The organism is Acinetobacter sp. BIGb0196, assembly GCF_011759595.1.
Lineage (GTDB): Bacteria > Pseudomonadota > Gammaproteobacteria > Pseudomonadales > Moraxellaceae > Acinetobacter > Acinetobacter guillouiae.
In genome coordinates, this window is record NZ_JAAOZA010000002.1 from 115,343 (window position 1) to 173,013 (window position 57,671).

The window sequence follows — 57,671 nt, forward strand, 5'->3', positions numbered from 1 at the left end:
TATTATCAAACATTGAGTCTAATTTTATTCGACTATCTAATTCAAAAAATGATGAATTTCCATTTGATAAGCTCAATATCGAAATATCGTAGTTTTGTGATATCAGTTGATTTGCAATTATTGATGTTACCCTTTCAGTTCCGCCTGAATGTCCCATGCTACCGATCAAAAAACAAATTTTTTTCATCATCTTTACTTCTGAATACGAAATATTTTTTTTGCTACTAACTTAAATTTATAAAATAAGCGATATGCAAAAATTGTAATTGATAACTTAAAATCCAACTTCAAAGTTTCTAAAGCATTATCCCAGCAGGCTTTTATAAATGCCTTTTTATAGGCATTATGATGACTAAATTCATTTAAAACCTGAAGACGTCCCAATGACATTTTATAAGGGTTAGAAAATGTATTCCCATCATGTGTCCGATATGAACAAAAAAGTTCATCCATATATATTATTTCTCCGCCCGTTTCTAATAGCTTTAAATAGATATACCAATCTTCAACAATCATTCCGTCGACAAAACCACCTATAGCCTTTAAAGCATCTAATCGAATCATTTGTGTTGGCGCTGGAAGAAAGTTATCTGTATAAATTAAATCATCAAATTTAAATATTTTATTTGACTGTCTAATTTCACCGATTTTTATATTTTCATTATTTATAAGCTGAACTGCACCAAAGATTGCAGTCATACCTTGATATTCTTGAAGAAGTTCAACTTGTCTTGCTGTTTTACCCACTAACATAAGATCGTCTGATGCAATAGGAGAGATAAAGTCACCTGAACACCATTCTAATGCCTCGTTTAATGTGCTACTTAATCCTTTATTTGCTCTATGACGAAATTCAAAACGTACAAATCTTTTTTCACAATCTACAACAATTTCTTGTATTTTTTCAACAGAATTATCTTTTGAACCATCATCTATAATAATGAGTTCAATATTTTCATATGTTTGATCGATCACACTTTGAATACAATCTTTCACAAAGTTTTCATGATTATAACAAGGAATAACAACTGAAACTAATGGCTGAGAACCTAAGCTCATTTATGATACCTTCTCTTTTAAAGCTTTAAACACAAGATAACTCATCACAACCCAATACACTCCATAATTCACCATATGGGCAACTGAAACACCTTCAAATCCGATCATTTGAGTAAAAATATAAGTTAGAATAATCGAAGTCAAAGCAAAAATTATCTCAGTTGTAATAAAAAGTCGCGTCATGGCTTTACTTAACATCAAATAAGCTAGAATCCAACTTCCTATTTTTAAAGAATCCCCTATCATCTGCCAAAGGAATAGATCACGCATTGGCAAAAATGTATTTGAAAACAATACAGCAATTATCCAATCTCGTAAAATATAAACCATTAATCCCCCCATAATAGCCAGCGGGAAAAAATACTTATATCCTAAGTAAACTTCTGTTTTAATATCTTTTAGATTTTTTAACTCTGAAAGCCGAGGTAAATAATATACACCAAGTGTTGTTGTTACTAGCATAAGATATGCGGCACTTAAACGAATCATCGCTTCCCAATAACCGGCATAAATTGCACTATATTCGTTAGTTAAGTAGCTCCGAATAACCATTTGTGATAATGGAACGCAAATTGCACTCACCAGGGCCATCAATGCAAACGCTAGAAACTTTTTAGCAATTTCCTTATCCACTTTTCCAAATAAATAACCAAACTGAAACCAGTCAGACTTATAACATAAAAAAAGCGTTACAAAAAAAGCCAATGATTGGTAAATTGAAAGCGCAACTAATGCACCATATAAATTGTATTTGATTGCTAATACACTTGTAATGGCTAACGAAAACAAGCTTCCGAATATATTCGCAATCACCAGTTTTAAAACTTCTTTTTTGCCATTCAAAATTGCTAAAAATAAAGCGTTGAAAGTAAAAAAAGTTAAAAAAACTGCAAACCAGACAAAAATTGACTGATATTTTTCCGTATGAAAAATATAAAGTGATAGCTGTTTTTGCAAAAGAAAAATACTAAAAGAAAATAATAAGCTAAAAAATAAAACAATACTGCCTGCTGTTTTCCAAATAGTTCTTTGCTGCGTTTCATCCTCATAATATTCAGCAGTGTACTTAATCACTGCTGTATTGATTGCACTTCCTGCAAAAGTTGTAACCATCTGAATAAAGTTTTGGAATTGGCCAATTGCGGCATAGCCTGCTGGTCCGACATACACAGCCAAGATTTTATTCAATATAAACATCGTAGCGGTTTTTATTAAAACAGCTACGCCATTTAGAACACTGATTTTTAGTAAATTCATTTATATTGCAAAATAATTACAAAGTTGAATTACTTTTTCAACGTCTTCTAAGCTCAAAGTTGGTCCAATCGGTAAACTCATTACTTCTACATGAATTTTCTCTGATATTGGATAACTTAAATCATTCCACTCTTTATAAGCCTCCTGTTTATGAGGAGGTATTGGGTAATGTATCAAAGTTTGTACACCATTTTCAGCTAAGTAATTTTGTAAAGTTTCACGATATTCAGTTCTGATCACAAATAAATGCCACACGTGCTGTTGGTACTTTTCAGCATTTATATTACTTAATGGCAATTCAATTAGGGGGTTATTAATCTTCTCAAGATACAAACTGGCAATTTTACGACGATGTTCAATCTCTTTATCTAAGAACTTTAATTTTACGTCAAGCATAGCAGCTTGTATTTCATCAAGACGGCTATTTACACCTGGCACTAAATTTTTATATTTTTCATGTGAACCATAATTACGAAGTGCGCGTAGCATCTGTGCTAGTTCTTCATCATTGGTCGTTACAGCACCTGCATCACCAAGAGCCCCTAAGTTTTTGCCTGGATAAAAACTAAAACCTGAAGCATCTCCCCAATTACCAGCCTTTTTCCCATCGATTTCAGCCCCATGTGATTGAGCTGAATCTTCCAAGACCAGTAAATCATGCTTATTTGCAATTTCTATAATTGCAGGCATATCGGCTAATTGACCATATAAATGAACAGGTAAAATGACTTTTGTTCGCGAAGTAATTGCCGCTTCAATTTTTGCAGAATCAATATTATAAGTCGCAATATCAGGTTCAACTAAAACTGGTGTCAAATTATTTGCTGTAATTGCTAAAATACTTGCGATATAAGTATTTGAAGGAACAATAACCTCATCACCATCTTTTAACCTACCGAGCTCTTTCCACGCACGCAGTGTTAAGATAAGTGCATCTAGACCATTTGCAACCCCAATTGCAAATTTTGTTCCACAATATTCAGCAAAATTTTGTTCAAATTTTTCCAGCTCATTCCCACCAATATACCAACCGGAGTCAATTACTCGTGTACAAGCTTCTACTAGCTCTGTTCTATATTGTTGATTAATATTTTTCAAATCTAAGAAAGGAATCATTCTTCTATATATCCTTTGATTATTGCTGGATTTCCAACTACGATCGCATTTGCAGGAACATCTTTAGTTACAACTGCGCCAGCTCCAATGAGTGCCTTTTTACCTATTCTTATACCAGGTAATATCGTTGCGTTTGCTCCAATAGTTGCTCCTTTCTCTACAATCGTTTTTGGAAACTCATCAGGATATTGCTTCGAACGCGGTTTCTTGTCATTGGTAAACGCAACGCATGGACCTATGAAAACGTTATCTTCTAATGTAATGCCATCCCATACATAAACACCCGATTTAATTGTGACGTTATTACCAATCTGTACGTCATTTTCAATCATGGTATGTGCGCAAATATTACAATTTTCACCAATGACTGCTTGTGAAAAAATCACACTATATTGCCAAACTTTTGTTTTTTGACCAATATTTTTAGACTTCACGTCAGACAAGGGATGAATATAAGGTTTGTTCACAGCCTTGAGAAACTCATCATAGTTTCGAATATAATCTTGTTCTGAAAAATGCTCACTTGCAAGAACAATTAAAACACAATCTTCAGAAAAATCATGCATTTCACGCCATATTAAATCTTCTATTACCAAGCCCTGAGTAGCTGAGCTCAAAATGACTTCTTCTTTCTTATAACCATTATCTAAAATGAAACGACAACTTCCTTTAAGGCAAATTGCGACCTGTTTCAAATCTATATGGGCATGAAATCCACGAGGTTTATTAGTGGTATTAAAAATATAATATAAACGCTTTACTTCAAAAGGAATGGAGTGATTTGATTCAATTGCAACCAATCCACCTCTTTCATCGCCAAAATTTGGCAAATCAATTAATTTAACTAGGCTCATTTTAGTCATTTACCAAAGAAATCAAATATTGACCATAGTCATTCTTACTCATACTTTGACCAGCTTCCATAATTTGTTCTTTAGTTAACCAACCATTATGTAGTGCAATTTCTTCTAAGCAAGCAACTTTATAACCTTGACGTTTTTCAATGGTTTCTACAAATTGAGCTGCTTCGAGTAAACTTGCATGTGTTCCTGTATCTAACCATGCAAAACCACGACCTAATAACTCTACATTTAAATCACCGCGCTCAAGATACATCTGGTTAACTGTGGTAATTTCCAACTCACCACGGTCAGAAGGCTTTACATTTTTGGCAATTTGAATAACATCGTTGTCATAAAAGTACAAACCAGTGACTGCAAAATTTGATTTGGGATGTTTTGGTTTTTCTTCTAAGGAAACAGCACGTTTCTGATCATCAAACTCAACCACACCAAAGCGCTCTGGATCTTTAACCTGATAACCAAAAACCGTTGCACCTTTTTGACGTGCTACTGCTTGACGTAACATAGGTGTAAAGCCTTGACCATAGAAGATATTATCGCCGAGCACTAAACAAACATTACTATCACCAATAAAATCTTCACCAATAATAAAGGCTTGTGCTAAACCATCTGGACTTGGTTGAACTGCATAGCTAAGTTCTACACCAAACTGCGCCCCATCACCCAATAATCGTTTAAAACCATCAATATCTTCAGGTGTGCTTATGATTAAAACTTCTCGAATTCCAGCAAGCATAAGTACAGATAATGGATAATAAACCATCGGTTTATCATAAATAGGGAGGAGTTGCTTAGATACGCCTTTAGTAATCGGATACAAACGAGTACCTGAACCACCTGCTAAAATAATACCTTTTGTTGTTGTCATTATGCACTTACACCTAATCGTTCACGTTGGTAGCTACCATCTTGTACTCGACGGCACCATTCTAAATTATTTAAATACCATTCTACAGTTTTACGAATACCTGTATCAAATGTTTCTTCAGGCTTCCAAGCTAAATCTTGACCTATCTTACTTGCATCAATTGCATAACGTAAATCATGTCCAGGCCGATCTTTAACAAAGGTAATCAATGTTTCGTAAGGCTGCGCATTAAATTGTGGTTTTAACTCATCCAAGATTTTACAAATTGTTTTAACGACTTCTATATTTTGTTTTTCGTTATGCCCACCAATATTGTAAGTTTCACCTACTACGCCTGCTGTAACAACTTTATAGAGTGCCCGAGCATGATCTTCAACAAACAACCAATCACGGATTTGATCTCCTTTGCCATAGATAGGCAAAGGCTTACCATCCAAAGCATTTAAAATCACCAATGGAATTAGTTTTTCAGGGAAATGATAAGGACCATAGTTGTTTGAACAATTGGTCACAATAGTAGGTAAACCATAGGTTCTTTGCCATGCACGGACTAAATGATCTGAGCTTGCTTTACTTGCAGAATAAGGAGAGCTCGGTGCATACGCTGTTGTTTCAGTAAACAAATCCGTTGTGCCTTCTAAATCGCCATACACTTCATCTGTTGAAATATGGTGAAATCTAAACTGTTGCTTTTGCTGTTCACTAAGCGCTAACCAATATTTTCGGGTAACTTCCAACAAAGTATATGTACCCACAATATTAGTGCTGATAAATTCAGCAGGCCCATCAATTGAGCGATCTACATGTGACTCAGCAGCTAAATGCATCACTACGTCAGGCTTAAATTCAGCAAATGCTTGAGTTAATTTTTCGACATCACAAATGTCAATTTGCTTAAATTGGTAACGTGAGTCTGAATCAACTTCTTTTAAAGACTCTAGGTTGCCAGCATAAGTCAGCTTATCAATATTTAATACTTCATCCTTTGTATTTTTTATAATATATCGTACCACTGCTGATCCAATAAACCCTGCACCACCAGTCACCAAAACTCTCATACCCTAATCCTGCAAATCATTTTTTAATAAATCTAATAGTTAAAATGTTCCAATAATAAGCTCATCAAAACATCAGAATCTTTTTACATAAGGATGATTTCTATCCATTTTCATACTAAAAGATTATATCCAAACTCAAGTTAAAATTATATATTAAACGGTATCAAACAAAGCCAAATAATTTTGACTTTCATCACCTTTCAAATTTCTAATGAATTACTTTATTCTTTTTAAATTACAAAATCATTGAATAGATACAAGTCAACACACTTCTTTTTCGGTTTTAATACAATTACTCCTTAACAATAAGATACCCAACCTGACTTTTTTAGCTTACAATTCGCTTTCAAGATTAGATTCTAAGCAACAACGCAATATAAAATAAGGGTTTTGAATGTGAAGTATCCGTACACATCACTGTTTACAATTTTAGCGATTTCGATTTCGTTTTCTGGTTGTGCGATCACTTCAGGACTTCAAACCTATGATCTGCCTGAACAAGGTCAATATAGAACTGATCAAGGTGCTGAACTTTCCGTTGTACAACTGAATCAAAATAATATTCCAAATCTAAATACAACTAGCCAATTAAGTTCAAATAATCTTGTATCGTTATTCAATAGCTCACAAAATATTTATCGTTTAAGTTCTGGGGATGTTCTTTCAATTCAGCTTTGGGCGTATCCTGAAATTACCCCACCAATCCAAGATGCAACCAATATTAAAGCTGTGGGTTACCCCATTGATCCAAATGGTAATGTTCAATTACCTTTAGTGGGTTCAGTGCATATTGCAGGTAAAACTTTAGCCGAAACTAATCGTTTTTTACATAATCAATTTGCTAAATATCTAAAGCATCCTGATGTTGTTGTCCGTGTATTGTCTTATGAAGGTCGCCGCTATTTTGTCAATGGCCAAGTCATACGTAGTGGACAATATACATTAAACGACCAACCTATTAGTATTTATACTGCACTAGGTCAGGCGGGTGGTGTAGACACTAAAACTGGTGATACCACCAATATTCAGCTGATCAGAAACGGACAAACCTATAACCTGAATACCATTCAGTTAGAAAAACAAGGATTGTCCCTGCATCAATTATTGATTCAACCCAACGACACAATTTTCGTCAATTCTAAACAAGATCAAAAGCTCTATGTCATGGGTGAATCAAATAAAAGCCAAGCCCTTGTTTTACGTGACCAAGGTATGACCCTAAGTGATGTACTTGGTGAAAGTGAAGGTATTAGTCCGTATTCTGCTAGTGCTGCACGTATTTATGTGATGCGAACAGATTTAAGCTCTAAGCAATCAACCATTTATCAATTAAATTTAAATAGTATAGGAAATCTTGCTTTAGCAAATCAATTTGCGATGCAAAAAAATGATATTGTCTATATTGATGCAACTGGTCTAACTCGCTGGCAACGCGTTATTGGGCAAATTGTACCTTTTGCCAGCGCAATTTATTCTTTCCAATTATTAGGAAACAACTAATATTATGGATATTAATAATATACTTGTGGTTTGTGTGGGTAATATTTGCCGTAGTCCAATGGCAGAGTTCTTTTTAAAGCAAAGTTATCCCAAATTAAATATAGAATCAGCGGGACTTTCTGCGATGGTTGGGCATTCAGCTGATGATAAAGCAATTGCCTGTATGGATGCTTTAAATATTGATATGCGCTCCCATATTGCGCGACAAATTAATGCTGAATTGATTAAAAAAGCCGATCTTGTTCTAGTGATGAGCAAAAACCAGTCACAACATATTGAGCAAAAATGGCCATTTTCTAAAGGGAAAGTATTTCGTATAGGGCACTGGCAAGGTCAAAATGTGCCTGACCCATACCAACATGATCAAGCTTTTTTTGACGAAACATGTAAAAATATCCAACTTTATGCCAATGACTGGCAATCACATCTATAAATTTTAATTAGTTGTTTACCTATGAACCAAAATTCAAAAACTAATGATGATACGATTGACTTAAAAGAGTTGTTTTTCTCTTTAATTGCTCAATGGAAAGTGATTGCGCTTTGTGTCATTTTAACTTTAATCTGTGCTCTACTTTATTTACGTGTGACCTCCTCTGTCTATTCGACAGATGCAATGGTTCAGGTCGAAGATGGTAAAAGTGCTGCTTCAGCTGCTTTAATGGGTGAACTCAAAGATGTTGCAGGTGGTTTGGGGCAAAAATCCCCGGCTGATGCTGAAATCGAAATCTTAAATTCACGACTTGTACTTGGAAAGGTCATCAATAATTTGAACTTGAATATTCAGATTCAAGATAATGAAGCTACTTTTTTACATAAGTTAATTTCCAAAGACAAAAATCAGCTTAGTTATAGTGCTAAAGCAGTTGATTTTAAAAAAAATCAGTCTAGTTTTTCTATTTTAAAGTTAGATATCCCTGAGTACTATTATGATAAAAAACTCAAATTACAATTTATAGATAAAAAGCAATTCAGCTTAACGTATCAAGATCGCGTTGTATTTAAAGGTGCGCTCAACCAGCTCAACCAAGCTCAAGACAATAAAGGATTATGGTCTGTTCAGATTAATAGCCTAAACCCATTTCAACAAGATTTTACCATCACTAAACTTTCTCTTCCTTCAGCTGTCAAGTTAATTCAAACAAATTATTCAGTTGCTGAAAAAGGTAAAATGACAGGTGTGATTGGTCTGAGTTATAGTGGAAATGATCAACAGCATATTACTCAGGTTCTCAATAATATTTTAAGTGTTTACCATGAACAGAATATTGAGCGTAAAACCTTAGAATCTAAACAAACCTTAAGTTTTCTCGATCAACAGTTACCAGAACTAAAACAACAGCTTGAAGCCTCAGAGATTAAATTTAATAAATTTCGTGAACAATATAATACTGTAGATGTTACTCAAGAAGCTGAGCTGATGTTAAAACAGAATATTGAATTGGAGAAAATGCGAATTGAGTTAAAGCAAAAACAAGCTGAATATTCTGCTAAATATACATCTGATCATCCCCTAATGACAGAGATCAATGCACAGCTTGCTGCGATTGATAAAAAATCTACGGAACTTAATCAGGCCATTAAACGTTTGCCTGAAACGCAACGTTTATATTTACAACTCTATCGCGATGTTAAAGTCAATACAGAACTCTATACATCACTATTAAACAGTTATCAACAATTAAAAATTGTAAAAGCGGGTGAAATTGGCAATGTGCGTATCATTGATACAGCTGTCGAACCTGTGAAACCAATTAAGCCAAGAAAATTGATTATTTTAATTTTATCAATTTTTGTCGGTGGATTTATTGGTATTCTGATTGCTTTATTACGTAATATGCTTTCATCCGGGATTAAAGATTCTAGCCGTATTGAAAATGAACTTGATTTACCGGTCTATGCCACTGTACCTCGCTCTCCGATTCAAGAAAGCCGTGTGCAGTTACTGAAAAAGAAAAAATCGATTCCTATTCTTGCTGCTAAAAATAGTGAAGACATTGCCATTGAAAGCTTACGTAGTATTCGTACCACGATTCACTTTGCTTTAAATAATGCAAAAAATAATATTATTGCAATTTCAGGACCAGCTCCAGAAATTGGTAAATCATTTATTTCGACCAACCTTGCCGCAATTTTCGCACAAGGTAATAAGAAAGTCTTATTGATTGATGCAGATATACGTCGAGGCTATTTACATAAATATTTCAGTCATGACACTTCACCTGGTTTAACTGAATATTTAGCAGGACAAAGCACGCTTGAACAATGTATTGTTCATTCAAATACTGTAAACCATTTAGATTTTCTGCCACGTGGTAAAAATCATAATCATGCTTCCGAAATGCTCAGTTCAGATCGTTTTAGCGAATTATTAGAACAACTTTCTGAGCAATATGATCATATTATTATCGATACACCGCCTATCTTAGCGGTAACTGATGGCATCATCATTTCTCAATTTGCGGGTGTAAACCTTGTGGTTGCACGTTATGCAAAAACACAAATGAGAGAATTAGAATTAGCCATTAATCGCTTTGAACAGGCAGGAAGTAAAGTGAATGGGGTTATTTTGAATGATGTTCAAGCAACTGCTGGAGGTAATTATGGCTATAATTATGCTTATGCCTACACCGCATCCAAAGATGATTGATATTCAATAAGTAGCAAAAAAGCCAGATTGAATCTGGCTTTTTTGTGCCAATTTTTTGATCAAAACAACTGTATATTTTTAGTTGTCTTCATCAGATAACTATATCGTTTATGATGAAGAAGTTATATGCTTGAGCAGATTATGCTAATGATCAAATTAGCCTCTTAAAAGATTAAAATTTGGAAATTTTTATGAGTAAAGCCTTACCCATCGCAATTGCTGTAATCTTAGGTGGTGCTGCACTTGTACCTGTTTATTATGCATCTCAACATCCTGCTGATGTAAACAGTCATTCAATGTCAAAAAATGCTAAACCTGTAGAAAAAATCAGTTATGCACTTGGTTATGAAGTTGCGAGCCAAACGCCACCTGAAGTCGATGTGAATACATTTATCAGCGGTATTCGTGACGGCCATGCTAAAAAACAACGTGCCTATACAGATGAAGAATTACAAGCTGCGTATGTTGACTTCCAAAAAGAAATGCAACAAAAGCAATTACAACAAAGCAAAGAAACAGCTTCATCAAATGACTCATTCTTAGCTGAAAATGCGAAAAAAGAAGGTGTTAAAACAACAGCTTCAGGATTGCAATATAAAATCACCAAAGAAGGTACGGGTAAACAGCCTGCTGCTACTTCACAAGTCACGGTACATTACAAAGGTCAGTTGTTAGATGGCAAAGTATTCGACAGTTCATATGATCGTGGTCAACCCGTTGAGTTTCCTTTAAATCAAGTGATTCCAGGTTGGACTGAAGGTTTACAACTCATGAAGGAAGGCGGTAAAGCAACCTTATATATCCCTGCAAAATTGGCTTATGGTGAACAAGGTGTTCCTGGAACAATTCCTCCAAACAGCACTTTAATTTTTGATGTTGAACTTGTTAAAGTTAAATAACATTTAAGAAAAGGAGAGATTTACTCTCCTTTTTTGGATTTTAATTATGAAAAAAACACTTATTGTGCTTAGTCTTAGTCTGCTGAGTAGCGCAGCTTTCTCAGCACCGATTAACAATAAAAGCTCTCAACAAGATCAACTTGGGTATAGCTATGGTTATGTCATGGGACGTACCAATGCCGATACCTTAAAACAAATTAATTTAAATGCCTTTATCCAAGGCATCAAAGAAGGCTCTACAGGTCAGAAAGCAAGCTTAACTGATGAAGAGATGGCAAAAGCACTTGCACAATATAAACAGCAAACTGAAGCAAAACAAATGCTAGAGTTTAAACAAGCTGCAGATGTAAATGCCAAACAAGGTGAAGCTTTTCTTGTAGAAAATGCGAAGAAAACAGGTGTAATTACTCGCCCAAGCGGTTTGCAGTATAGTGTTTTACAACAAGGTACTGGAAAATCACCCTCTGCAAAATCTAAAGTCTCTGTAAACTATGAAGGTCGTTTATTGGATGGCACTGTATTCGACAGTTCTTTTGCACGAAATGAAGCGGTAGAATTTCAAGTTAGCCAAGTGATTCAAGGTTGGACTGAAGGTTTGCAACTGATGAAAGAAGGCGCGAAATATCGTTTCTTTATTCCAGCAAAACTTGCCTACGGCGAGATTGGTGCGGGTGATGCGATTGGCCCAAACAGCACATTAATTTTTGATGTAGAACTTCTAAAAGTTTTACCTTAGTTTCAATGCGAAATAGTTTTAAAAATAAAAAGCATCGCTCAATTGCGATGTTTTTTATACTCTAATAAAAAATCTTATCGCATTTCATAGAAGTAAATTCATACATCTATAAAGCTTACAGTACTGTATTTTATATTTAGAATTTAAATTCTATCCCACACGCTATGGGTGACATCCTTGTCACCACGCTAGATACAACAATTATGATTGAATGATACTCAAAGTAAAAATTGTCTGATTTACATTCTATTAGTTAGTATTGCTTTTAGTGCTTTAAATGTCTTGGTCTAAATCCTGCAGCAAGCAGCGCAATACCATAAGCCACAATACCTACTAAACATAACCCGACAACTTCAAGAATTCGAAGCCATTGCGAAACCGTACCATCATACCAATTTAAAGAAAACCATAGCGCGCCAATCATCACGATATTGGCTATGGCAAATTGAACGAATAATTTTTTCCAGTGCGCACCAAAACGGAAAATATTTTTCTTATGTAAATAAAAATATAACATCCCTGCATTGACCAAAGCTGAACCTGAAGAAGCAATGGCTAAGGCCATATGCTCGGCTTGCCAATCAATCAATTTAAAAATACCAATAAAGATAATGTTTAAAATCGCATTGGCTGCAACCGCCATTAAGCCGACACGTACAGGTGTTTTGGTATCCTGAATTGCATAAAAACCTGGTGCAAAGACTTTAATCAACATAAATGCCAGTACACCACCACTCATACATTGCAGCGCCATAGCGGTCATTTGCGTATCACGAGCATCAAAAGCACCATGCTGGAAAAGTGCTTGAATAATTGGCGTAGATAACATGAACAAAGCGATACTGGCAGGCACACCCACCAAGACAATCACGCGTGCAGCCCAATCCAACATTCTACGGAACTTGGCTTGATCTTGTTCTGCTTTACTCACGGAAAGAGACGGAAGAATCACAGTACCAATGGCAACACCAATCAATCCAAGTGGCAACTCGGTCATGCGTTCAGCACTATATAACCATGACACCGAACCATCTTGCATGAATGATGCCCAGATTGTATTTAACAATAAGTTAATCTGAGTGACTGATACACCAAATAAAGCGGGCAACATCAGTTTTAGAATTCGATCTACACCCTCATGTTTAAAATCAACTTTAGGTGGAATCAGTAATTTTTTATTCCATAATTCAGGGATTTGAATGGCAAGTTGTAAAACTCCTGCTGCAACCACAGCCCATCCTAAAGCCATGATCGGTTGAGCCATATGTGGGGCTAACCACCAAGCACCAGCAATCATTGCCACGTTGAGTAAGACAGGCGAAAACGCTGGCGAAGCAAAAGATCCATAACTATTCAAAATACTGCTGGCAAATGCAGTCAATGACATAAACATCAGATATGGAATCGTTAAACGAAACATATCTACAGCCAGATCAAACTTTGCGGGATCGTTATGAAAACCGGGAGCATAGACATACAAGATCACAGGCGCAATGATCATACTGATTAAGGTTAACAGTGACATCACCATTAACAGGCAGCCAAACACACGACTAATCAGAATCTGTACTTCTGCATGAAGTTTTGTAGTTTTATATTCGGTGAGTACGGGAATAAATGCTTGCGAAAAAGCCCCTTCTGCAAATAAACGCCTGAAAAAATTGGGAATACGAAAAGCAACCACAAAGGTGTCAAAATCCTTACCTGCCCCAAACACATTGAGCAAAACCATATCTCTGACTAAGCCCAAGACTCGTGACAACATGGTCATTGCACTGACAATAAAGGTGGATCGCCACAGCGCCATCGTATTCACCTAGTTAAAATAAAGTCGCTATTGTAATTAAATATTCTTAAAATTGCGTTGTTAAATCATAAACAGACGCTTATTTACTTCGCTTGTTTTGTCTTAATTTTTTTCTGGTTCAAACTTTCTCTAAACTGCTGCCATTGAAAATGTGGTCCAGGATCAGTTTTTCGTCCTGATGCAATATCAGAATGTCCTGTTAAATGATGATCAGTTTTTGGATAAGCGTGTTGCAAAATGGCAACCACATCAACCAGTTGTTGATATTGGATCGCTTCAAAATCGCGATCATCACTTCCTTCAAGTTCAATCCCAATTGAATAGTCATTACACTCAACTTTACCCAGATAAGCTGAACGTCCAGCATGCCAAGCCCGATCATTAAAATTAACAAACTGTATAATTTCACCAGTTCTTAAAATCAGCAAATGTGCAGAAACCTGCATACCCTCAATGGTTTGAAAATAAGGATGGACTGACCAATCCAGTTGATTTTGAAAAAACTGTTCAATATAACCACCACCAAATTGTGACGGTGGCAAACTAATATTGTGAATCACAATCAGCTGAATCTCTGTATTTTCAGGACGTTGATTATAGTTGGGTGATGGGACTTGTCTTGCGCCAATCAATTGACCATTCACGACCTGAAACTGTGGTGCAAATTGCATATCTTATTCCTACAGAATTTTTCTATTTTCAATAAAGCTGATTCTCAATATTTTAGTGTACTCTTATCTGTATAAAATAAAAACTTCTTCAAACTTGCAACGACAGTGCTAATATATCGCTCAGTTTTTAAGGGTGACTAAAATAGGGATATCCATGAGCATACCTGAATCTTTGCTTGAACAATCTATTCAAATTAATATTCAACAAGCACTCCAAGAAGATATTGGCGATGCTGATATTACTGCCCTACTCACACCAGAAGATGAGCAAGCGACAGCCACGATCATTTCGCGTGAAGATATGGTCTTGGCGGGACAACCTTGGGTCGATGCTCTGATCAAGGCTTATGATCCAAGCGTACAGATTACTTGGCTTAAAAATGATGGAGACTGGGTCAAAGCCAATGAAACTATTTATAAATTGGCAGGTTCTGCGCGTAGTTTGCTGACTGTTGAGCGTCCTGCATTAAACTTTGTGCAAACCCTGTCTGCAGTCGCAACCAAAACGGCTGAATACGTAAAATATCTAGAAGGTACAGCAACCAAATTATTAGATACACGCAAAACTTTGCCGGGTTTACGGATTGCACAAAAGTATGCAGTTGCTGTAGGTGGTGGGCAAAACCATCGCCTAGGTTTATTCGATGCGTTCTTAATTAAAGAAAATCACATCATGGCTGCAGGTGGTATTGCTCAAGCAATTGCCAAAGCGCATCAAATCGCACCAGGTAAGCCTATTGAAGTCGAAGTTGAAACATGGGATGAACTGAATCAAGCACTTGAAGCCAAAGCCGATATCGTCATGCTAGATAATTTTAGCCAACAACAAATGATTGATGCGGTTAAACATGTTGCAGGGCGCTGTAAATTAGAAGCTTCTGGAAATATTACTCTTGAGAATTTAAGTCAAGTTGCACAAACAGGTGTTGACTATATTTCGATGGGTGTATTAACCAAAGATGTTAAAGCGATTGATTTATCTATGCGTTTTAATGCCTAATTACTCAATCATATTCGGTCATAAAGCAGTATCTATATACTGCTTTTTTATTACAAAATATAACGATGAGTCAATAAATAATCAGTTAATTTTATGCAAAAGACCTTCTAAATAACAATCAAATTACGTGCACCAACAAAAGAGATAAACAATGAAAAAACATATTTTATATTCATCACTATTCGCATCCATTATTCCGATCCTGAGCCATGCAGACACCGTCAATGTGCATGTGTTAAGTGCAACAGTCAAAGATCAAAATATTGCCAATGCTGAAGTAATTTTGCAAAAAAATGGTGAGCGCTCTGCCTCAAGTTCTACCAATACAAGCGGCCGAGCCGCAGTCAATAGTAATACTATAGACAGTTCAGATAATTTACTGATTATCAAAAAATCAGGTTATTCAACACTGGTTGCAAAATGTCCATGTGATAGCATGACCTACGCCTTAAGTCCTGTACTCAAAGATCTCAACAGTATGCGAATTGTACTGAATTGGGGGCAAAACCCTTTAGATCTCGATTCACACTTAAGTTATAAAAATCAGCATGTGTATTGGGACAGTAAACAAGGTTTGGCTGCAAATCTAGATGTGGATGACACCGACTCTTATGGTCCTGAAACCGTCACTATCGATAAACGTTTAGAAGGTCAATATTATGTGTATTCAGTACATGACTTTTCTGATCGGACTCAACCAACTACGACCAATTTATCCAATAGCCAAGCCAAAGTCATGGTCTATGCAGGTGAATCACTGATCCGCTCTTATTATATTCCAACTGGTCAAGCGGGTAATTTATGGACGGTATTCCGCATTAGCCCTGAAGGTGAAATTCAAGATATCAATCGTATTTCAGGAACCACGGTTAACGCAAGCCAAGTGGGTTCAACAGTATCAAATTATCAAAATCAAACCACTCGGGTAAATATTGTTCCTGTCTCAGCTGATGCGCAAAAACGAGCCAAGGCACTTAATTTAAGTGCAGATAAAGCCTATCAAAACAACCAGATTGAACAAGCTGCAATGCTCTATCAACAGTCTATCGACTACAATCCAAATGTTGGCCAGACCTATAGTAATCTTGCTGTTGCTTATCAAAAGCTCAATCGTTCCTCAGAAGCTTTATGGGCAAATCAAAAAGCCATTGCTTTGGCGACCAATAACAATACCAAAGCTTATTCTCACTATAATATGGGTAAAATCTATGAAAATAATCAAGATTATGCCCAAGCTAAGCAACATTACCAATTGGCCAATCAATACAAACCAAGCGCGACTTATGATGAAGCGATACAACGTGTAAGCCAGTAAAAAAATTGCCCAAAGGATATCTACATTCTTTGGGCAGCTTTGATGCTTTAGTTTGCTATTTTTTATTGATATGTTTTAATTTTGCTTACAAAACAAGCAGCTTTTACATAGAAAAGCCGTCTGAATAAGCCTATAATCTTTGGCTTCCAATACATTCCTGTAATTAGGCCAATGAAGACTTTGAAACAACAAGTTTTGTTTTTACTTGTCGCTTTTTTATCTGTATTTGCTTTTTTCTTATACCAAGAAGATATCACGCGTTTCTTTCAATTACGTGACATCTATCTAAAACCACGTCTGTATAAATATGGCTTTTCAATTCTCTTAAACTACGCCTTTATTAGTTTATTTTATTTAATTTTAAGAAAAACCTTTGCGACCATTTTACTCAGTCAATTTATTATTTTTTTACTGAGCTTTATCAATATCAAGAAAGAGCAATATCTTTCTGCAAGTTTGGTTCCTAGTGATTTTTTATTATTTAAAGAAACCTTTGTCGCCTCTCCAGTCATGCTCAAAATTGCAGTCTTTGCAGCAATTGCGGTGTTTATTGGACTATTTGTATTTCTCTATAAAAAAGAGAAATTAGGGACGAAGCCTCTTCTCCTGACAAACAGCATTTTATCTTTTGCCATCCTTGGTTTCTTTATCACTGCGAATTTTAAAAATAATTTTAGTGAAGCTTGTGCCAATGCAGCAAAAAATTCAATTTGCCAATATGCAAAATATCTACCCAATACCCGTGGTGATTGGATCGGTGATCATTTAACCATTAAATATTTAGGTTTTTCGACCTTCTTTTTTTCCAAAACGGTTGATGGCTTAAATAATAAAATTTTCCAAACACAAGTCATCCCTGAAGAAAAAGTTGCCGCTTTTTATCAACCGATGGCGGTTGAACATGATGAAGAACCTACATCGAATCTAGCATCAGATGATCCGTCACAACAAAAACAATTGCCAAATATCGTTTTTGTGATGAGCGAGTCGCATTGGGATGCCAGAAAATTAGACAAAAGCATTCCACCTAACATCACCCCAACGATTAGTAAAAATCAGGTCTCTAGCTTATTGTCTCCAAGCTTTGGTGGAGGAACTGCTAACGTTGAGTTTGAAGTATTAACCAGTCTAAATACCTATTTAAATCATAATGAACTGGCTTATGTCTCAAAATTAAAACGTCCAACTTATTCATTACCGATGTATTTAAATACATTGGGTTATGAAACAACAGCAATGCATAATAATGGTAAATACTTTTATAACCGCAGCGCAGTTTATCAAAATCTAGGTTTTAACCGTTTTACTTCAATTGAAAATATGATCAACATGGCTGACCGTGCTAAATATATTAATGCTGCGGGTTGGGCTACTGATGATTTAATTTATAACAGCATTGAAAATCAGCTTAAAAATACGGATAAACCTCAATTTATCTATGCGATCAGTGTTGAAAATCATCCAATGTACAGTGATGATCGATTTGGTAAAGATCATTTTAAAATCACCAAAGATGGTGTGAGTGAAAACAGTAAACGTGCGCTGAATACTTATTTAACGGGTATGCAACGTGCTGACGATAAATTTAAAACCCTGATTGAGCATGTCAAACAGCTTGATCGCCCAACAATTGTGATTTTCTTTGGTGACCATTTACCCAACTTACAAAGCGTTTACGATGAGTATGGCTTCTTTAAATCAGCGCAAGAAAAAGCTGAGAAAAAAGATGTTCGCTTCTTTGAAACACCACTTGCAGTTTGGGCAAATTTCCCGATTGATCAAAAGCAATTTAAAGGGCCTTTTGTGGCGGCACATTTCTTAGCACCCAAAGTATTAGAAGCTGCGCATATTCCCCTTTCACCTTACTATGCTTTTGTAAATAAGGTGGGTTCTTGTTATAGCACTGTTCATCAAACAGGGACGCAAACGCAAAAATCTTGTGAATTTGATCAAACAGAGATTCTACAACAGTATAAAGACATGAATATGGATGTGCTAAATGGTAAGAATTTCACTTATCAGATGTTAAAATCAAAAGCTGAAAGCTAGTCCTATCCAAATGATCAAGAAGGTTCTCAAGAGTCTTCTTGATCATGCTGCTGTTCAGCATGTTGTTGCGGTTCATTATTTTTTGCGTCAAATTCTTTGCTTTCGAAATCTTCACGGCGTGGATCTCCAGCCATCAATACAAAGGTAATCACTGCGAATAGAACAATGAGTATTTTCATAAGCCTGCCATTTGCTAAAGTTTGAAATATTCTAAATATCGGTTGATGAAAAGATTTGTAGAGTCTGTATACGAAACAAGGGATTTCAGCTGATTTATGTATCTATTGACGTAAATAGATGATTGGAATCTTAATCATGTAAGTTTGCGCAAATTATGTGGCCTTCTATCAACTAAAAATAAGGTGCAAAGCGCACCTTATTTAAATTATAAAAATTCAGCTATTTAAAATTAAGATTCTATAAATCCCATATAAGGGTCAGAAAATGAATCTTTACCCGTTTCAATACGCCCAGCAAAACGGCGTTTAAAGGTGCTATCACCCTCTATTGTTACAGTAAAATCATACCAACCACCGAAATCAGACATATTCCAATTCAACTCCTTTTCTGTAGAAGCCGTTTCGATATTCCATGTTTTATTGGGTAGATAAGCATTGGCTTTCACGGTCAATTTTGCTGTTTTCGCAGCGTCATTACGAACTTTTAAATAGAGTTTAGGATCACACTCTTCAACACATACACGCACTTCTGGCAATGCATCTATTTGTGCAGACTTGACTAAATCTCCTGCAAAGCCACGATGGAAGCCATTTGGACCCAACACCCATAAATCATATAGTCCATTTGAAGCGTTCCATACATCGTCCAATTGCTTGCCTGCTTCAACCATATAACGACGAGGAATCGCGTCTAAATTCAATTTGTCATAAACATGGAAAACTGCGGCGTGTGTTCCGGTATTAGAGAACATTAACTTCACCGTTTTTGTTGCCACATCAACTTTCGCACTACTATGTAAAATATAAGGCAATGCCCGAGACAATCGTGTTCCTAACTCTTGAACAGGATAGACCTGACTTAAAGGACGGGAAACCGGCGGCAATAGCGCTTGCGCATTACGAATCGCATCTGCATCATTCTTGGTTTTTTTACCCATCAAGTCCGAAATAGCTGTGGTATTTGGATTTTTAAAGTCAAAAGCTGTGGTTAAATCACCACATACAGCACGGCGATATGGACTAATATTCGGTTCTTGCACGCCAAAACGTTGCTCTAAGAAACGAATAACAGACGAATGATCAAAAACCTGTGAATTTACCCAACCACCACGGCTCCAGGGAGAAATCACATACATGGGTACGCGTATTCCTGGACCATAAACCCCCACACCATTGCTGACTTTAGGATCAGTAAAGTTAGGTTGTCCTGCTGAAGCTTTGGGGTGCGTGGCGTATTCATATGAGATTTGTTCATCACTCAAGGTGGTTTTACCTTGCATCACACCTGAAGCATCTTTTGAAGGTGCGCTTGGTGATGGAACGTGGTCAAAAAAGCCATCATTTTCATCAAAGTTGACCAATAAAACCGTTTGACTCCAAATCGCAGGGTTTTCCGTTAAAGCATTTAAAACTTCCTGAATGTACCAAGCACCTTGTACAGGGCTTGATGGTCCTGGATGCTCACTATAGGCTGCAGGTGCAACCATCCAGCTGACTTGAGGTAATTGACCTTTGGCAATATCATCTTTAAATGAAGCGAGAAATCCGCCATCAGGCATCGTATTGGCAATCCCTTTATACAACGGTTGTATTGCATCAATGGCAGGATCATAAGCAGGACACGTGCTGTCATTGTTTACAGGTTTACCGGATAATTCATTGGCACGGCGATATTGTTTAAAGCCAGCCAAAGGATTGTCGGTAAAGTTATCGGGCATATTTTGATAAACTTTCCACGTCACACCCGCTTGTTGTAGGCGCTCAGGATAGGTTGTCCAATCATAGCCTGTGCTTGATGCACCAATACTGTCCAAGTCATTGACGACACTGGCAACACCCGCAGCTTTCGGACCATTTGAACCTGTCCATAAGAACATACGATTCGAATTGGTTCCAGTATGCATTGCACAATGATATGCATCACACAGGGTAAAGGCGTTGGCAAGTGAGAACTGAAATTCAACTTCTTTTTGTTTGTAATATCCCATAGATTGGGGTTGTTTATACTGTACCCAATTGCCCATACGGCCATGGTTCCAAGCAAATTGTCCATCTGTCCATGAGTGTGGCGTACCACTAACACGTTGTGCATTACCGCGAGTACTGTCTAAATGATAGGGAAAGATTTTATTCTTATCTTTATCGTATTGTTCCCAAATCTTACGGTTGTCGGATAGCGGAATGGTAAAACGATCACCAAACCCACGAACACCCTTTAACGTTCCAAAATAATTATCAAACGAGCGATTTTCTTGCGTCAAAATGATGACATGTTTTACATCTTTAATCGTGCCTGTTTCGACTTTGGCGTCAATGGCTAAAGCTTTTTGGATGCTGGCTGGAAAGCTGGCTAAAGCGGCTGTACCAAATATTGTTTTTGTTGAATTGACTAAAAAATCACGACGGTTCATCTCTATTTCCTTATTTTTTATTATGGTGCGCAATGTACTTTACAAGCAGCGGGTGGCTGTGGATTCGTCTTTGAGCTTTCATTATCATCATTACAAGCACTGAGTAAGACACTCAGACTGGTCACTAAAATCAGCAAAAAATTTCGCATTGTCCTATCCATGAAATAAAGGTAGGGATAGTCAATACAACTGCTATGACGCTAGAGTGAAGTTTTTATGGCAGTTTGATGAATATTTTTTAAAAAATGATGAATATCAAATATTTATTTTAATTTAAAAATAAGCAACTTAGGTTAAAACAATTTTATGCAATAAAAAACGCTTCCGAAGATGCACAATTTAATTGTAATTGCATGATAAATATAATATTTGTATGAAATTTTTGTTGCTCTTAAAAGGATTGATTAGAAATGAAAGGGTATATAAATAAGATGACGGGAGTTGAACACGCTTTCACCATAAGCTATAAAGCCATATAAGATTCAGATGTTTTAAATCAGTGAGTTAAACTATTCCAGGTTGATAGCATACCATTATATTTTAAATATATTTTTTGGAAAGTGTGTAACTTTTTAAATATTTTTGATAAAGTAAGAAGCTTAGGATCTTCTTACTAAGAATTAGAAAAAAGTCTTTTTATAAAAATGCAGTAGTCCTAGAATGCTGATTAGTAACTCATATGGTAATATATTGCGCAATACTAAGTCTCAATACTTCAGAATAAACAGTTTAGCTTTATGTGAATGGCGAAATTAATGTGAAAAAAGTAAACTTTCGATATGATATTAACGGATTAAGAGCAATAGCGGTATTAGTTGTTGTCATTTTTCATTTTTTACCAACTTATCTAACAGGTGGATTCGTTGGTGTAGATGTATTTTTTGTCATCTCAGGTTTTTTGATGACATCTATTATTTTTAATGGATTGGCTAACAATAAGTTTAATCTGTTTAAGTTTTATGTATCCCGAGCTAATCGAATCATTCCTGCCTTAGGAATGTTATGTTTAATATTGGTTATATTGGGCTGGTTTTTTTTACCTCCAACTGAATACAAAAGTCTGGGGAAACATATAGTGGGTAGTATAACTTTCTTATCAAATATCTTTTATTGGCAAGAAAGTGGATACTTTGATGCGTCATCACATGAAAAATGGTTATTACATACATGGTCTCTATCCGTAGAGTGGCAGTTTTATATAATTTATCCAGTTATTCTATTAATTTTAAATAAATTTATAAATATTTCAAAAATAAAATTATTAATTACATTATCTTTCATATTTTTATTTTTATTAAATATATATCTATCCATCTATTATCCTACAGCGGCTTATTTTTTACTTCCATCAAGAGTTTGGGAAATGCTATTAGGTGGCGTTGCTTTTTTATACCCTATTCCTCTTAAAAAAAATCTACCTCAAATACTTAGTATAACTGGTACTTTTTTAATACTTATTGCGTGTATTTTTATCTCAAGCAATAATTCTTGGCCTGGATATTTTGCTATAATACCGACGCTAGGTGCATATTTTATATTAATTGCAAATAATCAAGAAAGCTTTATCGCAAGAAGCCCAATTTTTCAAAAAATAGGATTGTGGTCATATTCTATTTACCTATGGCACTGGCCACTTGTTGTAATAGGATATTACTACAATATTGAAAATTGGTTTATGTATGGGCTTCCTCTTTCAGTATTCTTAGGATTTTTTAGTTATAAACTCGTAGAATCTAAAAATTTTGTGATGTTTGATACTTGGAAAAATATTTTTAGAATTAAACCTGTTTGGTTTTCAATTATTATTGCTTTAATAGGTTTTTCTATTTTTTCAACCAAAGGATTTCAGGCCCACTACCCAAACCAAGTTATAATATCAAGTTCTGAAGTATATAATAAAAACCCTTATACTTGTCTAGCAAATGAACAAGAAAAAATATCAGGTATACCTAATTGTTATATTGGTAATAAGAATAACTTAAAGTTAATAATTGTTGGAGATAGTCATGCTGATGCTGTAGTTACAGCATTAACTTCTAAATATAATTTAAAAAATGAAGGCATACTAGTTATGACCAGAGCATCTTGCCCATTGATACTAAATGCAAAAAACAATAAATTGGATGATACATGTTATAAAGAAAATTTCAAAAGAGTTATTACTTTAAAAGAACATAAAAATACTCCAATAATTATTATTAGTAGATGGAGTGCATATATAAATGGGCAATCTGACCCAAAACGTGTAACCAACAATGATAATAGACCATTAATGTATTTTGATGAAAATAAATACATGGCTAAGTCTGATTTATTAAATTATTTTTCTAATAACTTAATAAATACATTGTGTGAAATATCCGATAATTCTAAAGTTTATATAACTCAACCAATTCCTGAAATGGGTAGAGATATTCCTAAAACGATGAGTAGACTTCAATTAATTAACCAAAAAGAAATTGACCTTTCACTTCCAAGCACTAAATATTATGAAGATAATATTGAAATAAGAAGGATTATTAATAATGCAGCAAAACAATGTGGAGTAACCGTTTTAGATCCAGCGGAAATACTTTGTAAAAATTCAAAATGTATAGCTCAATACAATAATAGACCGATATATCAAGATGGTGATCATCTAAGTGAATATGGCAATAAACTACTCATACCATTATTTAGAGGTATCATTTAAGATTTAAAACCCGCAATTATGCGGGTTTTATTCCACTAAGCTTCTACAAATTTTGTTGCAGCCATTCTATCTAAAATAGATAAATCATAACGAAAATGCGTTGACTTGCTTATTTTCCCATACTATCGGCATCCTTGAAAATAAGGTTCATTATAGAATTCATAATAAACCTTATTTGATTGATTACCACCGATACAGACTATTATCACGCCCAATAACGAACAAACATGACCACCGCTACTCCGAGTTTTTATGGCCACGCAACCATAAGCTGATTCTGCTAACTTAGAACCATAATTTACATAATCTAGAGCACAGTACCAGTACCTTGGATAAGCCGCATCTACTGTTTTTAGATGCCAAGTCACAAAAGTCCCTATGGGGTATCATTTTTACTTACCAAGAACATATGTTTTGAACCATTTTAGGATTGTTGGATTACTTAAAAAGCGCATCTTTTAATAAGATATACCCCAAATTTTGTGGTTTCTTATTTTTAAATTTAACTTCAATGACCCATCTCCAGATTCTTAGCATTACGAAGAATATCAAAAGTTTTAGTTTTGGGTGGATGTGGCTTAATTCTAACTGTTGCAGTAACTCTGCCATTACGTTTTTGGAATGTAGCCATTCTTGTTGCAATAAATTTTTAAATTGATGTAAACTGATTACAAAATTTAATTATAACTATTTGTTTTTAATTAATTATTAATAATAAATTGTTATATTTTTAAAAAAATAACGCATCCGAAGATGCGTTTTGTTTATAAAAATATATCAATATTTTCGAATTACCAACCAAGCGCTTCTTGTTGTTTTTTTACCAATTCCTGAATACCTTTTTCAGCCATTTCAAGCATTGCATTGGATTGAGCGCGTGTAAATGGTTTTTCTTCTGCAGTCCCTTGAATTTCAATAAACTCACCTGCTTGAGTCATCACCACATTCAAGTCAGTTTGACAGTTAGAATCTTCTTCATAGCAAAGATCAAGCAATACTTCATCTTGATACATGCCGACAGAAATCGCAGCAACAAGCCCTTTTAATGGATCATGCTTAATTTTCTTTTTCTCAAGAAGTACATTCATAGCATCAATTAATGCAACCGCAGCACCCGTAATTGCAGCAGTACGTGTACCACCATCTGCCTGAATCACATCGCAGTCGATGGTAATGGTGTTTTCACCCAATTTTTTCAAATCCACCATTGCACGTAAGCTACGACCAATCAAACGTTGAATTTCTTGAGTACGACCAGATTGCTTACCGCGAGCAGCTTCACGGTCGCTACGTGTATGGGTAGAACGTGGCAACATACCGTATTCCGCAGTCACCCAGCCTTGGCCCTGACCTTTTAGGAAACGTGGCACTGAATTGTCAATACTTGCAGTACACAGCACTTTTGTATGACCAAATTCAACCAATACTGAACCTTCCGCATAACGGGTGTAGTTACGGGTAATTTTAACTTCACGTAATTGATCTAATGCACGTTGGTCGATACGCATAGCTTGTCCTTATGGGATTCAAAAAATATTGCGACTTATTATAACAGATCCAAGAGAGATGGTTTTGTTACAAGATGGTGGTTTTTGAAATTGCTCGCTAAATCTATATGTGGCGACTTAAATAAACTTCTATACAAACAGATATACAAACCACGTTTTAAAATTTTCGAAATTTAGCTAAAAATTTAAATGATGCTTATCAGCGTAAGCGACAACAACTTGTTGATACTTAAAGGCTGTATAAATGCATATATTAAAGACTATCTTGATTCCAAGTTTTATCTAAGTCTTTTAGGTGATTATACGCTTGTTCAAACTCAGTAAAACTGAATGTCAGAGTGGGGACGGAACAAGGGTTTTCCCAAATAACAGATGTTATAACATCATGTATATATCCCCATGCTAGTCCAAACCGAATCCACTTGACTTCAGTTTGAGTAACGACTTGCTCTACCATGATGACACTACATCCAAGATCTAAATCATCGGGACAAACTAAAAGAGGAACAACCGTTGAGACAGCACCATATTCAGAAAATTCAGGTTTAAGAAGCTTCCAAGCATTACTTAAGGCTTTATTATCTTCATAATCATATAGCCATCCTTGTGCTGGGACTAAATTATCTGCACGTTCAATGATATTAGTATTTCCGTGTATCCATATATTTAGCGGAATATTGTCAATTGCAAGAATAGGAAATGATTTTGAGTGACCATTTGCATCATGAACGCATCCGCTAATCGGATGTTCGCTTAAAGGGATGGCTGAAATGAAGTGCATATATTGATTAAGTACTTTCAAAAGATTCTAAAATCAACATAGCACAGCTTATACAAAAAATTAAAAATCACTGAATTTAAACATCACTTTAAAAGCAATAGAAGAACCTTATCTAACTCAATAAGGTTCTTCTAACAACAATTGATGATCTATTTTAAACAGCTATTGCACAAGTTGAATGAAGCAAAATAAGTACCTCAGCAACACCAATGCTTACACATCGCAAAAACTTTGTTTAAGCAAAAATACCCTTCAACTTTTGTAAAGACTGAGTAATGGTGGTTGTTAAACTATTTGGCAAAGAGCATTTGGCTAAACGTACCCATACACTGCCAAACTGTTTCAGGAAATCTGCTTCATTATAGTTGATGCCATATTCTGCACACAAAGCTCTAATTTTTGGGGCAGCTTCTGAATAACGATTAGCTGGCATATCAGGGAACAAATGATGTTCAATCTGATGACTTAAATTCCCACTCAAAATATGCAACCAGTCTGTTCCAGTAAAGTTACTTGAACCACGAATCTGACGTAAATACCATTCAGCACGAGTTTCATTTTCCACATTATCTGCTTCAAAAGTCTCTGCATCTTCAGTGAAATGACCATTAAAGATTACCGCTGAAGACCACAAACTGCGGATCACATTGGCAATGGCATTCCCAGCTAACACTGGCAAAGCATTGGGGCCTGCAATCACAGGAAAAAACACATAATCTTTTAGAATTTGACGGCGGGCTTTTTTACGAAATTTTGCCGCATCTGTCCAGACCTGCTTCCAGGTTTTTGTCTTATAAATCAGTGCATCTTCCAAATGTAGATTTTGTAAGCCAACATACCATTCAAAAAACACCATCAATTGAATCGCTAAAGGGATGTTAAACAAAAAGCGCGGTTCCCATTTTTGTGATTCACTAACACGGAGTAAACCATAACCCACATCATGATCTTTACCGACAATATTGGTATAGGTGTGATGCACATAATTATGTGTGTATTTCCAATCATCACCTGTTGCCATGGTATCCCAGTCGTAATTTGCACCATTCAAACTTGGGTCATTTAACCAATCGAATTGACCATGCATAACATTATGACCCAGCTCCATATTTTCTACGATTTTGGAAATTCCCAGCAATCCCGTACCCACCACCCAAACAGGTGGAATCCATCCGCCAAACATCAACATACCACGTGAAGCAATTTCACTATAACGAACAAAATTACGGATTTTATAAATATACTTGGCATCTTGTTCACCTAAACTGTCCATGATTTCACGACGGATTTCATCAACACGGCGACCAAACTCTGCGGTTTGTTCTGGGTTCAAATGTTTCGATTTACTGTTTGGAAAAGTAACTGACATATTCATTGTCTTGCTCCTCAGCACTTCATTTTTAGAAGCCTTAGCTGAATTTTGGGTACAACTTCCTACGCCTAGGTTCAACAGACCGAGAAGTTGTTTAAATTTATTGAAATGATTGCTTTAATTTACAGATTAATGACCACAGGGCTTATCGCTTGGCTGATACACAATTTGATCTGTGTATTTGAAGCATGATCAATTTCACCTGTCAGCATATTTTTGGTCGAACCACTCACTTTGGTACAGGTACAGGTATTACAAATCCCCATACGACAACCATGAGTTGGCTTTAATCCCGCTTGTTCAGCACTTTCAAGTAGGTTTGATTTCGCAGCAAACTCTTGTTGTGAGCGTAAAAAAACAATCGGTTGTGCTTCTAGGCTTTCATCTACCGCAATCTGGAAATACTCTTGTTTCAAACGATCTGCGATATTCAAATCTTGAAAAATTTGATTGATGCTTTGCATCATTGCACTTGCACCACACGCATAGCTTTGACGCTGTTGGAAATCAGGAACCAAACTTTCCAATAACTCGACAGTTAAATGCTGCTTTTGCTGAGCTGTGTGAATATAGTGATAATTCAACAACGCATGTTGCTGATAAAGCTGTTCTAGATCTGTATGAAAAGCCTCATCACGACTAAAATAAATTAAATCAATTGGACGATTTGAATCTTTAAGTGCTTCAAGCAATAAAGAATGGATTGCGGTAACTCCACTGCCTGACGCAATCAATAACAATGGTGACGCGTCTTGAGCTAAAACAAAATCACCCTGAGCTTGTGACAGTTCAACAATGCGACCAAAAGCCATCTGGCTCAGTGCATTGGAGACTTTACCCTGCTGTTTTACAGCAATGATCATATCGCCATTATTCAAAAATTTAACCACAGAATAACTACGTTGTTGACGCACACCCGCAATTTCAACAGTTACAAGAACAGATTGTCCCGCTTTAAACTGCTGATGCTTAAAATTACGATTTGGACGTAATTGAATTTGATAAAAATCAGGGCTTAATGCACGAGTTTTAATAATCGTGGCTTTTACCTTTTTCCAAGCCCAAACAGGATTGATTTTTTCAGCGATAAAATCGACAAAATCCTCACGAACCCATTCTGGCTGATACTGCATATAGCTACTCATGTGACGTTCCTCTTTGTGCTTGCTATTTATTGAGTGAACAAACGTTCTTTTAGTGAACATGTGTACACTATAATCATTTTTTAAATTCAGTCAACACCTGTACACTGACATTCGTCGTTTAATTTGTTTTTATTTTTGATAGACTCATCACAACAAAAATCTTTGGATACCAGAATGTCGATACGCGATGAACGAAAACAGCAAAGCCGTCAGGCTTTACTTGATGCTGCTTTAACCTTAAGCACATCGGGTCGTTCATTTTCGAGTATCAGTTTGCGAGAAGTTGCCCGTGAAGTTGGTTTGGTTCCGACAGCGTTTTATCGCCATTTCCAAGATATGGATGAGTTGGGCAAAGAGCTGGTGGATCAAGTTGCGCTTTATTTAAAGAATGTCCTACATCAATTAGGCAAAGGCCTAGCGCATCCTGAAGCGAAAACCAAAACCAGCATGGCGCTGTTTTTTGAGGCTGTAGACAGCAGTCCGCAACAATGGATTTTTATGATCGCGGAACGTTGGGGTGGTTCAGAGGTAGTACGTAAAGCCATCGCCCGTGAAATTGACTTCCTAAACGATGACCTTGCCAACGCGTTAAAGAAGTTTGAAGTTATCGCAAATTTTCATGATGAAAATGATTTAAAAGTGATCACCAATATTTTGATTAATTTATCTTTTACTTGGGCAATGTCATGGATTAACTTATCTCGCCAATACTCAGGCATCGAACTTGAGTTACAAAAAATGGTCCTTAAAAAACAATCGGTGACGCAAATCCGCTTAATTTTTAAAGGCATCGAAAATTGGGACCGAGATAGAGCTTAATTTATTTCCCAAACTCGTCTGTATATCACCAGCAATAAAAAAACCCGCAATTCAATTGCGGGTTTTAAAAACAGCAAAGCTTATTTGGCTTTACGTTCTTTATTGATCAGATAGTCAACAACTTGCGTCACTTTACCATCTTCACCTTGAACCACATATTTACCATTTACCACAACAGCAGGCACCCCTGAAAGCTGGTACTGTTGTGCCAATTGGTTTGATTCAGCAATTTTTGCAGTGATCGCAAAAGAACTATACATACTGTTAAATTTCGCCTCAGGCACACCGTACTGAGTAAAGAATTTAGCAAAAGCATCTTTTTGTAGAACTTGCTGATTACCTGCATGATTGGTATGGAATAAAGGCAAATGCGTACGTTTACGTACACCCAATGCTTCACTCACATAATATGCACGAGCACCTTGTTCCCATAATGGATTCATTGCTGCAGGTGTACGGATAAAGTTAACATCTTTAGGGATCTTCTTTAACCACGCTTGCATATGCGGTTCTAATGTAAAGCAGTGAGGGCATCCATACCAAAAAAACTCACGTACTTCAATTTTACCAGGAACTGAAACTTTTCCTGGGTTTTGCACCACGGTATAATCTTTACCTGCAACAAAATCGGCAGCCATGGCATTTACAGAAAACGCCATCACCATGGCAGTCATGCCACCTAAAATAAATTTTTTCATTGACTTTATTGTCCTCGTAGTCATCTCGTATAGCTTATGCATTCACTATAAAACAAATATGGGAAAATCGTTTTCCTTCTGTGAAGTTTTTTACACGATTCATCGCTTTTTCTGGATTTATGGTTACACTAGGGTCTGTTGATATTTCATAAATAGACGAAGTGTTAACAAACACTAGCATAACTGAACTTAATTTTTGATTAAAACAATTTACTTAGAGGTGCCTGGCATGTCGCAACTTAATGTTGATCCACAGGAAATTGCTAAATTTGAAGCACTTGCTGCTTTATGGTGGGATCAACACTCTGAGTTCAGACCTTTACATCAAATCAATCCACTGCGTTTAAACTGGGTTGATGAACATGCCAATGGTCTTACAGGCAAAAAGATTCTTGATGTGGGCTGTGGCGGCGGGATTTTGGCTGAAAGTATGGCGCGTCGTGGTGCCGATGTTTTAGGTATCGATATGGGGGCAGCGCCATTGAATGTGGCTCGCTTACACGCTGAACAAGAAAATGTTCAAAATATTGAATATCGCCAGGTTCCTGTGGAACAACTCGCAGAAGAACAAGCAGGACAATACGATATTGTTACATGTATGGAAATGCTAGAACATGTTCCTGACCCAGCATCCATCATCCAAGCGTGTCAAAAGTTAGTTAAACCAAATGGTCATGTGTTTTTCTCAACAATTAACCGTAATCCTAAGTCTTATTTATTCGCAATTATTGGTGCGGAATATGTATTACGTTTATTGAAAAAAGGCACCCATGATTATCATAAATTTATTAAACCGTCTGAACTTGCAGATGACATTCGTAACTCAGGTTTAAAACTTAAAGATATGACTGGCTTACACTACAACCCACTCACAAAGCATTACTGGCTTGCGCCCAATGTTGATGTGAATTACATGGTTTATACTGTGAATGAAGGTGTTTGATGCAAGCTGTTCTTTTTGATTTAGACGGAACACTGATTGATACGGCTGCGGATTTTATCCGTATTATTCAAAATATGTGTCGAGAAGAAGGACGCGCAGTGGTTGATGCGGATTTGATCCGCACTCAGGTTTCTGAGGGTGCACGCGCAATGGTAAAACTGGTTTATCCAGAGCTTGAAGTAGATGATCCAGTCTTTCTAGCACATCGCCAACGCTTTTTAGATCAGTATGGTGATGACATTGCTGTAGACACAGACCTGTTTGCTGGTATGTATCCACTTTTGGCAGAGTTAGAAAGCCAACAGATCCCTTGGGGTATTGTGACCAATAAACCACGTTGGTTAAGTGAATCATTATTGAACGCATTGAACCTCACACAACGTTGCGCTGTTCTGGTCTGTCCTGAAGATGTCGCTCAGACCAAACCAGATCCTGAGCCAATGTATCTGGCAGCAAAGCAAATTGAGATTGCACCTGAACAATGTATTTATGTGGGTGATCATCCGCGCGATATTGATGCAGGACGTAATGCGCAAATGTATACAATCCTCGCAGCATATGGTTATTTACCATTACAGTACAAAGATGATTTAAATGCTTGGCAAGCCGACTGTATCGTAGAGAATGTCGATGAATTACATCAAGTTATTCGAAAACTTGTGAATAGTTAAAGTCCAAGAAAATCATTCAATTTACCCAACAATATGATAAATAACACTGAAACATCTTGAATATGATGTTTCAATGTTTTTATATAGAAGATAGCACTGTTGGCACTTCGGCTCGCTTTACGAGAAGCAGTTCTTTTCCAACAGTGCAAAGTAAGACATATAAAATTTAATCATTCTAAATGATGAGAAACATTGTTTGATCGGGTAACGACATTGCGTCCAAAGCCTAAATGACATCATAACAACTATAGGAGGTCTCCCATGAAGTATTCAGAATATCAACCTCGCCCAGATTTATTGAAGGATAAAATTATCCTTATTACGGGTGCGGGAGACGGTATTGGACGTGCAGCTGCGCTCAGCTACGCCTTACACGGCGCAACAGTCGTGTTACATGGTCGCACGCTCAATAAACTTGAAGTCATTTATGATGAAATTGAATCACTTGGTGCCCCGCAACCTGCCATTCTTCCTTTGCAGCTTTCTACTGCCTCTTCACGTGACTATGAACTGCTTGTCGATACTCTAGAGCAACAATTTGGCCGCTTAGATGGTATTTTGCATAATGCCGGAATCTTAGGAGAGCGTGTTGAGTTGGCACATTATCCAGAAGAGGTTTGGGATGATGTGATGGCGGTGAATTTACGTGCACCCTTTGTGCTCACCCAAGAATTACTGCCTTTACTGGAAAAATCAGAAAATGCATCAGTTGTTTTCGCCAGCTCTGGTGTAGGACGTGAAGCACGTGCGCAATGGGGCGCTTACTCGGTTTCAAAGATTGCGATTGAAGCGGTCAGTAAAATATTTGCTAAAGAAAATACTTATCCAAATATTCGATATAATTGTATCAACCCAGGTGGGACCCGTACCGCTATGCGTGCCAAAGCTTATCCTGATGAAGATCCAAAAGTTTTACCATCACCTGAAGCCATCATGCCTGCTTATCTCTACCTCATGGGAGATGATAGCCTTGCGTTGAATGGTGAGAGTATCGACGCACAAGATTAGGGTCTGTTTCTCCGCGCTTTTCGAAGCGTGGAGAAAATCATAAGAGATCCTGTCATTTAAAATATTGATCACAGAGTGAAAATAAAAATTTAATAAAAGCCCATATCAAAATCGCTTTACCCAATAAAAACTATAACTTTATTCAGTTTCTTAAATAATAACGCTTCCTCTATAGTGTTACTCAAGTTAAGCAGATCCATTTGAGGCGTTTTTTTATGAAAGATTTAAAACATAAAGTAGAGATGATTCGTTCTATCGAACAACTACAGCTTCCAAATCAGTTTATTCAGGCCTTAGATGATGCCCATCAAGCTAAAGAGATTATCAAAGCAATCAATTATTTAAAGGAGATGAATCAGCAGTGGTATTAATCATTCAGGCTCAATTTATAGTGGGGTCATCTCTCTAAGCCTGCATACAAGTTTATTTTCATAAATATTTACATTTTTTAGTCACACATTCCGCTTAAAAAAATTTGCTGCGATGCATTACAGGCCAAAGCTTTGCAATAACCCTTTTCACTTTTACAGAAATATGTTTTTATTATGTCTGTCATTTTAAATGAAAAACTGAACTTTCTTCACAGTTTCTCTGCAATTTAGCAGTACAGTAGTGAGGTCAAAATAAACATATTGAATAAGCGAGGACGATTATGAAAAAGATTTTAGCGATCATCGCCATCTCTTTATCAACGCTGTTGACGGCTCAGATCAGCAGTGCAGGTCCTCATTTTGACAATGACAATGGTTTTGATCGTGGCAAAAGCGAACGTGGAGATCGTGGACGCAATCATCGTGATCGTGGTGATGATGACAACATTCAAGAACAGCGTCGTGAACGTGAAGAACGTGGTGTAAAACGTTTGCAACAGCACAAATGGCAAATGGGTTATGTAATGCCACAACATTATCGTGGTAATAGTTATAAAGTTGATTATAAAGATGAAAATCTTCCAAAGCCTTCACGTAATCAACAATGGTATAAGATTAACAATGACTATATCTTGGTCGACTCAGACAATAATAATATTGTGAATATCCGAGGGATGTAGTTTTTAAATATTTTGGTTTCATAGGCTCAAACACCTTTTTGTTTGAGCTTTTTTTTGTCTAAATTTCATCATTTACAATCTGTTTTTAAAAAACTCTAGAAACCTCCATAAAATTGACAATTGAATGATATTTCTTCATTTTTTATCTTAACTTAAATTGTAATTTGAATGATCGGATAAAGCATCCGTCTGAAAAGGTCGATTCAAATGAGAAAAGTTCTAAGCACAATCACACTATCACTCAGTGCCTTAGTTGCTACTTCAGCAATGGCTGACTGGGATCATGGTCAAAATCATCGCCCTGTTGCATCACATGAAAAATTTGAATGGCGAGAAGGTGTAATTTTACCTGATCGTTATCATGACAATCGCTATTATGTGAATGATTATCGTGCATACAAAAACCTGCATCAACCGGCTAAATTTGAACGCTGGTATAAAGTAGATGGTCGTTATGTACTGGTTAATGAACGCAACCACCATATTATCCGTGTGATTCGATAATATCCAAACTACGATATTTACAGCCCAAATTCTTTTTTGGGCTTTTTTATTTATGAAAAGAAAAACCTCAATGGGTCTCTTCATCAAGTCTTCATACATTTCACAATTCACCTAAATCTTGCTCACCGTTTATCTCAAATTATTGAGTAATTTAATTACATCAAAGGACAAAAGTTCAATTCAGGTGAATCAAATGAAAAATATCTTAACGACACTGGCTTTATCGATGAGTGCACTGATTGCAACGTCTGCGATGGCTGCACCGCATGATTATCATCGAAATGATCACAATCGCTATCAACAAAGCCATTGGGATCATAAACATGACAATCGTTGGAATAACAACAACCATTATGACAACCGAGTAAATTCGAGTCAGCGCTGGCGCTCAGGGCAATACTTCCCGACTCAATTCAATTCTTCGCGTTATCATGTCAATTATAAAAACTACCGCCAGTTACCTAAACCTGGAAGATATCAGCAATGGTATAAAGTAAATGGTGATTATGTGCTGGTAAATGAGCGAAATAATCGTATTATTCGTGTGATTGGTTAATGCCAATATTTTAACTTTTAAACCCAACTCAGCTTGGGTTTTTTCACATTTTGAGAATATGATTAAAATCTAATTGATTGGGCAAATAAATAAACTACATACTTTCATTTATATCTCCATAGTTTCTCTATATTTTACGATTAGATTGAATCTGAACTGGTTAATTATTGAGTTAGTTAGGAAAGACAAATATCCTCATTAAATTGTTCAAAATGAAAAGATTAACTTGTGTAATTTCAATGAACAGTAATCCTTAAAATATTTGGTTTTTAACTCAATAATCAAATCTGAATCGCAACACTCATATGACCCTTTTGCACTCGTCCTCCCACGTTCGAGTGCTTTTTTTATTTTGACTATTATTCTTGCACTATTTTTGTTTAGAATCGCTGTATCGCAATCATCAATACTGAGATAGGCATGCAAACCGACAGTTTAGAAACAATACAAAGCACAACGCAAGAATACGTGCATTGGTTTCGTCACTCTGCACCCTATATCAATGCCCATCGTGGTAAAACTTTTGTATTGATGTTTGGTGGTGAAGCTGTTGAACATGAAAATTTTCAGCATATTATTCATGATATTGCGCTACTGCATTCATTGGGCATACGACTCATTTTAGTCCACGGCGCTCGCCCGCAAATTACGGCCAACTTGCTTCACAATAAAATTCAAAGCCCGATCCATATCAACCGTCGTGTCACCACACGTGAATCACTGCCTTGTGTTATGAGTGCCGTTGGTTCGATTCGTCTACAAATCGAAGCTTTATTGTCTATGGGACTAGCCAATTCACCTATGTTTGGCGCACGCATTGATGTGGTCTCAGGTAATTTTGTCACAGCAAAGCCGTATGGCATTCGTGATGGTGTCGATTTCCAACTCACTGGCGAAGTTCGCACGATTGATACTGAAGCCATTCAAGGCCATTTAGGCAATCAAAATATTGTGTTACTTGGCCCTACAGGGTATTCCACCACAGGTGAAGTATTTAACTTACTTGCGGAAGAAGTTGCGACAAAAACGGCCATTCATATCAAAGCCGATAAATTGATTTTTTTAGGCAATCAACAGGGCTTAATGGATGAATACGGGCAATTGAGACGTGAAATTACCCCGCAACAACTCGATAAGCATATTGAAAAATACCAAGATTCAAATTTTGAAATCGCTTTGCATTTGCACAATGCAAAAGAAGCCTCACTAAAAGGCGTAAATCGCGTTCATCTGCTTTCCTATAGCGATGATGGTGCATTGATCAAAGAGCTCTTCACCCGTGATGGACATGGCACCATGATCACCGATGCCCATTATGAAGAAGTTCGTATGGCAAATATTGGTGATGTTGGCGGTTTGATTAATCTATTACGCCCTTTGGAAGATGAAGGTATTTTAGTCTATCGCTCACGCGAACGTTTAGAAAATGAAATCGAAAAGTTTGCCGTCATTGAACGAGATGGAACAATTCTCGCCTGTGCTGCGCTCTACCCGATTCCATCAACAGACAATGAAGTGCAATCGGCCGAAATTGCTTGTGTAGCCGTACACCCAAGCTATCGCAAATCTAATCGTGGTAGCCAAATTTTGCATTTCCTAGAAGAAAATGCACGTCAATTGGGTATTCAACAACTGTTTGTATTAACCACGCGAACCGCACACTGGTTCTTAGAGCATGGATTTGAACTGGCCAATGTTGATGATTTACCCGAAGCCCGACAAGCGCTGTATAACTATCAACGTAATTCGATGGTCTTTAAAAAATCAATTGCTTAAAATTGATGAATTTTTTTATTCTCAATCAATTATCACATTTGCTGCTAAGCTTATCGCTATAGATTCCATCAAGCAGAATATTTTCTTATTCTTGAGAGTGGAATCTATATATGGTGATTGAATAATACAAATAACATCATAATTTTCAAATTCTTATAACATTATATTTTTATAGAATATCCACTTTATATTTCTCATTTACAGCTAAGCTTAGCAGTTAATTATTTATCTGTTTTTTTCATTAGCAATCACTAAAAACTTATTTTTTTGAAAATACAAAGCCTTTTAAGCTGATGCTCATGCCTTTTTCTGACTTTATAGGAGCATCGTGACTCATGGCGAGCTTATTTCAACCTTCGTGGAAAAAAATCACCCTTATTAGTGCTAGCCTTGCCACCATCATGATGCTTACTGGATGCTCAAAACCACAAGAAACCACAACCTTAAATATCGGTTTTCAAAAATATGGGGTCTTGCCCATTATCAAAGCACGTGGCGACTTAGATAAAGCCCTAAAGGAAAAAGGGGTAAATGTGAAATGGGTTGAATTCCCTGCTGGTCCTCAACTCCTAGAAGGTTTAAATGTCGGTAGTGTGGCCTTTGGTGAGTCTGGGGAAGCACCGCCTATTTTCGCCCAAGCTGCAAACTCAAATCTGGTCTATGTTGCCAATCAACCTGCTGCACCTTTGGCTGAAGCCTTAATTGTGCCGAAAGATTCAGCCATTCAATCAGTCCAAGATTTAAAAGGTAAGCGTGTAGTTTTGAATAAAGGTTCAAATGTACATTATCTTTTACTCAAAGTTTTAGAAGCAAATCATTTAAAACTTGATGATATTCAAGTGGTCTACCTACCACCAGCTGATGCACGTGCTGCCTTTGAAAAAGGTGCTGTAGATGCTTGGGTCATTTGGGATCCGTTCTTTGCTGCTGCTGAAAAACAACTCAATGCCAAAGTCATTGCGACAGGTCAAAACTTGGTCAACAACCACCAATTCTATTTGGCTGATCGTAAGTTTGCCGAACAACATCCCGATGTTTTAAAAATTGTGGTCAATGAACTGAATACGACAACGCAGTGGGTGTCTCAACATCAAACCGATGCGGCAAAACTCTTAGAAAAACCGACGGGCTTACCGCTTGATATTTTGAATACCTCAATTTCTCGTATGGGTTTTGGTGTGACTCCAATTTCTAACGATGTGGTAAAGAAACAGCAAGCTGTCGCAGATGCTTTTTATCAACAAAAACTCATTCCCAATAAAATCAACATTCAAGCAGCTGTTTTAGCGAATTAATTTCGCCAACAGCGCCGTTAAAGAGGACATTAATATGACCCAGCAAATCGCACAACAAAACACAGCCTCATGGTTCAATGCAACGACTCATGCCATGACCACGATGTTGATCTGTAGCGCAATGCTGGGGTCAGCCTCTGTGTGGGCAATCGATCCAACGGTAAAAGAATTACGTATTGGCTTTCAAAAAAGTTCTATTAATTTTGCAATCGCCAAACAACAAAAGTTGTATGAGAAAGAATTCCCAAATGCCAAAATTACTTGGAATGAATTCCCTGCGGGCCCTCAAATTTTAGAAGCCCTTGCTGTAGGTTCTCTGGATGTTGGTGTCACTGGCGATACCCCGCCAGTATATGCCCAAGCCGCGAATAAACCGCTGTACTACATTGCCTATGAAGCAGCCAAGCCGTTGGCTTCGGCAATTTTAGTGCCTAAAGATTCAAAAATCACCAAACTGAATGAGTTGAAAGGTAAACGTATTGCGTTGCAAAAAGGCTCAAGTGCGCATTATTTATTGGTACAAGCTGTCCGTAAAGCTGGTTTGCAATGGTCAGACATTCAACCGATTTGGTTAACCCCTGCTGATGCCCGTGCTGCATTTCAAAAAGGTGCTGTCGACGCTTGGGCGATTTGGGACCCATTCTTTGCTTCTGCTCAAGTCGAAGATCAAGCGCGTATCCTCGCCTCAGGGCAGGGTTTAAGTCCGAATTATACCTTCTATTTAGCATCGCCAGATTTTGTAAAGAAATATCCTCAAGCAGTTAAAGGCATTATCCAGCAAATTAATACTGCTGATAAATGGGTACAAGCCAATCGTGTCGCAACAGCACAAGCCATCGGGCAAAGCACTGGTTTAAAACCGAAAGTTAGTCAAACTTTTATTGAGCGACGCCCAAGACCTTCGGGTGCAGCACCGCTTTCAGCAAAAGTAATTGCAGATCAGCAACAACTGGCCAATCGTTTTAGCGAACTCAAAATTATTCCAAACAGCATTGATATTAAACAAGCGGTTTGGACAGCGAAATAATATTTTCTAAGGATGAATGAAATGAAAATCTTCTGGTTTATTCCTACTCACGGTGACAGTCGTTATTTAGGCACAAGCAAAGGCGCTCGCCAAGTAGACCATGCTTATATGAAACAAATTGCTGTAGCTGTGGATAATTTGGGCTATGAAGGTGTACTCATTCCCACGGGACGTTCATGTGAAGATCCATGGATTACTGCTGCGAGCCTGATTGATGCGACTAAAAATTTAAAATTCTTGGTTGCGTTACGTCCAGGCGTAACAACGCCTGCACTCGCGGCACGTATGGCTGCAACTTTTGATCGTCTATCCAATGGACGGGTTTTACTCAACCTCGTTACAGGTGGTGATGAGCAAGAATTGAAAGGTGATGGCGTATACGAAGACCACGCTTCACGTTATAAAACAGCAGCTGAATACACCACGATTTGGCGTGAAATTTTAAAACGTTCACATACAGGTGAATCATTTACCTTCCATGGCGAACGTTTAAGTGTAGATGAAGCCAAGTTGCTTTATCCACCGATTCAAGTACCTTACCCACCACTCTGGTTTGGGGGCTCTTCTGAGGATGCGATTGAATTGGCTGCTGAGCAAGTTGATACCTATTTGACTTGGGGCGAACCACCTGCTGCGGTCAAAGAAAAAATTGCAGTAGTGAAAGCGAAAGCCAATGCCAAAGGTCGTCAACTTAATTATGGTATTCGTTTACATGTCATTGTTCGTGAGACCAATGAACAAGCATGGCAAGCTGCCAATGAACTGATCCAATATGTAGATGATGCGACGATCGCCGCTGCACAGAAAAAATTTAAACAAATGGATTCCGTCGGTCAGCGCCGTATGGCTGAACTACATAATGGTGATCGTAGTAAGCTTGAAGTATCGCCAAATCTTTGGGCAGGAGTTGGACTCGTTCGTGGCGGTGCAGGTACGGCTTTGGTCGGTGATCCACAGACTGTTGCAGATCGTATCCAAGAATATGCAGATTTAGGCATCAATACCTTTATTTTCTCAGGCTACCCACATTTGGAAGAATCTATTCGCTTTGCTGAACTAGTATTCCCATTACTGCCGTTGGAAACACGCAAGAAACTCACGCAACCTAATTTGACTGGACCATTTGGCGAAATCGTTGCCAATAATTACACCCCTGAAGAAAATAAGAAACCATTACAGGAGCCTGCATGAATGCCTTAATTAACAATGCTGCTCCAGCCAAAAGTACTGCCGTTTCACGTGGAACGAAACAAATTGGGCAGCGTTTGCTGCCTTGGATTGTGCCGATTTTACTGATTGTCATTTGGCAAATTGCGTCTAAAACAGGATTGCTTGAAAGCCGTGTTTTACCTGCACCGACAGCGGTAGTCTCTGCGTTTTGGACACTTTTAGTCAGCGGTGAGCTTTGGCAGCACGTCAAAGTCAGTGCTGGTCGCGCGCTACTTGGCCTCTTAGTTGGTGGTGGGCTCGGTCTATTTTTGGGACTGCTTAATGGTTCATCAAAAGTTGCATCCAACTTATTGGATACCACCTTGCAAATGATCCGAAATATTCCAGCATTGGCGCTGATTCCATTGGTTATTTTATGGTTTGGAATTGATGAGTCTGCAAAACTCTTTTTAGTGGCTGTCGGTGTGTTTTTCCCGATCTACATCAATACCTATCATGGGATTCGTTCAGTTGATCCTCAATTGATTGAAATGGGAAAAAGCTATGGGTTAAGCAGATGGCAATTGTATAAAGACATTATTTTACCGGGCGCAATGCCTTCAATTTTAGTGGGTTTACGCTTTTCACTGGGGTTGGTTTGGGTACTGCTGATTGTGGCAGAAACAATTTCCGCACAATCTGGAATTGGTTATATGACCATGAATGCGCGTGAATTTTTACAAACAGATATCGTGCTAGTAGGTATCTTGCTGTATGCCCTTTTAGGCAAACTTGCCGATGTATTTGCACAATTTTTAGAAAAATACCTATTGCGTTGGCACGCAGGTTATCAAAAATAGGAGTCTGATATGACCGATTTAAGCATTAGCCAATATGCCAATGACTTGGTGGCACCAACTGAGATTGTTGAAGAACAACAAGCAAAAATTGGTGCAGAAATTTCGATCGAACAACTGCATAAATATTATGGTGAAGTTAAAGTTCTTGAGGACTTAGATTTAAACATTGAAGCAGGTGAATTCGTTGCAATTGTGGGACGCAGCGGTTGTGGTAAAAGTACCCTACTGCGTTTAATTGCCGATTTAGAACAGCCCAGTTATGGTGAAATCAAATTTAAATCCTTATTAAATTTCCGTGAAGGGATCATTGCAGATGATATTCGGGTGATGTTCCAAGATCCACGCTTATTGCCATGGAAAAGTATTCTAAAAAATGTGCAATTGGGTCTAGCCAAAAACCAATTTTCTAAAGCTGAGCAATTATTAGAAAAGGTTGGATTAAAGGAGAAATCTGGACTTTGGCCATCACAGCTTTCTGGTGGACAACGCCAACGAACGGCGCTTGCTCGTGCTTTATCACATACACCACGAGTCTTATTACTGGATGAACCTTTAGGTGCTTTAGATGCATTGACGCGACTAGAGATGCAGAATTTAATTGAAAAGTTATGGTTAGAACAAGGCTTTACCACCATCCTTGTTACCCATGATGTCAGTGAAGCGGTTCAACTCGCCGATCGTATTATTCTTTTGGATAAAGGACATATTGCGCAACAGTTTCAAGTCGATTTACCACGTCCACGTCAAAAAGGTGTGGCATTTGCAGAACTTGAACAACAGGTACTTAGCGCTGTGCTTGCGACATGAACAGCAACAAAATACGCTTTTGTTGGCAATGCAAGGTATTGTCGGGCAGAATATTTTTGTCTTTGTATATTTACCTTGCGGAACCATGTTGCTGATCTTGAATAATTAAATCGAATATTTTGTCGTTTTGATCGGATAGAAAATGTTCGCTGTCACAAATATGTTTAAGTTTTCAACTGTTTCTATTGATTAAAAATGAGCTGGATATTTTAAAGCAAGTCAGTTTTCTTAAATGAAAATTAAATCATGCTATTTAAGATTATCTAATTTTTAAATTAACTCAAAAATTAACCTTATACTAAAAAATGTCACAAAATTTAAATATTAAGTCATAACTGACAGAATTTTAAAATAAGATTTGCTCCAGTTTAGTGCAAAATTAGATAATAGGGATCTACGATCGACTTAATAATAAAACTTCATCATTATTTATCAGAAATATACCAAAATAATGCTGCTTTCTGTGCACAAATCAAACATTTTACCGTACAATTTAATAATCAGTTTTTCGATTAAAGATGCGATGGAACAAAAAAAGAGTGCTCAAAAACGCCAGCAGCTGCTCAATGCTGCACTTGACGTATTTTCTGTCTATGGTTTCAACGGCGCAAGTCTAGATGAAATCGCTCAATTAGCAGATATGCATAAATCCAATATTTTCTACTACTATGAAAATAAAGAAGCCTTATATGTTGAAGTGCTAACGACAGTTATGCAGAAATGGTTAGCACCGTTGCAGTCGCTTGAGTCAGAATTGGAACCGACAGAAGCTTTGTCACATTACATCATGACCAAAATTGAAATCTCTAGAACTCAGCCTAAAGCTTCAAAACTTTTCGCGTTAGAAGTGATTCAAGGCGCACCACATATTTTACCGATCCTCAAAGGCCCACTTAAAAAGCTCTTTAAACGCAAAGCTAAAGTGATTTTAAACTGGCAGGCGCAAGGTAAAATATCAGATCAAATCGATGCTGAATTGCTGATTATTAATATTTGGGCATTGACTCAAAATTATGCAGACTTTAGTACTCAAATTGAAATGGTGACTGGTAAAACTTTGCGTAATAAAAGTATGTGTCAACGCGCAATTGAACATACAATCCATATGACTTTATATGGTGTGTTACCGCGCAATTAATCATCCAATATACTTATTGGTTATTTTGGCAAACGGCCATAGAGTTCTATGGTCGCCAAGACTCAATTTTAAACTTTATATAATACTCAAACAAACTAAGTCTTTAATAAATAGACTGATATAGTTTTAACAACTTTTGTGCACCCAATAATAAATTATCTTCCCAATCTAAATGTGCGGTGTCATTTGCACCATCTGTAATGTATTTAATCGAAACTAAACGCACATCTAATTTTTTACAGACTTTAGCCAGTGCATAGCCTTCCATATCGACCAAGTTACAGCTCACTTTGGGTTGTCCTGTTTCAAAACTATCCCCTGTACCACAAACACCCTGCGCTAAATGTGGAAAATACGATTCTAAATGAATTTCGCGTGGAAAATGCTCATCCATTGGCGTAACGCCCACATCAAAACCGAGTGGGGAAACATCCATATCACGTTGCACAAAGGTTTTTACCTCAATCAACTCATGGGCATCAAAGAAAGAACTTCCTGCACTACCTAAATTCAGTATGGTTTTACAGCCGGTTTTTTGAATAACATCGAATGCCGTATAGGCTGCATTAATCTTGCCAATCCCGCTATAGTGGACAGTGATACCTGCTTGTTCAAATAACCCTTTAGATTCATTGGGTAAAGCCATAATCAGTGCAATGTCGTCTTTCATATCTATTCAAAATTAAAATTTTCCTTATTAGAATGGAAATTCAAATCCTGATCAATCTTATTGTTAACTCAAAATTTTAAAATCATATACAAATCACTACTGTACCTATGACCTTGATTGCGCATAATGTTTTAATAGAAAAATAGAGATGAAAATAAATGAATATCCAAATCATCGTGGGCAGTATTCGAGAAGGTCGTGTTGCCATTAAAGTCGCAGAATGGTTACTTAAAGAAATCCAAAAACTCGACTTCAGTACCCTCAATGTTGAAATTGTAGATTTAAAAGAATGGGATTTACCTTTCTTTGCCGGAAAAAACTCACCCGCCTCAGGAATCTATGATCAGCCTAAACAGCAAGAATGGGCGAAAAAAGTTGCTTCTGGAGATGCGTTTATTTTCATTACACCAGAATACAATCACGGCTATAGTCCTGTACTGAAAAATGCCATCGACTTCGTTTATAAAGAATGGCAGAGTAAACCTTCGGCTTTTGTCAGCTATGGCGGTACCAACGGTTCACGTTCAATTGATCAAATCAAACAAGTCTGTGCTTTTATTGGCATGATTGACTCTAATGCAGTCATTGAACTGCGAGATATTGGACAACGTGGTAAGAGTGAAACCTTTGAGGGAAATGAGTTTGATAATAAAGCAGTCAAGTCTGTGGTAAACAAACTCATCCAATATTCCAATGTCTAAAATCACATTGTACGCTTTAGCTTACATCACTTGCATGCATTGACGGCTAGGGAAGTTGAAGCAAATCCCCTATTCTATCGTCATAGGGAACAGGAAGTTTCCCAGACATAAAACAATAATAATCGGTCTGTACATCAGGAAGTGAGGTAGAACAGGAGTTTACCTAGCGAACCAATACGAAAAAGCCCCGTCAGGATGATGGGGCTTTTTTTTATAACTTGGACTTTTTAATTTTGCCCAACTGTTAATGACTGATCACCAATACATTTACATCCGCAAGATAAAGGTGAATTATGCTGAGCAGCGGGCTTTCCCATCACCAACATATGATTATCACCTGCAACAATGCTGGCGACACATTTATGCTTGGGACAAGTCGCCTTATCCCCTACACACGCAATCGCTTTACCATCAATCAGAAAAGAAGACTGAGCAGAAATAATTTTTCCACCACCTGTCGTGGGTGACCCTAACGTGATATATGGAAGTGCCATAGTGCCTACCTTTTATTGTTTTGTTATTGAATAAAAATTTATAAAACATCGAACTCAATACGGCGGTTCTTTTTACGCCCATCTTCAGTTGCATTATCAGCAACAGGTTTGGTTGAACCCAGACCAGCTGTGCTTAAACGAGTCGGTGCAATGCCTTTCGTAGTTAAGTATTGCTTCACCGCTTCAGCACGTTGCAAACTCAAATCCTGATTCTTCTGTGGATTACCTTGGCTGTCAGTATGCCCCACAATTTTAACATTTTTACCTTGGACTTTATTTAATGCAACCACCATCTCGTCTAAGATTTGTGTACCTGTTGTGGTAAGTACAGCTTTGCCAGATTCAAACTCAATAATTCGATTTTTTAGGGCATTATCAATCACAGATTGCTCAGCAGCATTCACTGAAATTTGAGAATTAAATCGATAAGGTGACTGAACTAAGGATTGGAATAAACTGGTGGTTGGCTGAATATCAGTTTGCACACCCATTTTCCCAACCAATTCAACTTGCGTGCCTCGTACAGAGAGCTTACCTTGGCTAATCTTCTTTAAATCTGGGGTAATCACACGTGTAACCGAATCACTCCAGCCATTCGGTGCGGATACGGCTCGAATTTGGATTTTATCAACAACTTGATCATCACCATAAACCGCTTTTAACTTCGCCAAGATTGCTTGTTTGGTCATGTCATTCGGCACAGCACCTTCAACCACAATCGGGGCAGCAAACACATTGAATGAACAAAATAAGCTAGAAATAAGCGCAAATTTTTTCAATATTTTGACTTGTTTATTTTTCATATCATTATTCATCTATAAATGTTTGTCTAAAAATTTTCATGCCTTGAACCAGACTCAATTGACGTTCACATAAAGACTGTTCTAGTGCTGCTAGACCTGCATTCTGTTCCAAATAGGCATCAATCCATAACGGTTTGACCAAAGACACCCAATGATCATTTTGCATATTTTGAGTGAAAATATTACTCAAAGCCGTGATATCTGCCCCTTGGAATCCAAATAATAAAATTGGAGACTCCTGGTGAAGAATACCAATCAAGATCTCTGTATTACTTTTTTCTAAAAAGCGTCCGATTAAGTTGACCCAAAAGGCAGCAATTTCATAGCAATAATTATGATTATTAATCGGTAAAATAAGCACCTTAGATAACTTACTGGTACCGTGTTTAAGCACCGGCTGTAGTAATAAGCCCAAACCCAACATACTTTGTGCCAATTCATAAGGCGTGATCTTCATCATTTGTGCAAATGAATGCATGGTATGATTTTCAAAAAAGTCCTGCGTTTTTAATTCAGGTAGAACCTGTATTTCACGATCAATTTCACCCAGCTTATTGATCAATACTTCAGGATCACGAATGGTTCGGATGCTTCGATTTTTTTGAAATAAATCAATCAATACCGGTTTATATTTAAACGGCGCATAGAGTAAGTTTTGAAAGGGGTGATCAACTTCTAATAACTGGCTTAAAACCATTGGAAATTGACGACCAGAACTGTCTTCACTGGTCACCATATTTGCCGCAAGAAACATTCTTTCCTTAGGGTTTGCGATAAAGAAGTCTAAAGGTGCTAATGATTCATAAGCTTGATTAAAATTTTCTTCTCGCATTGCAAGCTCTAAAGCTTCCGTAATCCATTGATCAATCACTTGAATCAATGAATATTGCCCTTTTGTTTTCAGAAAATCACCACGTGCGGGACATTTTCCATAATACAACGGTGTAGACTTTATCGTTTGCATACTTTAATCCCTCGCGTCAAATCGTTCCCTTGAATCATTGAGCCACTCCTTTTCCGGCAGCATTTGCCGCATTGCCAGCAGGTGCCGCAGTTGGGCTTGCTGGTGCGGTTGTCTGAGGCTTAGGTGCAGCTGCTGTCGGTGCAGTCGCACCGCCAAATGGTGAAGCTGCTGGTGAGTTTGCACTTACGGTAACAGGCGCTGCCTGTGCTGCAACAACCAATGGTGCTTTAGGACTTGTGACTCGATCAACCAGTTTTAATCCAACATAGCCACGATTAGAACCAATTGGATTTGAAGCATTACCACTAATTAAACGGAATTGAAGTTTCACAAACAAATCACTGTTTTGTTTGCTTGCCCATGTCATTTCAAAGCTTCCATTCAATGACTTACGTTGTGCGCTATCAATTAATTTATTGATCCCGTATTCACCCGGCTCATCAAATATGGTATGGGTTTGCCCATCTAAATCGATTGCAGTAATACGTGCTCCCGGTATTGCACCAGGATTTGGCCACATGAAGTTAACCCATTGTTGGATGCCATTTTCATAAACCAAGCGCTGCCCATCAATATCAATGGTATAGGACAATAATTTATTGTTAGGGATTGGATAGAATTGGAAATTTGACTGATTGGCTGCAACTGGAGCACCACCTGCTGCTCCCGCAGAAGCACCATTAATTGGGGTAGTATATTGCTCAAAATTCATGACGAATTCAGGATTTAAACCAATACCCATGTTTTTCCATGTCTTCGATGACAACGTATAACCACGACGAATAACGAATGGATCAAGGGTTTCTTTTACAAATTTAGAAATGCTGCCGTTATCACCAAAAATTTGGCTAATTTCACTACTGGTCGCTTGAATGGTTCCAGAAGAGTTAAATGGAACTTTTTGCGAAAGTGTTTGGCTAAATGGTTGGAAAGCCTGCAAGGTCCAAAGTTTATTAATTTCGTCCTGTGCTGGGGTCAACAAACTGTCAAAAGATTGAGTTAATGGACTCACCAACAATTTTTGAACCATTTGCTGATCCAACTCACCCAAACCAACCGTCAATTTTTCATCGACGACTTTTTGAGTGGTGTTGAAAACTGAACTTTGATCATTAATGGTCAGTTTCGCTAAGGCCAAAGCACTTGGACCAAAGTCACCTGCACTGCGTAGATCATTCAGCTTACTTCTGACTTGCGCCATATTCTGTAAATAATCATCCAGCAGTGATTTGTTCTGTAAATCATCACGTTTACGGACCAATTGGTAGAATACTTGGAATTGTTGAGAAATCTGCCCTTGTGCTTGATTCGATGCACGTTGGATATCATCCGTTTTACCTTGACCTAAAACTTTACGCTTAAACCAAGCAATAAAGCCAGTTTGTGGTGCAGCCAGTTCAGCTTGAACGACTGGATTATCCCAACTGGTTTCTTTTGCAACACGGTCAATATAGGTACGGATTGGAGAGTTTTGTGGCTCACCCAACACATCCATGACCTTGGCTTGCTGAACAAAATCAGCACCTTTTGCATAATGGGTAGCATTAATAAACTTCTTCCATTCAGCAATATATTCTTGCTTATACAACTGGGTTAACTGTTTACGAATTTGGTCAGGACTACCACTAAAAGTTAAATCATCTGACTGGGTACTATTCAACACCCAATCTTTGGTATCTGTTGGCTTATTCGCAGCTTCTTCAATAGCTTTATCGACATATTCATCCCATGCTTTTTGGGTAAATATACCAGGCAATGCATAACCACCGAGCATGACATTACGATTGGTTTCACCGACAATTTGCGCCACCGTCACCGCAGGGAATCGAACAGCCGCGCGCATTTTAATTTCATTATAAACGCGATCACGTGCTGGCATTCCACGTACAACAGAGAGCAACACTTGACGGGTTTGATCGACCAATTGCGCATCAGACTCTAACACTGGAAACTTTTTATCATTGGCTAAAGTCATTGAATAGCTCAATATTTTTTCAGCTTTTTGAATCATTTCGCCACGTGGCATTTGCCCACGATTGGTGTCTAACCATGAACGCCAAAAGCGAGTGACTTGGTCACTTAAATGACTCGCATCCATATATTGTGGATTGCTCATCATCAAATAGGCTTTTAACGCATTGTAGGCATCTTGTGGATTGGTATCAGAAGGTTCTGATGCAATCTGTGTCGAAGACGCTTGTTTAATTTCTACATTGACATGATTTTGCTTAAGCGTCTGCTCATTGCCTTTTACACGTTGTAAATATTGTGCAATGTTTTGCTGACTCGGCGCTAAAACAATCTGTTTCACACCTTTTAAATATTCAGCTTTTAATTTTTCTTTTAAGTCATTGCCTTGATATAGACCAAACGAAAACTTCAATGGGCGATGCTGATCAAAATCATCTAATTGCTCTAAACGTTGTTGCAAAATCAGTAAAGCATCGATTTGGGTAGAGAGCTCTTGACCCGAAGTTTGCTCCATTTGCACAACTTTATTTAAATCGGCCTGAACATCTGCAATCAACTGTTGGTTATTACGATAAGACCATACCCATAGACCTAAAATGATGGAAACACCCAATAATGATGCAATAAACGCCAAATAACGTTTACGTTTTGTGGTCGGGTTAATATGTTGTTTAACTAAGTTTTTATCTTTGAGAATGACTTCTGAGAATAGCCCTTTTAAGAAATAGCCATGATTCTGAGAAATTGAATTTTGTGGAATACCATGTTCGCTATTGGGGATTTTAGTCAGCTGAAAATCATCAACAATTTGTTCCGTCATCGGGCTTTCTATCACACCCTCTTGTAAAGCACTGGTAAAGTAAAAGCCACGGAAGACTGGTTTAAATTGATACGGGTTTTCTTCAAATAAAGTACCAATAAACGTTTTTAATACAGGTTTTAAAGTCTTAAATTCAAGTGGGAAAGTCATCACACTTGGTGAAATATTTTGCGCATGACGGCGACTTAAATGGGTGGTACTGACCCCTTTTAATCCATCATATAAAATATTGTAGTGCTTCTCGAAATGTTCTACAGCATTCTGTGATGATTCAGAGTCATAAGGTAAAGTCGCACCCCACACTTGATCAAACTCAGCGGATTCATAACATTCAAAAAATTCAGTGAATCCTGCAATCAAATCCATTTTAGAAAAGACCAAATAAACAGGTGCAAAAATTTCTAAACGTTCAGTTAAGTCTTGAATACGCGCTCTTAAACTTTTCGCCAATTTGATCGATTTTTCAGGGCTTTGACTGACCAACTCAGCCACACTAACAATCACAATTAAGCCATTGATCGGCGCTTTAGAGCGGTTCTTTTTCAGAATATTTAAAAAGCCTAACCATTCTGAATGGTCTTCAGAATACACAGAGTATCGACCAGCTGTATCCAGCAATACCCCTTCTGTTGAGAAAAACCAATCGCAGTTTCGGGTACCACTGAGTCCTGAAGACACCACTTTTTGATGGGTCTCTTCAAAGGGAAATTTTAGTCCAGAATGGTAAATTGCCGAGCTTTTTCCCGCAGCAGGGTTACCAATCACCATATACCAAGGCAACTCATAGAGTGCTGCGTTACCACTTTTATCACCCAATTTAGACTTACGAATCAATTGGATCGAATCTTTCATCTGCTGATTGATCAGATTTAATTCTTCTTTATCTTTTTGTTTTCCATATTCAGCAGTGGTGTCTTGTTGAATCGCTTCAGCCAATGCTTCACCTTGTTCTGCATGTTTACGGCGCTGGATCAACCAGTAGATGCCGTAAATCACCAATCCAAGAATGTAAGCTGCAACCATCATAAAGAAGTACTGACGCGGCACTACACTATATGAAGAAACGAGCGCAACCAGAATCGAAAGCGCAATCACCAGTTTCGGATTTGTGATGTACTGCCATGCATAGCTTAAAATTGTTTGTATCATTTTCTCTATTTCTTTCTAAATTTATCTGTAAGTTCTATGCAAACTCAGTCCCAACAAGCACTTGGGTTTGCTGATGTTCAGCACTATAAACATAACCGTACAACTCATCTTTAAAGTGCAAACTCAACATAAAACCAAAAACTTTGGCTAAGGGTTGGGTATGGCCTAGGCTATTTTTACTGTAAAGATAATGATGCGCTTCAATCGCTGTTTCGGCAAAGTTTTGTTCAAGTTTCTTTAACAGCTTGATCTCTGCTGGGTCGTCTAAGACCAAGACAAAGCGCTGTTCTTGATCAAACTGTTCTGCTTGGTCTAAATTCAACTCTTTTAATGTTTTAGATGCCTGATCAGAATTTAAAGCAATTCGAATATACTTTATTGCTTGTAAATTTTGCAATTCGACCTGAGTATTTGTCATACAACAGGTACTGATATACTCAGATGGAATATATTTTTCAGTCATCCACGTCCGATCATCTATGGTTTCTTGATCAATTTCTGAATCTACTGCAATAAACAGTGATGCCTCAGAATCCAGAAGTTGGGTTCTTTTCAGCAACTTAATCCAGTCTTTATACGCAGTTGTTTCACCCCAATAATGATATTCAGTGCCAAATTGCTGATCGAGAATGCCCAGTTCAGTAAGATAATGATGAACCAATTCTGAAACTGAACTTTCATCCCAGCTATGGAATAAATTTTCTGGCAAAATAATATGAATATTCAAACGATTAAGTCGAGGTACTGCTTCTGCAACCTGTTGTTCTATCGGCTCATCCTCATAGTCACGATGAGGGTCAATCCAAGCAGGATGCATACGATATTCATGTGCAAGTTTCGCATCATAAAAGAGTGCTGAGTTTTTTAGGTGCTCTGCAATTTGATATAAAGTTTCAGTATTCTGTTCTAATTGCTGCTGAATTAATGCACTTATACGCTTTTGACGACTGGAAAGACTAGATGCCTCATCCTCTAACGGTTCTTCAATCTCTTGAACACGGAATGAAAGAATCGGTAAGCCATAACCATTGACCAATTGCGAATCAAGTTCAGGACTTGCCACATCTTGAAGCTGATCAAGCTGTGCTTCATTTTCGCCTAAGGCACTTAAACTTGTCGCTGAATAAACTTTCAAGTCTACCCATTCAATTTTTTCTTCAACTTTAGCTTCAGTGGTTTGTTGTTGTTCTGAACGTTGTTCTGCCTCAATTCTTTGTTGTTCTTTCTTCTCTTGGCGGCTTTGATAAATCTTTTTGATCAACATTGGGCTTAGAATTAACAAAGTAATCGCCGCTGGAATCACCCCAAAGAAAATCAGAAAATCTTGCCCATTTGGGTCATATTTGATATCACGCCAATAAAACACCACGATTACCGAAACCAGTAATATTGTGCTGACTAAAGTTCCTAAAATTATTTTGATCACTTATGACACTCCAATCAGTGCATAACAGGTTTCATCATTGTCACTTTGAGTTTTTGGCATCACAAAAGCACCTTGTGCCAAACCGATTTGTGTTGTTGAACTCAGTTGTAAAGGCTGGACTTCCTCTTTTGCCAAGACTAAACGTAGATCGACAAGTAAGGTGGGACTACACCAACTTTGCAGAATTTTCTTTAACTTCTTACTCAATTTTTTCTTGGGTAAAAATTCTAAATACTGTGCATGGCTCAATGGTCCAATTTGAATCTCAATTTTTCCATCAATTTGTCGGATCGTTTCTCCACAAAAAGTATTTACACCTAACAAAAAAGGCTGCTTGCCTCCCAAAGTGGTTTTCTGATCATCGCCGAGTTTAAACTTTTCGGTAATATATTCTTTGACTTCAACGTGTTGATTGAACACACAGGTCAGCATTGTCTTGAGTGCATGGGCGGTATTGTTTTGCCCCTGCATCAGCCCAGAAAATTCAGCAAAATAATCGTCTAAATCACTCTGTTGATGCTGTGTCCGAATATAACCATTTAAAGCATGCAGGATTTCTAAGTAATTATTTTCTTTTTCAACTTCATAACGTACAGGCAGGTTATAACTTAAACTGGCTTCAACAAATTGAGCTGTAAGCTTATGATTAAATAAGCCTAAAAACTTTTGAACTTCAACACGCTGTTTACGCGGTGCTTGTTTCACTTTATTGGTATAGGTATACGGCATTGCGCCTTGCATACCAGTTAAACCGACAATCAAATTGGTAAGATGAATTTTTTCATCTTGTTGTTCGAGTAATTCAATTTCATGTTTTGGGAAGTTCAAATTTAATGAACTTTCAAAAAGAAAATCGTCAGACCAATTCTTTAAAACAGCAGTATTGGGCGCATGTCTAAATAATCGTGTGGTTTGGATAAATTCAAAAGCTGTAGGGGTTTTAAAAAGCTCATCAATTACAGAAGCTTCTTGCCACCAACGTTCTGTACGCATTGGTATAACTCCTGTTTTGTATTTAAATCTCGAACAAAAACGTCAACAAAACTGTTCATCTGAACTTTTAAGTTAAAGATATGACTGATCAATTCGCTGAAAATATATAAGCTATGCCCTCTAAAGACTTGGACATCCACATCCATTAAAACCTTGACCCCACGGACAAACATTGGAAAGGGTTTGGCTTCAACCAGTTTATTGGTGATTTCAAACTCAATTTTTTTAATTGCATCAATAATTAAATGATTTTCTTTAGATTTTGGTAGGTTATAAAGCTCTAATAATTCTTTAATATGGCTGACAGCATCACCCTTCATTAACGCTAAAGTATTTAATGAAAGATGCGAAATAATACGCCATTGTTCATTCTTATTTTTTTCAAATTGGAACGGTGCAGTAGGTCTTTTTAACACCAATGCACGACGAGCAACGGTACTGTCATTCAAATTCAAGACATTGTTTGACTGACCTAAAGCTTCGTGCGGTAATTCACGATTGGAACATAACAATTTACAACTGACAAAATCAGACTTAATACTGTGCGGTTCTAATTGTTTAGAAATAATCGAATAGCCCGTTTCGACATATTGATTTTGTAAAACGGTTGGATTTAATGCATAAAAAAACTGAATATCATCACCGTGATAATGACTCATGGCAAAGAAAGGTAAAATCGGATAAACCACTTGATCTTGGTTGCTTTTTTCACGGATCAAATTCATTTCAACGATTGAATACACTTGATAGAACTCAGGATGATGTGCATCTGTCATCAAAGGATATTCTAAGTTTTTATGATTGATTTTTTGTGGCTCAGCTTGTTTCTCAAACAAATTGACGACTGGGCTGGTAAATAACTTAAAATTTGCCACATTCAATTCTGAATAATTGCGAATAATGGCTTGGTCATTTAAATTCAGTTTTAAATGGATCTGCACTTCAAAACTTAGATTTTCTTCTTTTAATAATTTTAAAAAATCTAAATTCAAATTTAAATAACTAAACTTTTCAGGAAAGCAGAAATATTCGATTAATAATCGGTAAGCATGATGGGTATGTTGATCAACCGGCAATAAACTTTCATTTTCATCAAAACCCATCACTTCAAACGGATTTTTTATCGCCACAACTTTATGATTGATACGAAGACTAAAACTGGTCTCTTTATGAAAGATATGATCTAGAACTTGCAAAGGAAAGTTTGAAATCGCATCCAAATAAATGGGGAGCTTTTCATTTTTCAACCAATTTTTAGCAGGGTTTAATAACTCAAATTTTAAATTTAATGTCGCATTTTGGTTTAAATGAATATGTGCGCTAGGATTGGTTTGGAAACTCAGGCTTTCCAGTTGGATCGGCAGTAATTTAACTTCAGCACTGGTATTAAACTCACATTGGACACCTTTGAAACTTCTCGATTTTAAAGTGGTCCCTTTGGGAATAATATGAACATCTGTCAATTGTTTTTGCTTGTTTAAGTCTTCAAAACTCACAACTGAACACGCCGGAAAATGGCGTAAATATTGAGGAAACATCACCTCAAATAAAGAACGTGTAAAGATGTCGTAACTATCAGCTAACTTTTTATCAATACGTGCGGCAATTAAAGAAAATGCCTGTATCAGGCGTTCAATATGTGGATCATCAATTTGTTCTTGATTTAAAGATAATCGTTGTGCAATTTTTGGGTATTTATCTGCAAAGGCACGCGACTGCTGTCCAAATTCTTGTAATTGCTTTTCATAATACGGTAAAAGTTCTTCTATCACGACATACCTACTTTATTTTAAGATCTGGCAGAAATCACATATTGCTGTGTTGTTGGCTTAAGTAAGGCATCAAAAATTACAGGTTCATAAAGTGGGTGGATATTTAAATAAGCTTGAATGCTTAGGCATAACGAACCAACATTTTGGTCATCTAACTGCATTTCTACTTTAATTTGTTTTAAGCGTGGTTCATGTGCAGCAATCGATTGTTCTATGGACTGGCAGATGGTATCTCGATCGGTTGGATTCGCTGTGGAAAGCCCAACAAAATCAATAATGCCAAATTGTACGATAGACTTTTTTACTAAAGGGAAATCATCGATTTCCAAATCTAGCTTGGCAATTCGTGTATTTAATAAGTCTTCTAAATCATGAGCAACAGACTCTCTTAACTCATGAATCGAAAGCCCTTTGATATAATCATCTTCAACAATTAAACGATCAAATAGTGTAGATCGAAATCCATATGGGTATAGTTGATCTAAATTCATAATGTATATTCTAATAATATGGAACAGATAGGGACCCGAGTCCCTATCTGTTCCAACAAACAATTAAGCAGCGTAAGATGCTGTATTGTTAGAAAGAGACCATTTCTTAGTAACGGCACCTTTAGCAGAACCGTTAATATCTTGTTGATTATAAGTCCACTCAACCGCAGCATATTTAAGACCAAATGCTTCAGTTGGAACACCTTCTTCATTTACCGTAGGCGTTACACTTGAAACAAGTACATGCTTAAGTTTGATTTGAAGGTACTTAATACGTTTGTCACCATTTGCACGGTAGAAGTCAATTTGAACTTCATCAAATGTATAACCCGCAGAACAAGCTTCCCAAAGTTTTGGACTAGTTGCATCCAAATCTTTAACAAAAAGCATATCTGAGTGTTCTACACGTTCAGCAGTATGACCACCAACGCTTGAAGAAGTCGCAGATTTCGGCTGACGAATATTATGAGACCAAGAATTAACTTCTAGCCAATTTTTGTGCTCAGAATCACGTGACTCGCCATCAACCTTGTACTTACCTTGGAATTGAACGTATATATCTTTCATTGGATTACCCTTATTTTTTAAAGTTATTATTTAGCCACGCTCTATTTTAATTCGAGGACTGAGGTAACTCAGTGACAAGTCGCAAAGAAACCGACAACTCATCTAGCTGGAAATGCGGTCTTAAGAAGACCACAGACTTGTAGTGCCCTGGCTCTGCAGGATTCTCTACAACTTTTACAGAAGCTTCACGCAATGGATACTGCGCTTTAGCTTCTTGTGAAGCACCATCATCAAGCAATACGTATTGTGATAGCCATTCATTTAAAAATGCTTCTACATTACCCGCTGAAGCAAAGCTTCCGACTTTATCTCGCATCATCGCTTTTAAATAATGTGCAATTCGAGAAACTGCCATGATGTATTGGATCTGGCTCGATAATGATGAGTTCGCATTTGCGGTATCACTGTCATACTTCTTCGGTTTTTGCGTAGACTGTGCACCAAAAAATGCTGCGTAATCTGTATTTTTACAATGAACAAGTGGAATAAAACCTAAGTCACTCAACTCTTTCTCACGACGGTCAGTGATCGCAATTTCAGTTGGGCACTTAAATACAACTTCACCATCATTGGTTTTGAAAGTATGTACTGGTAAGCCTTCGACCATACCACCACCTTCAACACCGCGAATCGCAGCACACCAACCATGGAGGTCAAATGCATTGGTCAAACGAGTACCAAACGCATAAGCTGCATTCATCCACAAATATTCATCATGGTTTTGCCCTGAAACTTCTTCCACAAAGTTAAAGCCTTCAGTCGCCCAACCTTCTTTTGGATCATAAGGCAAACGGCCTAAAACGCGTGGCATTGTCAACGCAACATAACGAGCGTCATCGCTTTCCCGGAAAGAACGCCACTGTACATATTCTGCTGTTTCAAATACTTTTGAAACGTCACGAGGACGATCAATATCTGTAAATGATTCAAGGCCTAACATATTACTGCTTGCTGCCGAAATAAACGGAGCATGTGCCGCTGCTGCAACATGTGAAATCTGTTCTAACAGATACATGTCTGAAGGAGTACGGTCAAACTCAAAGTCACCGATCAATGTTGCATAAGGTGCACCACCGAATGAACCGTATTCTTCTTCATAAACTTTTTTAAACAAAGTACTTTGATCGAAATCTGTCGCACCTTGGAAATCTTTGACCAATTCTTTTTTCGTTGTGTTTAACATACGAATTTTGATCAATGGATTTGAAGGTGACTCCTGACAGAAGTAATACAAACCACGCCAAGTCGATTCAATTTTCTGAAACTGCTCATTGTGCATGATTTTACTGAGCTGCTTTGAAATCAACGCATCTATTTCAGCAATACGCTTATCAATCGATAAAGACATATTTTCTGAAACAGTGATTGTTCCTGCCATCACTTCTTTGGCCAATTCACCAATCAAGCTTTTCGCACGGTCATGCTCTTCGTCATTACGTGCAATTCGGCTACGCTCCACGATAGAATCAAGTAAACTTACTTCTTCTACGGCTGCATCTTGCACAGTATTGGTTTGTAAATTACTCATTTTCAGGACCCGCCTCAGCGCTTAATTTACGAATCTGATCAGTATTTTGTAAGACTTCATCAAGTAAATCTTCCAAACGCTCAC

53 protein-coding genes and 2 pseudogenes (2 of these 55 running past the window's edge) are annotated in these 57,671 nt (G+C 37.3%); 25 read left to right on the top strand and 30 right to left on the bottom strand.

Annotation, left to right across the window (positions count from 1 at the left end; translation table 11 throughout):
- The 7 genes in view from FHR28_RS13290 to rfbB are tightly spaced (at most 2 nt apart) and all read right to left on the bottom strand, a layout consistent with a single transcriptional unit that may run on beyond the window.
- Positions 1–190 carry the beginning of a glycosyltransferase family 4 protein gene (locus FHR28_RS13290; RefSeq protein ID WP_228722088.1) on the bottom strand. 887 nt of this gene lie to the left of the window's left edge, so the window shows 190 of its 1,077 coding nt (coding positions 1–190); the start codon lies at positions 188–190; its stop codon lies beyond the left edge, outside the window.
- A gap of 2 nt (positions 191–192) precedes the next feature.
- Positions 193–1,059 (bottom strand): glycosyltransferase family 2 protein, encoded by an 867-nt coding sequence (locus FHR28_RS13295; protein WP_166782849.1) that lies wholly within the window; start codon positions 1,057–1,059, stop codon positions 193–195.
- Positions 1,060–2,316: an O-antigen translocase gene (locus tag FHR28_RS13300; RefSeq protein WP_166782850.1), complete on the bottom strand. Its 1,257-nt coding sequence runs from the start codon at positions 2,314–2,316 to the stop codon at positions 1,060–1,062.
- A complete protein-coding gene (locus tag FHR28_RS13305; RefSeq protein ID WP_166782851.1) occupies positions 2,317–3,432 on the bottom strand; it encodes a DegT/DnrJ/EryC1/StrS family aminotransferase in 1,116 nt (371 codons plus the stop codon).
- The gene (locus tag FHR28_RS13310; RefSeq protein ID WP_166782852.1) at positions 3,429–4,286 is read right to left on the bottom strand and encodes a WxcM-like domain-containing protein; all 858 of its coding nucleotides are present in this window, start codon (positions 4,284–4,286) and stop codon (positions 3,429–3,431) included. The genes FHR28_RS13305 and FHR28_RS13310 overlap by 4 nt, the downstream gene beginning before the upstream one ends.
- Before the next feature lies 1 nt (position 4,287).
- Positions 4,288–5,163, bottom strand: coding sequence for a glucose-1-phosphate thymidylyltransferase RfbA (rfbA, locus tag FHR28_RS13315; RefSeq protein WP_171527365.1), 876 nt, complete (start codon positions 5,161–5,163; stop codon positions 4,288–4,290).
- Positions 5,163–6,221, bottom strand: a complete 1,059-nt coding sequence (rfbB, locus tag FHR28_RS13320) for a dTDP-glucose 4,6-dehydratase (protein ID WP_166782853.1) — start codon at positions 6,219–6,221, stop codon at positions 5,163–5,165. Before rfbB ends, rfbA begins: the two co-directional genes overlap by 1 nt.
- Positions 6,222–6,617: 396 nt before the next feature.
- Between rfbB and FHR28_RS13325 the strand changes: the two genes are divergently transcribed.
- The 5 genes from FHR28_RS13325 to FHR28_RS13345 all read left to right on the top strand — a co-directional run bounded on the left by FHR28_RS13325 (position 6,618) and on the right by FHR28_RS13345 (position 12,006).
- Positions 6,618–7,721, top strand: coding sequence for a polysaccharide biosynthesis/export family protein (locus FHR28_RS13325; protein ID WP_166782854.1), 1,104 nt, complete (start codon positions 6,618–6,620; stop codon positions 7,719–7,721).
- Between the two features lie 4 nt (positions 7,722–7,725).
- Positions 7,726–8,154, top strand: coding sequence for a low molecular weight protein-tyrosine-phosphatase (locus FHR28_RS13330; protein WP_166782855.1), 429 nt, complete (start codon positions 7,726–7,728; stop codon positions 8,152–8,154).
- A 21-nt stretch (positions 8,155–8,175) separates the two neighbouring features.
- The gene (locus FHR28_RS13335) at positions 8,176–10,371 is read left to right on the top strand and encodes a polysaccharide biosynthesis tyrosine autokinase (protein WP_166782856.1); all 2,196 of its coding nucleotides are present in this window, start codon (positions 8,176–8,178) and stop codon (positions 10,369–10,371) included.
- Between the two features lie 191 nt (positions 10,372–10,562).
- On the top strand, positions 10,563–11,270 hold the full coding sequence (locus FHR28_RS13340; protein WP_004723516.1) for an FKBP-type peptidyl-prolyl cis-trans isomerase: 708 nt from the start codon (positions 10,563–10,565) through the stop codon (positions 11,268–11,270).
- 46 nt (positions 11,271–11,316) lie between these two features.
- Positions 11,317–12,006 (top strand): FKBP-type peptidyl-prolyl cis-trans isomerase, encoded by a 690-nt coding sequence (locus FHR28_RS13345; protein ID WP_004723517.1) that lies wholly within the window; start codon positions 11,317–11,319, stop codon positions 12,004–12,006.
- 265 nt (positions 12,007–12,271) lie between these two features.
- Here the strand turns inward: FHR28_RS13345 and murJ are convergent, their stop codons facing one another.
- Both murJ and ampD read right to left on the bottom strand, forming a co-directional pair.
- A complete protein-coding gene (gene murJ, locus FHR28_RS13350) occupies positions 12,272–13,822 on the bottom strand; it encodes a murein biosynthesis integral membrane protein MurJ (RefSeq protein ID WP_259192031.1) in 1,551 nt (516 codons plus the stop codon).
- Positions 13,823–13,896: 74 nt separating this feature from the next.
- Complete coding sequence (gene ampD / locus FHR28_RS13355; RefSeq protein ID WP_166782858.1) at positions 13,897–14,484, bottom strand: 1,6-anhydro-N-acetylmuramyl-L-alanine amidase AmpD; 588 nt, start codon at positions 14,482–14,484, stop codon at positions 13,897–13,899.
- 154 nt (positions 14,485–14,638) lie between these two features.
- Here ampD and nadC point away from each other — a divergent pair, with 154 nt between their 5' ends.
- The 3 genes from nadC to FHR28_RS13370 all read left to right on the top strand — a co-directional run bounded on the left by nadC (position 14,639) and on the right by FHR28_RS13370 (position 18,848).
- Positions 14,639–15,484, top strand: coding sequence for a carboxylating nicotinate-nucleotide diphosphorylase (nadC, locus tag FHR28_RS13360; protein WP_166782859.1), 846 nt, complete (start codon positions 14,639–14,641; stop codon positions 15,482–15,484).
- Positions 15,485–15,635: 151 nt separating this feature from the next.
- The gene (locus FHR28_RS13365) at positions 15,636–16,799 is read left to right on the top strand and encodes a tetratricopeptide repeat protein (RefSeq protein WP_166782860.1); all 1,164 of its coding nucleotides are present in this window, start codon (positions 15,636–15,638) and stop codon (positions 16,797–16,799) included.
- Positions 16,800–16,970: 171 nt separating this feature from the next.
- Positions 16,971–18,848: an LTA synthase family protein gene (locus tag FHR28_RS13370; RefSeq protein WP_166782861.1), complete on the top strand. Its 1,878-nt coding sequence runs from the start codon at positions 16,971–16,973 to the stop codon at positions 18,846–18,848.
- A 26-nt stretch (positions 18,849–18,874) separates the two neighbouring features.
- Here FHR28_RS13370 and FHR28_RS13375 read toward each other — a convergent pair whose 3' ends face one another.
- The 3 genes from FHR28_RS13375 to FHR28_RS22030 form a co-directional block, all read right to left on the bottom strand.
- Positions 18,875–19,027: a hypothetical protein gene (locus tag FHR28_RS13375; RefSeq protein WP_166782862.1), complete on the bottom strand. Its 153-nt coding sequence runs from the start codon at positions 19,025–19,027 to the stop codon at positions 18,875–18,877.
- 230 nt (positions 19,028–19,257) lie between these two features.
- The gene (locus tag FHR28_RS13380) at positions 19,258–21,438 is read right to left on the bottom strand and encodes a phosphocholine-specific phospholipase C (RefSeq protein ID WP_105714176.1); all 2,181 of its coding nucleotides are present in this window, start codon (positions 21,436–21,438) and stop codon (positions 19,258–19,260) included.
- 20 nt (positions 21,439–21,458) lie between these two features.
- Positions 21,459–21,587 carry a hypothetical protein gene (locus tag FHR28_RS22030; protein WP_259192029.1) on the bottom strand — a complete coding sequence of 43 codons (129 nt, stop codon included), beginning with the start codon at positions 21,585–21,587 and terminating at the stop codon, positions 21,459–21,461.
- Between the two features lie 608 nt (positions 21,588–22,195).
- Between FHR28_RS22030 and FHR28_RS22085 the strand changes: the two genes are divergently transcribed.
- A complete protein-coding gene (locus FHR28_RS22085) occupies positions 22,196–24,130 on the top strand; it encodes an acyltransferase family protein (RefSeq protein ID WP_166782863.1) in 1,935 nt (644 codons plus the stop codon).
- Between the two features lie 791 nt (positions 24,131–24,921).
- Here FHR28_RS22085 and rph read toward each other — a convergent pair.
- From rph to FHR28_RS13405, 4 genes are all read right to left on the bottom strand, one after another.
- Positions 24,922–25,638 carry a ribonuclease PH gene (gene rph, locus FHR28_RS13390; protein ID WP_004723527.1) on the bottom strand — a complete coding sequence of 239 codons (717 nt, stop codon included), beginning with the start codon at positions 25,636–25,638 and terminating at the stop codon, positions 24,922–24,924.
- 253 nt (positions 25,639–25,891) lie between these two features.
- Entirely contained in the window at positions 25,892–26,419 is a 528-nt protein-coding gene (locus tag FHR28_RS13395) for a hypothetical protein (RefSeq protein ID WP_166783564.1), read from the bottom strand.
- A 235-nt stretch (positions 26,420–26,654) separates the two neighbouring features.
- Positions 26,655–27,794, bottom strand: a complete 1,140-nt coding sequence (locus FHR28_RS13400; RefSeq protein WP_166782864.1) for a fatty acid desaturase family protein — start codon at positions 27,792–27,794, stop codon at positions 26,655–26,657.
- 119 nt (positions 27,795–27,913) lie between these two features.
- Positions 27,914–28,936: a ferredoxin reductase gene (locus tag FHR28_RS13405; RefSeq protein WP_166782865.1), complete on the bottom strand. Its 1,023-nt coding sequence runs from the start codon at positions 28,934–28,936 to the stop codon at positions 27,914–27,916.
- Between the two features lie 174 nt (positions 28,937–29,110).
- Here FHR28_RS13405 and FHR28_RS13410 point away from each other — a divergent pair, with 174 nt between their 5' ends.
- Positions 29,111–29,755 carry a TetR family transcriptional regulator gene (locus tag FHR28_RS13410; RefSeq protein WP_096735426.1) on the top strand — a complete coding sequence of 215 codons (645 nt, stop codon included), beginning with the start codon at positions 29,111–29,113 and terminating at the stop codon, positions 29,753–29,755.
- Positions 29,756–29,835: 80 nt separating this feature from the next.
- Here the strand turns inward: FHR28_RS13410 and FHR28_RS13415 are convergent, their stop codons facing one another.
- Positions 29,836–30,453, bottom strand: a complete 618-nt coding sequence (locus tag FHR28_RS13415) for a thiol:disulfide interchange protein DsbA/DsbL (RefSeq protein ID WP_004723532.1) — start codon at positions 30,451–30,453, stop codon at positions 29,836–29,838.
- A 229-nt stretch (positions 30,454–30,682) separates the two neighbouring features.
- Here FHR28_RS13415 and ubiG point away from each other — a divergent pair, with 229 nt between their 5' ends.
- From ubiG to FHR28_RS13485, 14 genes are all read left to right on the top strand, one after another.
- Complete coding sequence (gene ubiG / locus FHR28_RS13420; protein WP_004723533.1) at positions 30,683–31,396, top strand: bifunctional 2-polyprenyl-6-hydroxyphenol methylase/3-demethylubiquinol 3-O-methyltransferase UbiG; 714 nt, start codon at positions 30,683–30,685, stop codon at positions 31,394–31,396.
- Positions 31,393–32,067, top strand: a complete 675-nt coding sequence (locus tag FHR28_RS13425) for an HAD family hydrolase (protein ID WP_166782866.1) — start codon at positions 31,393–31,395, stop codon at positions 32,065–32,067. Before ubiG ends, FHR28_RS13425 begins: the two co-directional genes overlap by 4 nt.
- A gap of 261 nt (positions 32,068–32,328) precedes the next feature.
- The gene (locus tag FHR28_RS13430; RefSeq protein WP_004723535.1) at positions 32,329–33,075 is read left to right on the top strand and encodes a YciK family oxidoreductase; all 747 of its coding nucleotides are present in this window, start codon (positions 32,329–32,331) and stop codon (positions 33,073–33,075) included.
- Between the two features lie 215 nt (positions 33,076–33,290).
- On the top strand, positions 33,291–33,446 hold the full coding sequence (locus FHR28_RS13435; RefSeq protein WP_004823607.1) for a hypothetical protein: 156 nt from the start codon (positions 33,291–33,293) through the stop codon (positions 33,444–33,446).
- 281 nt (positions 33,447–33,727) lie between these two features.
- The gene (locus FHR28_RS13440; protein ID WP_166782867.1) at positions 33,728–34,126 is read left to right on the top strand and encodes an RcnB family protein; all 399 of its coding nucleotides are present in this window, start codon (positions 33,728–33,730) and stop codon (positions 34,124–34,126) included.
- A 207-nt stretch (positions 34,127–34,333) separates the two neighbouring features.
- Positions 34,334–34,630 (top strand): RcnB family protein, encoded by a 297-nt coding sequence (locus FHR28_RS13445; protein ID WP_166782868.1) that lies wholly within the window; start codon positions 34,334–34,336, stop codon positions 34,628–34,630.
- A gap of 193 nt (positions 34,631–34,823) precedes the next feature.
- The gene (locus FHR28_RS13450) at positions 34,824–35,186 is read left to right on the top strand and encodes an RcnB family protein (protein WP_105714171.1); all 363 of its coding nucleotides are present in this window, start codon (positions 34,824–34,826) and stop codon (positions 35,184–35,186) included.
- A 420-nt stretch (positions 35,187–35,606) separates the two neighbouring features.
- Positions 35,607–36,962: an amino-acid N-acetyltransferase gene (gene argA / locus FHR28_RS13455; protein ID WP_034618293.1), complete on the top strand. Its 1,356-nt coding sequence runs from the start codon at positions 35,607–35,609 to the stop codon at positions 36,960–36,962.
- Positions 36,963–37,297: 335 nt separating this feature from the next.
- Positions 37,298–38,257, top strand: coding sequence for a sulfonate ABC transporter substrate-binding protein (locus tag FHR28_RS13460; protein ID WP_105714170.1), 960 nt, complete (start codon positions 37,298–37,300; stop codon positions 38,255–38,257).
- A gap of 94 nt (positions 38,258–38,351) precedes the next feature.
- Positions 38,352–39,284 (top strand): sulfonate ABC transporter substrate-binding protein, encoded by a 933-nt coding sequence (locus tag FHR28_RS13465; RefSeq protein WP_085942780.1) that lies wholly within the window; start codon positions 38,352–38,354, stop codon positions 39,282–39,284.
- Between the two features lie 21 nt (positions 39,285–39,305).
- The gene (ssuD, locus tag FHR28_RS13470; protein ID WP_166782869.1) at positions 39,306–40,475 is read left to right on the top strand and encodes an FMNH2-dependent alkanesulfonate monooxygenase; all 1,170 of its coding nucleotides are present in this window, start codon (positions 39,306–39,308) and stop codon (positions 40,473–40,475) included.
- The gene (gene ssuC, locus FHR28_RS13475; RefSeq protein WP_004723544.1) at positions 40,472–41,293 is read left to right on the top strand and encodes an aliphatic sulfonate ABC transporter permease SsuC; all 822 of its coding nucleotides are present in this window, start codon (positions 40,472–40,474) and stop codon (positions 41,291–41,293) included. Before ssuD ends, ssuC begins: the two co-directional genes overlap by 4 nt.
- A 9-nt stretch (positions 41,294–41,302) precedes the next feature.
- Complete coding sequence (locus FHR28_RS13480) at positions 41,303–42,100, top strand: ATP-binding cassette domain-containing protein (protein ID WP_105714168.1); 798 nt, start codon at positions 41,303–41,305, stop codon at positions 42,098–42,100.
- 523 nt (positions 42,101–42,623) lie between these two features.
- On the top strand, positions 42,624–43,238 hold the full coding sequence (locus FHR28_RS13485; RefSeq protein WP_016539535.1) for a TetR/AcrR family transcriptional regulator: 615 nt from the start codon (positions 42,624–42,626) through the stop codon (positions 43,236–43,238).
- Between the two features lie 103 nt (positions 43,239–43,341).
- On the opposite strand, the gene FHR28_RS13490 is transcribed toward FHR28_RS13485, so the two are convergent.
- Positions 43,342–43,908, bottom strand: a complete 567-nt coding sequence (locus tag FHR28_RS13490) for a 5'-methylthioadenosine/S-adenosylhomocysteine nucleosidase (RefSeq protein ID WP_166782870.1) — start codon at positions 43,906–43,908, stop codon at positions 43,342–43,344.
- Between the two features lie 158 nt (positions 43,909–44,066).
- On the opposite strand from FHR28_RS13490, the gene FHR28_RS13495 reads away from it, so the two are divergent.
- On the top strand, positions 44,067–44,609 hold the full coding sequence (locus tag FHR28_RS13495; RefSeq protein ID WP_166782871.1) for an NADPH-dependent FMN reductase: 543 nt from the start codon (positions 44,067–44,069) through the stop codon (positions 44,607–44,609).
- Positions 44,610–44,836: 227 nt separating this feature from the next.
- Here the strand turns inward: FHR28_RS13495 and FHR28_RS13500 are convergent, their stop codons facing one another.
- The 12 genes and pseudogenes from FHR28_RS13500 to tssB all read right to left on the bottom strand — a co-directional run.
- The gene (locus FHR28_RS13500; RefSeq protein ID WP_004723549.1) at positions 44,837–45,103 is read right to left on the bottom strand and encodes a PAAR domain-containing protein; all 267 of its coding nucleotides are present in this window, start codon (positions 45,101–45,103) and stop codon (positions 44,837–44,839) included.
- A 38-nt stretch (positions 45,104–45,141) separates the two neighbouring features.
- Positions 45,142–45,906, bottom strand: a complete 765-nt coding sequence (locus FHR28_RS13505; RefSeq protein ID WP_374759608.1) for an OmpA family protein — start codon at positions 45,904–45,906, stop codon at positions 45,142–45,144.
- 4 nt (positions 45,907–45,910) lie between these two features.
- A pseudogene (locus tag FHR28_RS22140) lies at positions 45,911–46,402 on the bottom strand (type VI secretion system-associated protein TagF); the annotation flags it as partial.
- A 71-nt stretch (positions 46,403–46,473) separates the two neighbouring features.
- Positions 46,474–46,870, bottom strand: a pseudogene (gene tagF, locus FHR28_RS22145) (type VI secretion system-associated protein TagF); the annotation flags it as partial.
- 34 nt (positions 46,871–46,904) lie between these two features.
- The gene (gene tssM / locus FHR28_RS13515) at positions 46,905–50,807 is read right to left on the bottom strand and encodes a type VI secretion system membrane subunit TssM (RefSeq protein ID WP_259192033.1); all 3,903 of its coding nucleotides are present in this window, start codon (positions 50,805–50,807) and stop codon (positions 46,905–46,907) included.
- Between the two features lie 37 nt (positions 50,808–50,844).
- Positions 50,845–52,236, bottom strand: coding sequence for a hypothetical protein (locus tag FHR28_RS13520; RefSeq protein WP_166782874.1), 1,392 nt, complete (start codon positions 52,234–52,236; stop codon positions 50,845–50,847).
- A complete protein-coding gene (tssG, locus tag FHR28_RS13525; protein ID WP_034617199.1) occupies positions 52,237–53,229 on the bottom strand; it encodes a type VI secretion system baseplate subunit TssG in 993 nt (330 codons plus the stop codon).
- A complete protein-coding gene (gene tssF, locus FHR28_RS13530; protein WP_004823592.1) occupies positions 53,193–55,001 on the bottom strand; it encodes a type VI secretion system baseplate subunit TssF in 1,809 nt (602 codons plus the stop codon). Before tssF ends, tssG begins: the two co-directional genes overlap by 37 nt.
- 17 nt (positions 55,002–55,018) lie before the next feature.
- Positions 55,019–55,492: a type VI secretion system baseplate subunit TssE gene (gene tssE, locus FHR28_RS13535; RefSeq protein WP_004723556.1), complete on the bottom strand. Its 474-nt coding sequence runs from the start codon at positions 55,490–55,492 to the stop codon at positions 55,019–55,021.
- Positions 55,493–55,555: 63 nt separating this feature from the next.
- On the bottom strand, positions 55,556–56,059 hold the full coding sequence (locus tag FHR28_RS13540) for an Hcp family type VI secretion system effector (RefSeq protein ID WP_004723558.1): 504 nt from the start codon (positions 56,057–56,059) through the stop codon (positions 55,556–55,558).
- Positions 56,060–56,105: 46 nt separating this feature from the next.
- A complete protein-coding gene (tssC, locus tag FHR28_RS13545; RefSeq protein ID WP_004823591.1) occupies positions 56,106–57,587 on the bottom strand; it encodes a type VI secretion system contractile sheath large subunit in 1,482 nt (493 codons plus the stop codon).
- Positions 57,580–57,671, bottom strand: the final stretch of a protein-coding gene (tssB, locus tag FHR28_RS13550) for a type VI secretion system contractile sheath small subunit (RefSeq protein ID WP_004723560.1). Its footprint extends 418 nt past the window's final position; 92 of the gene's 510 nt are visible here — the last part of the coding sequence; its start codon lies off the right edge, out of view; it ends in the stop codon at positions 57,580–57,582. The genes tssC and tssB overlap by 8 nt, the downstream gene beginning before the upstream one ends.

Excerpts from the sequence above, each read along its gene's own strand:
- ssuD (WP_166782869.1), top strand. The coding sequence starts at position 39,306 with ATGAAAATCTTCTGGTTTATTCCTACTCACGGTGACAGTCGTTATTTA.
- rph (WP_004723527.1), bottom strand. The coding sequence starts at position 25,638 with ATGCGTATCGACCAACGTGCATTAGATCAATTACGTGAAGTTAAAATT.
- FHR28_RS13490 (WP_166782870.1), bottom strand. The coding sequence starts at position 43,908 with ATGAAAGACGACATTGCACTGATTATGGCTTTACCCAATGAATCTAAA.
- FHR28_RS13345 (WP_004723517.1), top strand. The coding sequence starts at position 11,317 with ATGAAAAAAACACTTATTGTGCTTAGTCTTAGTCTGCTGAGTAGCGCA.
- FHR28_RS13440 (WP_166782867.1), top strand. The coding sequence starts at position 33,728 with ATGAAAAAGATTTTAGCGATCATCGCCATCTCTTTATCAACGCTGTTG.
- argA (WP_034618293.1), top strand. The coding sequence starts at position 35,607 with ATGCAAACCGACAGTTTAGAAACAATACAAAGCACAACGCAAGAATAC.
- FHR28_RS13340 (WP_004723516.1), top strand. The coding sequence starts at position 10,563 with ATGAGTAAAGCCTTACCCATCGCAATTGCTGTAATCTTAGGTGGTGCT.
- FHR28_RS13445 (WP_166782868.1), top strand. The coding sequence starts at position 34,334 with ATGAGAAAAGTTCTAAGCACAATCACACTATCACTCAGTGCCTTAGTT.
- FHR28_RS13540 (WP_004723558.1), bottom strand. The coding sequence starts at position 56,059 with ATGAAAGATATATACGTTCAATTCCAAGGTAAGTACAAGGTTGATGGC.
- FHR28_RS13405 (WP_166782865.1), bottom strand. The coding sequence starts at position 28,936 with ATGAGTAGCTATATGCAGTATCAGCCAGAATGGGTTCGTGAGGATTTT.
- rfbA (WP_171527365.1), bottom strand. The coding sequence starts at position 5,163 with ATGACAACAACAAAAGGTATTATTTTAGCAGGTGGTTCAGGTACTCGT.
- tssE (WP_004723556.1), bottom strand. The coding sequence starts at position 55,492 with ATGAATTTAGATCAACTATACCCATATGGATTTCGATCTACACTATTT.
- FHR28_RS13435 (WP_004823607.1), top strand. The coding sequence starts at position 33,291 with ATGAAAGATTTAAAACATAAAGTAGAGATGATTCGTTCTATCGAACAA.
- FHR28_RS13495 (WP_166782871.1), top strand. The coding sequence starts at position 44,067 with ATGAATATCCAAATCATCGTGGGCAGTATTCGAGAAGGTCGTGTTGCC.
- FHR28_RS13365 (WP_166782860.1), top strand. The coding sequence starts at position 15,636 with ATGAAAAAACATATTTTATATTCATCACTATTCGCATCCATTATTCCG.
- FHR28_RS13480 (WP_105714168.1), top strand. The coding sequence starts at position 41,303 with ATGACCGATTTAAGCATTAGCCAATATGCCAATGACTTGGTGGCACCA.
- ssuC (WP_004723544.1), top strand. The coding sequence starts at position 40,472 with ATGAATGCCTTAATTAACAATGCTGCTCCAGCCAAAAGTACTGCCGTT.
- FHR28_RS13310 (WP_166782852.1), bottom strand. The coding sequence starts at position 4,286 with ATGAGCCTAGTTAAATTAATTGATTTGCCAAATTTTGGCGATGAAAGA.
- FHR28_RS13410 (WP_096735426.1), top strand. The coding sequence starts at position 29,111 with ATGTCGATACGCGATGAACGAAAACAGCAAAGCCGTCAGGCTTTACTT.
- FHR28_RS13430 (WP_004723535.1), top strand. The coding sequence starts at position 32,329 with ATGAAGTATTCAGAATATCAACCTCGCCCAGATTTATTGAAGGATAAA.
- FHR28_RS13460 (WP_105714170.1), top strand. The coding sequence starts at position 37,298 with ATGGCGAGCTTATTTCAACCTTCGTGGAAAAAAATCACCCTTATTAGT.
- FHR28_RS13400 (WP_166782864.1), bottom strand. The coding sequence starts at position 27,794 with ATGAATATGTCAGTTACTTTTCCAAACAGTAAATCGAAACATTTGAAC.
- FHR28_RS13305 (WP_166782851.1), bottom strand. The coding sequence starts at position 3,432 with ATGATTCCTTTCTTAGATTTGAAAAATATTAATCAACAATATAGAACA.
- FHR28_RS13300 (WP_166782850.1), bottom strand. The coding sequence starts at position 2,316 with ATGAATTTACTAAAAATCAGTGTTCTAAATGGCGTAGCTGTTTTAATA.
- FHR28_RS13375 (WP_166782862.1), bottom strand. The coding sequence starts at position 19,027 with ATGAAAATACTCATTGTTCTATTCGCAGTGATTACCTTTGTATTGATG.
- FHR28_RS13415 (WP_004723532.1), bottom strand. The coding sequence starts at position 30,453 with ATGAAAAAATTTATTTTAGGTGGCATGACTGCCATGGTGATGGCGTTT.
- FHR28_RS13485 (WP_016539535.1), top strand. The coding sequence starts at position 42,624 with ATGGAACAAAAAAAGAGTGCTCAAAAACGCCAGCAGCTGCTCAATGCT.
- FHR28_RS13335 (WP_166782856.1), top strand. The coding sequence starts at position 8,176 with ATGAACCAAAATTCAAAAACTAATGATGATACGATTGACTTAAAAGAG.
- FHR28_RS13380 (WP_105714176.1), bottom strand. The coding sequence starts at position 21,438 with ATGAACCGTCGTGATTTTTTAGTCAATTCAACAAAAACAATATTTGGT.
- nadC (WP_166782859.1), top strand. The coding sequence starts at position 14,639 with ATGAGCATACCTGAATCTTTGCTTGAACAATCTATTCAAATTAATATT.
- FHR28_RS13450 (WP_105714171.1), top strand. The coding sequence starts at position 34,824 with ATGAAAAATATCTTAACGACACTGGCTTTATCGATGAGTGCACTGATT.
- FHR28_RS13505 (WP_374759608.1), bottom strand. The coding sequence starts at position 45,906 with ATGAAAAATAAACAAGTCAAAATATTGAAAAAATTTGCGCTTATTTCT.
- tssC (WP_004823591.1), bottom strand. The coding sequence starts at position 57,587 with ATGAGTAATTTACAAACCAATACTGTGCAAGATGCAGCCGTAGAAGAA.
- ampD (WP_166782858.1), bottom strand. The coding sequence starts at position 14,484 with ATGCAATTTGCACCACAGTTTCAGGTCGTGAATGGTCAATTGATTGGC.
- FHR28_RS13370 (WP_166782861.1), top strand. The coding sequence starts at position 16,971 with ATGAAGACTTTGAAACAACAAGTTTTGTTTTTACTTGTCGCTTTTTTA.
- ubiG (WP_004723533.1), top strand. The coding sequence starts at position 30,683 with ATGTCGCAACTTAATGTTGATCCACAGGAAATTGCTAAATTTGAAGCA.
- tssG (WP_034617199.1), bottom strand. The coding sequence starts at position 53,229 with ATGCGTACAGAACGTTGGTGGCAAGAAGCTTCTGTAATTGATGAGCTT.
- FHR28_RS22030 (WP_259192029.1), bottom strand. The coding sequence starts at position 21,587 with ATGCGAAATTTTTTGCTGATTTTAGTGACCAGTCTGAGTGTCTTACTC.
- FHR28_RS13330 (WP_166782855.1), top strand. The coding sequence starts at position 7,726 with ATGGATATTAATAATATACTTGTGGTTTGTGTGGGTAATATTTGCCGT.
- FHR28_RS13395 (WP_166783564.1), bottom strand. The coding sequence starts at position 26,419 with ATGCACTTCATTTCAGCCATCCCTTTAAGCGAACATCCGATTAGCGGA.
- rfbB (WP_166782853.1), bottom strand. The coding sequence starts at position 6,221 with ATGAGAGTTTTGGTGACTGGTGGTGCAGGGTTTATTGGATCAGCAGTG.
- FHR28_RS13465 (WP_085942780.1), top strand. The coding sequence starts at position 38,352 with ATGACCACGATGTTGATCTGTAGCGCAATGCTGGGGTCAGCCTCTGTG.
- FHR28_RS13500 (WP_004723549.1), bottom strand. The coding sequence starts at position 45,103 with ATGGCACTTCCATATATCACGTTAGGGTCACCCACGACAGGTGGTGGA.
- FHR28_RS13295 (WP_166782849.1), bottom strand. The coding sequence starts at position 1,059 with ATGAGCTTAGGTTCTCAGCCATTAGTTTCAGTTGTTATTCCTTGTTAT.